53 protein-coding genes and 3 pseudogenes (2 of these 56 only partly in view) are annotated in these 56143 nt (G+C 68.0%); 31 read left to right on the forward strand and 25 right to left on the reverse strand.

Annotation, left to right across the window (positions count from 1 at the left end):
• The 6 genes and pseudogenes from NR810_RS53025 to NR810_RS23860 all read left to right on the forward strand — a co-directional run.
• A pseudogene (locus tag NR810_RS53025) lies at window positions 1-644 on the forward strand (DUF2380 domain-containing protein) (it extends 762 nt beyond the left edge of the window).
• Window positions 644-1114 carry an NUDIX hydrolase gene (locus tag NR810_RS23845; RefSeq protein WP_257455640.1) on the forward strand — a complete coding sequence of 157 codons (471 nt, stop codon included), beginning with the start codon at window positions 644-646 and terminating at the stop codon, window positions 1112-1114. The pseudogene NR810_RS53025 and the gene NR810_RS23845 overlap by 1 nt, the downstream one beginning before the upstream one ends.
• A gap of 11 nt (window positions 1115-1125) precedes the next feature.
• A complete protein-coding gene (locus NR810_RS23850; protein WP_257455641.1) occupies window positions 1126-1608 on the forward strand; it encodes an NUDIX hydrolase in 483 nt (160 codons plus the stop codon).
• 197 nt (window positions 1609-1805) lie between these two features.
• A complete protein-coding gene (locus NR810_RS23855) occupies window positions 1806-2168 on the forward strand; it encodes a protein kinase family protein (protein WP_257455643.1) in 363 nt (120 codons plus the stop codon).
• On the forward strand, window positions 2081-2293 hold the full coding sequence (locus NR810_RS52860) for an HNH endonuclease (RefSeq protein ID WP_407653823.1): 213 nt from the start codon (window positions 2081-2083) through the stop codon (window positions 2291-2293). The genes NR810_RS23855 and NR810_RS52860 overlap by 88 nt, the downstream gene beginning before the upstream one ends.
• A 5-nt stretch (window positions 2294-2298) precedes the next feature.
• A complete protein-coding gene (locus tag NR810_RS23860) occupies window positions 2299-2778 on the forward strand; it encodes a DUF4265 domain-containing protein (RefSeq protein WP_257455644.1) in 480 nt (159 codons plus the stop codon).
• 35 nt (window positions 2779-2813) lie between these two features.
• Here the strand turns inward: NR810_RS23860 and NR810_RS23865 are convergent, their stop codons facing one another.
• Entirely contained in the window at window positions 2814-3443 is a 630-nt protein-coding gene (locus NR810_RS23865; RefSeq protein WP_257455645.1) for a hypothetical protein, read from the reverse strand.
• A gap of 475 nt (window positions 3444-3918) precedes the next feature.
• Here NR810_RS23865 and NR810_RS23870 point away from each other — a divergent pair, with 475 nt between their 5' ends.
• The 3 genes from NR810_RS23870 (at window position 3919) to NR810_RS23880 (ending at window position 6655) form a co-directional block, all read left to right on the forward strand.
• Window positions 3919-5097 (forward strand): LysM peptidoglycan-binding domain-containing protein, encoded by a 1179-nt coding sequence (locus tag NR810_RS23870; RefSeq protein WP_257455646.1) that lies wholly within the window; start codon window positions 3919-3921, stop codon window positions 5095-5097.
• Entirely contained in the window at window positions 5094-5459 is a 366-nt protein-coding gene (locus NR810_RS23875; RefSeq protein ID WP_257455647.1) for a hypothetical protein, read from the forward strand. Before NR810_RS23870 ends, NR810_RS23875 begins: the two co-directional genes overlap by 4 nt.
• A gap of 473 nt (window positions 5460-5932) precedes the next feature.
• The gene (locus NR810_RS23880) at window positions 5933-6655 is read left to right on the forward strand and encodes a hypothetical protein (protein ID WP_257455648.1); all 723 of its coding nucleotides are present in this window, start codon (window positions 5933-5935) and stop codon (window positions 6653-6655) included.
• Window positions 6656-6783: 128 nt separating this feature from the next.
• Here the strand turns inward: NR810_RS23880 and NR810_RS23885 are convergent, their stop codons facing one another.
• From NR810_RS23885 to NR810_RS23960, 16 genes are all read right to left on the reverse strand, one after another.
• Window positions 6784-7593 carry a sigma-70 family RNA polymerase sigma factor gene (locus tag NR810_RS23885; RefSeq protein ID WP_257455650.1) on the reverse strand — a complete coding sequence of 270 codons (810 nt, stop codon included), beginning with the start codon at window positions 7591-7593 and terminating at the stop codon, window positions 6784-6786.
• 324 nt (window positions 7594-7917) lie between these two features.
• Window positions 7918-8388 carry a DsrE family protein gene (locus NR810_RS23890; RefSeq protein WP_257455652.1) on the reverse strand — a complete coding sequence of 157 codons (471 nt, stop codon included), beginning with the start codon at window positions 8386-8388 and terminating at the stop codon, window positions 7918-7920.
• Between the two features lie 55 nt (window positions 8389-8443).
• Window positions 8444-9487, reverse strand: a complete 1044-nt coding sequence (locus tag NR810_RS23895; RefSeq protein WP_257455653.1) for a YeiH family protein — start codon at window positions 9485-9487, stop codon at window positions 8444-8446.
• Window positions 9488-9606: 119 nt separating this feature from the next.
• On the reverse strand, window positions 9607-11223 hold the full coding sequence (locus tag NR810_RS23900; RefSeq protein ID WP_257455654.1) for a bifunctional metallophosphatase/5'-nucleotidase: 1617 nt from the start codon (window positions 11221-11223) through the stop codon (window positions 9607-9609).
• Between the two features lie 84 nt (window positions 11224-11307).
• On the reverse strand, window positions 11308-11649 hold the full coding sequence (locus tag NR810_RS23905) for a rhodanese-like domain-containing protein (protein WP_257455655.1): 342 nt from the start codon (window positions 11647-11649) through the stop codon (window positions 11308-11310).
• An 87-nt stretch (window positions 11650-11736) separates the two neighbouring features.
• Window positions 11737-12204, reverse strand: coding sequence for a cytochrome c biogenesis CcdA family protein (locus NR810_RS23910; protein ID WP_257455656.1), 468 nt, complete (start codon window positions 12202-12204; stop codon window positions 11737-11739).
• Between the two features lie 49 nt (window positions 12205-12253).
• Window positions 12254-13015, reverse strand: a complete 762-nt coding sequence (locus NR810_RS23915) for an anti-sigma factor family protein (RefSeq protein WP_257455658.1) — start codon at window positions 13013-13015, stop codon at window positions 12254-12256.
• Window positions 13002-13523 carry an RNA polymerase sigma factor gene (locus NR810_RS23920; RefSeq protein ID WP_257455660.1) on the reverse strand — a complete coding sequence of 174 codons (522 nt, stop codon included), beginning with the start codon at window positions 13521-13523 and terminating at the stop codon, window positions 13002-13004. Before NR810_RS23920 ends, NR810_RS23915 begins: the two co-directional genes overlap by 14 nt.
• Window positions 13524-13620: 97 nt before the next feature.
• Window positions 13621-14082 carry a DUF6691 family protein gene (locus tag NR810_RS23925; RefSeq protein ID WP_257455661.1) on the reverse strand — a complete coding sequence of 154 codons (462 nt, stop codon included), beginning with the start codon at window positions 14080-14082 and terminating at the stop codon, window positions 13621-13623.
• A gap of 10 nt (window positions 14083-14092) precedes the next feature.
• Window positions 14093-14518 (reverse strand): YeeE/YedE family protein, encoded by a 426-nt coding sequence (locus tag NR810_RS23930; RefSeq protein WP_257455662.1) that lies wholly within the window; start codon window positions 14516-14518, stop codon window positions 14093-14095.
• An 81-nt stretch (window positions 14519-14599) separates the two neighbouring features.
• The gene (locus NR810_RS23935) at window positions 14600-14890 is read right to left on the reverse strand and encodes a TlpA family protein disulfide reductase (protein ID WP_257455665.1); all 291 of its coding nucleotides are present in this window, start codon (window positions 14888-14890) and stop codon (window positions 14600-14602) included.
• Window positions 14891-14908: 18 nt separating this feature from the next.
• Window positions 14909-15100, reverse strand: a complete 192-nt coding sequence (locus NR810_RS23940) for a hypothetical protein (RefSeq protein WP_257455667.1) — start codon at window positions 15098-15100, stop codon at window positions 14909-14911.
• An 83-nt stretch (window positions 15101-15183) separates the two neighbouring features.
• Window positions 15184-16176 carry a homocysteine S-methyltransferase family protein gene (locus NR810_RS23945; protein WP_257455668.1) on the reverse strand — a complete coding sequence of 331 codons (993 nt, stop codon included), beginning with the start codon at window positions 16174-16176 and terminating at the stop codon, window positions 15184-15186.
• Window positions 16176-17234 (reverse strand): alcohol dehydrogenase catalytic domain-containing protein, encoded by a 1059-nt coding sequence (locus NR810_RS23950; protein WP_257455669.1) that lies wholly within the window; start codon window positions 17232-17234, stop codon window positions 16176-16178. The genes NR810_RS23945 and NR810_RS23950 overlap by 1 nt, the downstream gene beginning before the upstream one ends.
• A 202-nt stretch (window positions 17235-17436) precedes the next feature.
• Window positions 17437-17862: an SDR family NAD(P)-dependent oxidoreductase gene (locus NR810_RS23955; RefSeq protein ID WP_257455876.1), complete on the reverse strand. Its 426-nt coding sequence runs from the start codon at window positions 17860-17862 to the stop codon at window positions 17437-17439.
• A gap of 84 nt (window positions 17863-17946) precedes the next feature.
• Window positions 17947-18228, reverse strand: coding sequence for a hypothetical protein (locus NR810_RS23960; RefSeq protein WP_257455670.1), 282 nt, complete (start codon window positions 18226-18228; stop codon window positions 17947-17949).
• A 209-nt stretch (window positions 18229-18437) separates the two neighbouring features.
• Here NR810_RS23960 and gcvA point away from each other — a divergent pair, with 209 nt between their 5' ends.
• From gcvA to NR810_RS24020, 12 genes and pseudogenes are all read left to right on the forward strand, one after another.
• Entirely contained in the window at window positions 18438-19352 is a 915-nt protein-coding gene (gcvA, locus tag NR810_RS23965) for a transcriptional regulator GcvA (RefSeq protein ID WP_257455671.1), read from the forward strand.
• A gap of 96 nt (window positions 19353-19448) precedes the next feature.
• Window positions 19449-19970: pseudogene (locus NR810_RS53030) on the forward strand (AHH domain-containing protein); the annotation flags it as partial.
• 24 nt (window positions 19971-19994) lie between these two features.
• Window positions 19995-20288: a hypothetical protein gene (locus NR810_RS23975; protein ID WP_257455877.1), complete on the forward strand. Its 294-nt coding sequence runs from the start codon at window positions 19995-19997 to the stop codon at window positions 20286-20288.
• Window positions 20289-20406: 118 nt separating this feature from the next.
• The gene (locus NR810_RS23980; RefSeq protein WP_257455673.1) at window positions 20407-21933 is read left to right on the forward strand and encodes a DUF2380 domain-containing protein; all 1527 of its coding nucleotides are present in this window, start codon (window positions 20407-20409) and stop codon (window positions 21931-21933) included.
• The gene (locus tag NR810_RS23985; protein ID WP_257455674.1) at window positions 21930-22400 is read left to right on the forward strand and encodes an NUDIX hydrolase; all 471 of its coding nucleotides are present in this window, start codon (window positions 21930-21932) and stop codon (window positions 22398-22400) included. Before NR810_RS23980 ends, NR810_RS23985 begins: the two co-directional genes overlap by 4 nt.
• 21 nt (window positions 22401-22421) lie before the next feature.
• Window positions 22422-22863, forward strand: a pseudogene (locus NR810_RS23990) (NUDIX hydrolase).
• 560 nt (window positions 22864-23423) lie between these two features.
• Window positions 23424-23552 carry a hypothetical protein gene (locus tag NR810_RS23995; RefSeq protein WP_257455677.1) on the forward strand — a complete coding sequence of 43 codons (129 nt, stop codon included), beginning with the start codon at window positions 23424-23426 and terminating at the stop codon, window positions 23550-23552.
• 413 nt (window positions 23553-23965) lie between these two features.
• Window positions 23966-24436 carry a nucleotide exchange factor GrpE gene (gene grpE / locus NR810_RS24000; RefSeq protein ID WP_257455678.1) on the forward strand — a complete coding sequence of 157 codons (471 nt, stop codon included), beginning with the start codon at window positions 23966-23968 and terminating at the stop codon, window positions 24434-24436.
• Window positions 24433-26112, forward strand: coding sequence for an Hsp70 family protein (locus NR810_RS24005; protein WP_257455680.1), 1680 nt, complete (start codon window positions 24433-24435; stop codon window positions 26110-26112). The genes grpE and NR810_RS24005 overlap by 4 nt, the downstream gene beginning before the upstream one ends.
• 3 nt (window positions 26113-26115) lie before the next feature.
• Window positions 26116-28140, forward strand: coding sequence for a DUF6109 family natural product biosynthesis protein (locus NR810_RS24010; protein ID WP_257455681.1), 2025 nt, complete (start codon window positions 26116-26118; stop codon window positions 28138-28140).
• Window position 28141: 1 nt separating this feature from the next.
• The gene (locus tag NR810_RS24015; protein WP_257455682.1) at window positions 28142-28507 is read left to right on the forward strand and encodes a J domain-containing protein; all 366 of its coding nucleotides are present in this window, start codon (window positions 28142-28144) and stop codon (window positions 28505-28507) included.
• A 107-nt stretch (window positions 28508-28614) separates the two neighbouring features.
• Window positions 28615-30054 (forward strand): hemolysin family protein, encoded by a 1440-nt coding sequence (locus NR810_RS24020; protein ID WP_257455683.1) that lies wholly within the window; start codon window positions 28615-28617, stop codon window positions 30052-30054.
• Here NR810_RS24020 and NR810_RS24025 read toward each other — a convergent pair.
• Window positions 29952-31298 (reverse strand): sigma-54-dependent transcriptional regulator, encoded by a 1347-nt coding sequence (locus NR810_RS24025; protein WP_257455684.1) that lies wholly within the window; start codon window positions 31296-31298, stop codon window positions 29952-29954. The genes NR810_RS24020 and NR810_RS24025 overlap by 103 nt on opposite strands.
• A complete protein-coding gene (locus tag NR810_RS24030) occupies window positions 31295-32794 on the reverse strand; it encodes a sensor histidine kinase (RefSeq protein WP_257455685.1) in 1500 nt (499 codons plus the stop codon). Before NR810_RS24030 ends, NR810_RS24025 begins: the two co-directional genes overlap by 4 nt.
• Window positions 32795-32938: 144 nt before the next feature.
• On the opposite strand from NR810_RS24030, the gene NR810_RS24035 reads away from it, so the two are divergent.
• The 4 genes from NR810_RS24035 to NR810_RS24050 all read left to right on the forward strand — a co-directional run bounded on the left by NR810_RS24035 (window position 32939) and on the right by NR810_RS24050 (window position 41558).
• Window positions 32939-34048, forward strand: a complete 1110-nt coding sequence (locus NR810_RS24035; protein ID WP_257455686.1) for an efflux RND transporter periplasmic adaptor subunit — start codon at window positions 32939-32941, stop codon at window positions 34046-34048.
• A gap of 13 nt (window positions 34049-34061) precedes the next feature.
• On the forward strand, window positions 34062-37274 hold the full coding sequence (locus NR810_RS24040) for an efflux RND transporter permease subunit (RefSeq protein ID WP_257455687.1): 3213 nt from the start codon (window positions 34062-34064) through the stop codon (window positions 37272-37274).
• A complete protein-coding gene (locus NR810_RS24045; protein WP_257455688.1) occupies window positions 37271-38695 on the forward strand; it encodes an efflux transporter outer membrane subunit in 1425 nt (474 codons plus the stop codon). Before NR810_RS24040 ends, NR810_RS24045 begins: the two co-directional genes overlap by 4 nt.
• Window positions 38696-38879: 184 nt before the next feature.
• Window positions 38880-41558 carry a protein kinase domain-containing protein gene (locus NR810_RS24050; RefSeq protein ID WP_257455689.1) on the forward strand — a complete coding sequence of 893 codons (2679 nt, stop codon included), beginning with the start codon at window positions 38880-38882 and terminating at the stop codon, window positions 41556-41558.
• Window positions 41559-41585: 27 nt separating this feature from the next.
• Here the strand turns inward: NR810_RS24050 and NR810_RS24055 are convergent, their stop codons facing one another.
• From NR810_RS24055 to zigA, 3 genes are all read right to left on the reverse strand, one after another.
• Window positions 41586-43889, reverse strand: a complete 2304-nt coding sequence (locus NR810_RS24055) for a heavy metal translocating P-type ATPase (RefSeq protein WP_257455690.1) — start codon at window positions 43887-43889, stop codon at window positions 41586-41588.
• A gap of 1 nt (window position 43890) precedes the next feature.
• The gene (locus NR810_RS24060) at window positions 43891-44319 is read right to left on the reverse strand and encodes a hypothetical protein (RefSeq protein WP_257455692.1); all 429 of its coding nucleotides are present in this window, start codon (window positions 44317-44319) and stop codon (window positions 43891-43893) included.
• Between the two features lie 168 nt (window positions 44320-44487).
• On the reverse strand, window positions 44488-45723 hold the full coding sequence (zigA, locus tag NR810_RS24065; RefSeq protein ID WP_257455693.1) for a zinc metallochaperone GTPase ZigA: 1236 nt from the start codon (window positions 45721-45723) through the stop codon (window positions 44488-44490).
• A gap of 219 nt (window positions 45724-45942) precedes the next feature.
• Here zigA and NR810_RS24070 point away from each other — a divergent pair, with 219 nt between their 5' ends.
• The 3 genes from NR810_RS24070 to NR810_RS24080 all read left to right on the forward strand — a co-directional run bounded on the left by NR810_RS24070 (window position 45943) and on the right by NR810_RS24080 (window position 48953).
• Window positions 45943-47232, forward strand: coding sequence for a GTPase family protein (locus tag NR810_RS24070; RefSeq protein WP_257455695.1), 1290 nt, complete (start codon window positions 45943-45945; stop codon window positions 47230-47232).
• A gap of 156 nt (window positions 47233-47388) precedes the next feature.
• On the forward strand, window positions 47389-48024 hold the full coding sequence (locus NR810_RS24075; RefSeq protein WP_257455697.1) for a TetR/AcrR family transcriptional regulator: 636 nt from the start codon (window positions 47389-47391) through the stop codon (window positions 48022-48024).
• Window positions 48025-48035: 11 nt separating this feature from the next.
• The gene (locus NR810_RS24080) at window positions 48036-48953 is read left to right on the forward strand and encodes a sterol desaturase family protein (protein ID WP_257455699.1); all 918 of its coding nucleotides are present in this window, start codon (window positions 48036-48038) and stop codon (window positions 48951-48953) included.
• Here the strand turns inward: NR810_RS24080 and NR810_RS24085 are convergent.
• On the reverse strand, window positions 48873-49931 hold the full coding sequence (locus NR810_RS24085; protein ID WP_257455701.1) for a hypothetical protein: 1059 nt from the start codon (window positions 49929-49931) through the stop codon (window positions 48873-48875). The genes NR810_RS24080 and NR810_RS24085 overlap by 81 nt on opposite strands.
• A 195-nt stretch (window positions 49932-50126) precedes the next feature.
• Between NR810_RS24085 and NR810_RS24090 the strand changes: the two genes are divergently transcribed.
• The 3 genes from NR810_RS24090 (at window position 50127) to NR810_RS24100 (ending at window position 54307) form a co-directional block, all read left to right on the forward strand.
• A complete protein-coding gene (locus NR810_RS24090; protein WP_257455703.1) occupies window positions 50127-51956 on the forward strand; it encodes a hypothetical protein in 1830 nt (609 codons plus the stop codon).
• A gap of 63 nt (window positions 51957-52019) precedes the next feature.
• Entirely contained in the window at window positions 52020-53114 is a 1095-nt protein-coding gene (locus NR810_RS24095; protein WP_257455705.1) for a Gfo/Idh/MocA family protein, read from the forward strand.
• Between the two features lie 44 nt (window positions 53115-53158).
• Window positions 53159-54307 carry a Gfo/Idh/MocA family protein gene (locus NR810_RS24100; protein WP_257455706.1) on the forward strand — a complete coding sequence of 383 codons (1149 nt, stop codon included), beginning with the start codon at window positions 53159-53161 and terminating at the stop codon, window positions 54305-54307.
• 10 nt (window positions 54308-54317) lie between these two features.
• Here the strand turns inward: NR810_RS24100 and NR810_RS24105 are convergent, their stop codons facing one another.
• On the reverse strand, window positions 54318-54773 hold the full coding sequence (locus NR810_RS24105) for a hypothetical protein (RefSeq protein ID WP_257455708.1): 456 nt from the start codon (window positions 54771-54773) through the stop codon (window positions 54318-54320).
• A gap of 188 nt (window positions 54774-54961) precedes the next feature.
• On the reverse strand, window positions 54962-56143 hold the 3' portion of the coding sequence (locus NR810_RS24110) for an Ig-like domain-containing protein (protein ID WP_257455709.1). 966 nt of this gene lie beyond the right edge of the window; 1182 of the gene's 2148 nt are visible here — the last part of the coding sequence; its start codon lies off the right edge, out of view; it ends in the stop codon at window positions 54962-54964.

Genomic DNA, 56143 nt, shown 5'->3' on the forward strand with positions numbered 1-56143 from the left:
CCATGCTCTCGACCATGAGGTTTTCGCTGCCCTCGGTGCCTCCGTCCGCTCCCGCCCTGGTCGGCATCGGCCTGGCGGTTGGCGGCGACGGCGTGATGATGGGCACGCGGATTGTCGCGTCCGCCGAGTGGGTGGAACTGGTGCACCAGTTGGTGCGCGCGGGCGTGCTCTCCCTGCCCGTCGTCAGCGCCGCCGTGCGGGTTCAGGCGGGCCAGGTGATGCTGGCGCAGGCGCACAACGAGCTACCCAAGGGCGTGCGCGAGGCGCTGGGCGATGGACCCGAGGTGAGGGCCATGCACGAGACGGGCAAAACCGGGGCAGGCATGGCCGAGCCGCCACAGCACCACGTCATGCCGAAGGAGTTCCGCGAGTGGTTCGAGAGGCGCGGCTTCACCGGCGAGATGGATATCGACGAGTTCTGCGTCAAGCTGGAGCAGGCGAAACACGAGGCCATTCACGGTGGCGGCAACTGGAAGCTGGGGCGCACATGGCCGGGTGAATGGAACCGGATGCTCATGAAGACGCTGCGCGACGCCGAGGTTGAAGCTGGCCGGATGTTGACGCGGAACGAGGTCATGGACATCGTCGCGGATCGTATGAAGTTCTACGACATCCCGATGAATTTCACTCCTTGGAGAAGGTGATGACCGACGGACGTTCCTGGGAGGGCAACTGGACGGTGCGCCTGTACGAACGGGTCCGCGAGCGGGGCTACGACTCGCTCACCGCCTTCGCAGATGCGCGCCCGACCGCTTCGCTGGTGGCGCTGGCAGAGGAGCTTGGCAAGGACGACGTCGCCGGGGTGCAGGTGTTCAGAGGGTTGCTTGCCGAGGCGGAGCGAAGCCATCGGGTCACACGCCTTGTCCGCGGACAACTCGTGCGTGAACTGTGGGCATGTCTCCCAAACGGCTGGCCGACCGTTATGGATGACGCCAACCGTTTCAAGGTTGCCAAGGCAATCGGATTGTGGAGTTCCCTTACCCCAACAACCCATGAGAAGCGCGTCGAGCAAGCTCGGGCAGCGCTTCGTGCCACGCCACCACCGCCCGGTTGGCTCCCGCGCGGGCCCGACGACGAGTTGCTGCTGACGCTCCTGCCCGACGACGAAGCCTGAGCCTCACCTCCTTGGAGAGGAAGACGAGTGAGGACCGTTCCTGGGAGGGCAACATAAAGGCACGCCTGTATGAGAGGGTGCGCGAGCGCGGTTACGATTCGCTCACCGCCTTCGCCGAGGCGCGCCCCACCGCCTCGCTAGTGGAACTGGCGGATGAGCTTGGTCCCGATGACATCGCGGCAGTGCAGGTATTCAGCGGGTTGGTTGCCGAGGCGGAGCGGAGTCGTCGCGTCACACGGTTGGTGCGCGGCCAGCTCGTGCGTGAACTGGCCGAAGCACTCCCAAACGGCTGGCCGGCAGTGATGGACGATGCCACCCACTTCAAGGTTGCCGTGGCACTCGCCCGTTGGGGTACCTACACACCGGAAACTCATGAGCAGCGCGTCGAGCAAGCCAAGGCAGCGCTTCGCGATTCTCCGCCACCACCCGGCTGGCATCCCCTCGGGCCCGACGACGAGTTGCTGCTAACGCTCCTTCCAGACGAGGAAGCCTGAGTTTCACCAATAAGTACGGCGCCCACAGCCCACCCGATGCCTGGGCTCGGTAGAGCGGAGAGCCAGCTCTTGGTTCTGTTATCCTGCCTGATTCCGGAGGTTGTGCACATATCCGCGAACAACGCCCTTCCTTCCGGTGGTACGAGGACCCACGTGGACAATGATCCGAGGGGCGCCACGCCATGAACGAGAGGGACATGCCCGACCTTCCACCCGGTACGAGCATCAACGGCGCGGTGGTGGAGGAGCTGGTCAAGGCGGGAGGCTACGGCACCGTCTACAGAGCGAGAGACCTGGTCTCCGGCACGCTCCTCGCCATCAAGTTCATCCCGCTCTACCGGGCCAAGGAGTGGGCCATGCGCGAGTCCATCATCGCCAGGCACTTCCGCCACGAGAACCTCGTGCAGCAGGTGGGCTTCGGCTACTGGCCTCACGTTGCGTATTCCGGCGAAGTGGAACACCCGTTCCGGCCATGTGGAACAGTCGGAGCGTCAGCGACGCTGGCCGGGGTTCACTTCGCCCCCTTCTTGGCCCGGGTCAAATTGTCACTCCTCCACTGAACGAGACCCATGTGGACCACAGAATCCCCAGTGCGAAGGGGGGTCCCAGCGAGGTCGACAACGGCCAGGTACTCTGTCGGGATTGCAATCTCAAGAAGGGCGACAAGGTCCCACCAGGGAAATGAGCATCATGGGCCCGATGAACACGGATGACATGGTGAAGATTGTCTTCAAGCTGGAGAAGGACGAGGACGACTACCCTCCCGCGGACTACGAAAGCGTCTGGGCCTTCCCCGTTGGAGAAGGGCTGTTCCGGATCGACAACATCCCCTTCTTCGTCACGGGAATTGCCCTCGGAGATGTCGTCTCGGCCATCTCCGATGGAGGCGAGCTCCGTTTCCAGAAGGTCGTACGTCCCTCTGGACACAGCACGCTGAGGCTCATCATCTACGACAAGAACGAGGTGCCCACTGTCCGTAAGCTCCTCGAGGAACGAGGGTGTACGAGCGAGGGCAGTCACATCCCAGGCCTGATTTCCGTGGATGTTCCCCCCTCCGTATCCCTGGCTGAGCTGAGAGCGATGCTGGATGAAGGAGAGGCTCAGGAGCGGTGGGGGTATGAGGAGGCGTGCCTCGCCTCGCCCGGGGAAGGTGACAAAGGACTCCGCTGAACGGGTGTGAGGGGGTTACGCCCTGAACCATCCCCTCATATAGCGTACGGCCCGGCTCTGGCACCCACTCGCCCGCGCTCTTCTTCTCTCCTGTCTGCGTCGTGACTTGAATGCACTGGCGGAAGCGCACCACATAGTCGAACTTCAGCTGCTCGAGCAGGGCGTAGAATTTCTGGTCCCAAACCCCCGGTCGGCCAGCACCGTGAGTCGCACCCCTCGGGCACCACTTCCCTCAAACGGTTGAGCACGAAGTCTTCCGTGTCGTTGCGCATCCCCTCCAGGGCGCTCTTCTCCACCGTGAGCCACACCAGCGGCGTGGTGCGTCCATGGCTCGCCACCTCGGCGTCGAAGTCCGTCCAATCCAAGGCGACGAGCGCTTCACTTCTCTGCCCCAGCACATACGGTACCCACAGAGCGAAGAGCGCCCAGACGTCGATGCCCTGATTGGACAAGAGACGATCCACCTGTTTCACGCCATGCTTGCTGCGTGTGCCCCGGGCCCAGGTCAGGGCTTTTCCAATGGTGTGCACCCCCAGGCTGGCCGCGTGGATGACGCCCAGGACGGCATGGGACAAGGAGAGAATGCGTTTGGCGTGCAGGTCCTCCGCGAAGAGCGACTCCAGGAACGTGTGGAGTTGCTGGTCATTGAGGCGTGGCTTGCGCATGACCGCGGAAGTAATAGCGCCCGTCCTACTTTTCGCACCACTCAGCCTACACACCGCTCCCTTGCTCCCCTGCTAAAATGAGGGGATGGCTCAGGGTCACCCCCCTTCACCGCCCGATGGCTTCCGAGGTGCATCGACAGTTCCTCGGGTGGGACTTCCACCCACTGGTGACGTGCACCTTTCACGGCGCACCCAAATTTGGACCAAATCCGGAGGCGTAGGCGTGTGCCCCAAGAGGGCTGCACCGCCTCTCCACCGGCCCGGCGCACAGTCCTGGCGGCACCCGTCAGCGGCCCTCCTCCGCCCCTCTGCACCAGCACATTCCCTCCACAGGCCTTCCATCCTTCTTATACGCCCGGAAGCGGGACGAGGTGAGAGGGCCGGAAGGACGCCCGCTGCTCACGTCGGAGGCTTGGTTCCCCAGCGAAACCATTCTAGGCTTGGTACCAAGTTGTGCCGCTCCTGGAGTCAACATATGGGGATTCCATCCACTCCATCAACCCATCGCGTTTCGGCGGGCGAGACTTTGTCGAAGATCGCGCAACGGTACAAGACCACGGTCGACGCATTCGTAAAAGCCAATCAAATCCCGAATCCCGATCTCATCCAGGTCGGCCAGATATTGAAGATTCCGGTATCCGGCACGTCCCAGAAAGCAAAGCCATCGGGAACTCCTCCCACCGCCGTTCAGACGGTCCCTTTCAAATTCCAGACGCTGCCCTTCCTCCAGCAGACGAGCACCGTCACCGAGGAGGTCTTCAAGATCGAGGGCCAGGACTATGTCTTCACGACCTCGAACAACCAGACCTCGATCGCCCTGCGTCCTGACTCTTCGGCCTTCCGTTTTGGCCAGCAGCCCAAGCAGGTCTGGTTCGTCACCAGGGACAATGGTTTCCCTTTGTTCGCGCTACGTCCCAACAAGCTGGATAGCATGTTGCTCGACCCAGCGGCGATAGGCAACCCGTTCAGCCCGGTGAAGGAGGGCGCTCCCTTTCGGGTCTTCACAGCCAAGCAGATGTACTCCTACGAAAAGGGCTTCCAGTGGTTCGAGCCGCTCGCGGATCACTATAGAGAGCTCATCTGGGTCCATCCCGGAACCGAAACAAAAAGTTCGCCGGCCTACCAAGCGTACAAACACTTCACCTGGAAGAACATCGTCGACTTCTCCAACGTCGACAGATGGTCCATCAGTTACGGCAGGAAGAACGAGGGAGACTGGAAGCACAACAAGAAGGACGGGGCAGATGGTTTTCTGCTCGTCAGTATCGAAGGATATCCCTACTGGGCAGATGCCATTGGCCAGATTCCCTTCGCGGTGGATACATACAAGTCCAAGCTTGAAGACACGGGGGATAAAGACAAGGCCATCATTCAAACAGTCAAAACGGGCATCAAGCACGGCGACGGCTCGATCTTCTTCACCAATAAGGACAGCTCAAACAACTACGACAACTTCATGGTGCTGAGAGGAGCGCTCTGGGCCGCCAATAATCACACCTTCACCAAAACGCAAACAGAGATCTCCGCCGGATACGGAGAGAGCGTCACGCTCACGAAAATCAATGTCCACTACAAGCTCCGGGACATGAATGATTTGAAGAACCCCATCACCAACCTCCCACTGAGCAAGTATGGCGTGTGGAGAAAGAAATGAAGAGAAGGCTTCTGCATCTCTTCATCCATGCGAGTGCCACGGCGGTATTCCTCGTGCTCGGATTCATCGCCTTCTCCTTCCATGAAGAAGTCCGTGGACGCCCCCCCGCTAGCGGGGTCTCCCTTGGGCTCACCATGGAACTGATCGTGATGGTTCACCTGGTACTCAATCTCATGATGGCACTCGTGCCTCGGATTTCGCTCAAGCTGGCGGGAGTCGTCATGTTCGTCGCCACGACGGTCTACTATCTGCTTCCCGAGCATCCAGTCAGGGCCCTTTTCCTGGCAGTGGCTGGCGCGAGCTGCTGCCTCCTGGCCATTTTGCTCTGTAGCCGTGTCCCCCCTCGAGCCCAGGTTGGGTGAACGAAGTGGCTCCTGGGACGGTGTCCGGGGAAGGTGTCGGAGGATTCGCGCCGGTGATGGGCAACCGCGTGCGCCCGAATAGGCTCGCTCTTGCCGGAGGCTCAGAGCGGCAGGTTCGATTCCCGCCGCCTCCACCAGAGGTTGCCCGCTGGTCCAATCGTGGTGTGCGCTCCTTCTTGGGCTCCTCCACCGTCGCGGCAAAGGACGGGCTCTCCTCCAGCTCCGGTCTCGCCCCTGCTTGGGGGAACCCGGCCATCGCTCGCGCGGGTTCAGAGGAGCACCTGGCCCGACACCAGGGTAGACGTCCAGTCGCGGTAGCACGTACTGGCCCAGGCCGTTGGCGTAGCGCGCCCAGAACGTGGGTTGAAGAAGAGGTGCGTGGTGCCGTCCGGCAGCGGGCGCTTCACTCTCACTCTCAGTTGTGGTGGCATCCCAGCATGCAAAATACTCGAGACGGAGTTCCCCTTCGGCAAGTGGCGATCGCGATGACGGCGCTCGTCCTCCTGCTGGTTTCTGGAACTGATGCTGCTGCGGCAGAGCCTCCACTGACCTATCTGTCCGCTGCAGAAACGGGCAAAACGATCCGCCGGTGGGATTGTTGCAAGCCAAGCGGCTCATGGCCTGGGAAGGCCGATGTCAAGACCTCTCCGGTCAATGCTTGCGCGAAAGATGGCAAAACAGTGTTGTCCGACCGAAACGCCCTGAACGCCTGCCAAGGCGGCTCTAGCTACATATGTAGTAACAATCAGCCATGGGCCGTGGACGCAAACATGTCGTATGGATTCGCTGCGGCGGCCTTGATGGGCAAAAAAGAGAGCGACTGGCTCTGTGGCTGTTATGCCCTGCAATTTACCAGTGGATTTGTGAAGGGTAAGACGCACGTGGTTCAGGTGATCGACACCGCGGTCTCTGATGGGAAGTCAAACGTTTTCGATCTACTAATCCCCGGCGGTGGTGTCGGTCTATTCAATGGCTGCACCAGTCAGTTTAATGCGCCAGGCGATGGTTGGGGCGCCCGATACGGCGGTGTCAGCAGTAAGGCCGAATGCGCCAGGCTTCCGGCAGATCTGCGGGCGGGTTGTAACTGGCGGTTCGATTGGTTTTCGAACGCGGACAACCCCACGGTCTCTTTCCGGCGCGTCAAGTGTCCAACGGCAATCACTGCAAGGACTGGTTGCATTCGCAAGGTCGAATAGGGAACTGGGACGACCGAGCTACGTGCTCGCCCACGGAGTGAAGGTGGGACTGGTGGAGAGGAGCGCCGACTCCCGGCCGGGTGCTGGTTGGAGTCATGGGGGACGGAGAAGGATTCGAGCTGGCGGGCTCAGGCGGGCAGCGCGCGTGACAGCGCATGGCGCACCGCCGCGCGCACCGGCTCGGGCACCTCATCGCCTGGAATGCGCCGACACAGGGACACCGTGCGCTTGAGCGAGTCGCACGCCTCGGTGCAGCGCGGGCAGCGCGACAGGTGGTCCTCGAGGCGCACACAGGTGGCCTGGTCCACCTCCTGCGCGGCAAACGCCGAGAGTTCCTGCGCCAGTTCCGGACACCCCGGAGCCTCGCCCTGGGCGCCCTCCCCCATCAGGGTAGAGAGGTGCTCGCGCAACTGGAGTCGCGCGCGGTGCAGCCGGCTCTTGAGCGCCCGCACCTCGATGCCCACCACCTTCGCCGCCTCCTCGGCCGTGAGCCCCTCCACGTCCCGGAGGATGAGCACCTCGCGCCAGGCCTCCGGCAGCGCGAGGATGGCCACCTGCAACATCTCCCCCATCTGCCGCGCATGGGAGGCCATGTCCGGCGTCGCCTCCGCCGCGGCGAGGTGGGTGGCCGCGGGAGAGTCGAGGGGTTGGAGCTCCTCGGGCGCACCGACGCGCTTGCGGCGCAGGCGGAAGCAGTGGGTGCGGGCCACCTGGTACAGCCACGTGGACAGCTCCGCGTCACCCCGGAACGCGTGGATGCCGCGGAAGGCCGCCAGCAGCGTCTCCTGGAGCACCTCCTTGGCGTCCTCCTCGGAGCCGCACATGCGCAGGCCGAAGCGGTACACCTGCTCCTCATGGCGGGCGAGAACCTCATCCAACGCCTTGCCGTCGCCAGCGCGCGCGGCCTCTATCAACTGCTCATCGGTTCGCGTCGACATCACCCGCTCGCCTCCTCTTCGAGCACCCGTCACTTCCGTGGCGGAGCATGCTCGGTCGCCAGGATGTCTTCCTGGCCGTCCTCATGGGGATACATAGCGGGAACCTGGCGCCGGTGTTGAAGGGACAGGCCCAGCTGCCTCATGGGGGCGAGGGATTCAGCTCCGCGAGTCCACCACGAAGCCACTGGTGAGGCTCTCGCGGCCCAGTTGGGGACGGAACAGGCCCACGCTCAACCAGACCTGGCGGGGCAGCACGATGAAGGTAACGCTGGCCCAGGGTCCGATTTCTCCGAATCACGCTCGCCATGGGACGGCCGCGGCTCTCTAGTAACGGATGACCTGATAGCCCTCGGCCACCAGGCGCGAGAGCTCCGCCACTCCGTTGTCCGCCACCTCCGCCTGGGGCTGGAGCTTCTTCGGGTCGATGTCGAACTTCTCGAGCGCGTGGCCACAGGCCACCAGCCGCACGCCAGCGGCCTTCGCGACCTGGGCCTCCTTGCGGACCGACTCCGGCACGGCCTTCACGGTCGGGTCCAACACCACCACCGCGCGGCCGTAGCTCAGCCACACCACGTCCGAGAGGTAACCGGACTCCTTGGCCGCCTTCGCGTGCCGGAAGGAGCTGGAGAGCGTGCCGATGTCCTCCAGGCCCGTGGTGGACACGAAGACGAGCTTGCCCTGGCGCGCGGGGACCTTCTTCTCGGGGGCCTGGGGCGCCTGTGACGGCGCCGCGGCGATGGCGGCGAGAGGGGCGGTGACGAGCGCGGCGAGGACGAGCAGCAGGAAGCGATTCATTCGAGGAACTCCACTGCGAGGTTGAGGGGTACTTCGAGAAAGGCGATGTGAGTCGTTACTGGATGGAGAGCAGCTGGATGAGGGCCCAGGCGGACAGCGCCAGGCCCGCGAAGCCGGCGAGGCCCGCGTAGACGACGCGCATGCCCGCGCGGCGAACCATGCTCAGGTGGGTGCCCAACCCCATGGCCGCCATGGCCATCACCATGAGGAAGACGCTGGCGGTGGAGAGCCCAGCCTTGGCGGCGGCGGGCAGCACGCCCACCGAGCCCAGGACGCCCACCGCGAGGAAGCCCAGCACGAACCAGGGGATGGGCGGTTCCTTCCACGAGTAGCGCACCCTGCCGCCCGCGCCGGAGGCGAGCCCCAGCACGACGAGCGCGGGAGCCAGCAGCACCACGCGGGTGAGCTTCACCAGCGTGCCCAGGTCCCCCGCCGAGGTGCCCCAGGTGAAGGCCGCGGCCATCACCTGCGCCACCTCGTGCAGCGTGGCGCCCGAGAGGATGGCGAGCTGCGCCGTGCTCAGCCCCAGCAGCGGCCCCACGAAGACGTAGAAGAGGACGCCCACCGTGCCGAGAATGCCGCACAGGCCCACCGCCAGCGTGGTGTCCTCCTCCTCGGCTCGGGTGACGGAGCTGGCGGCCACCACCGCGCTGGCGCCGCAGATGGAGGTGCCCACGGCCAGCAGCGTGCCCAGCTTCTCCGGAACGCCGAAGCGCTGCGTCACCCAGCGGATGCCCAGAATGCCGCCGACGATGACGGCCAGGGCGAGCAGCAGCACGCGCGGGCCCACCTTCGCCACCAGGCCGAAGTCCAGCCGGGCCCCCATCAGCACGATGCCCAGCCGCAGCACCGTGCGTGCCGAGTAGCGCGTGCCCTCCGTCAGTAGGGCTGGCAGCCCCATCGCGGAGCGGAGCGCGATGCCGATGAACAGGGCCACCGTGAGCGGCCCCACCACCTTCAGCCCCGGGAGCATGGCGAGCCAGTAGCTGGCCACCGCCAGCCCGGCGGCGAGCCCCAGGCCCGGCAGGCGTCGGCGCCAGACTCCCCCCGGAGGAGATGCGGCGGTGGTGGCGGCAGGAGTAGCGAGAGGAGCAGTCATTTCGTGTTCTCGTTCCATCCGGGAGGGCTCGGGTGACGCGCACACCGGCCCGGTGCTCCTCCCAGTTCGGTTTCGTGTCAGGCCGCGGCGGAAGGCGTCCGCGCCATCTCGGCCAAGGCTCACTGCACCTGCTGGGTGCGCAGCACGGGCGGGAGGTCCTCGCCCACGGCGCGCCCTTGCAACGCGTCGTTCAGACGCGGCTTGCCGGCGAGGAAGCGGCGCACCGCCTCGTGCGCGTCAACGTCCAGGACGCGCGGCTCCTGGACGCCGGGAATCCGGCACACCATGTCGGGGGCATCGCCCTCACGCTCGCAGGCCGTCACGGTGTAGAGGCGGTCGTCCTCCACCGGCTTGCCACCGACTTCCAGGGCGAGGAGGCGCTTGCCCTTGGGCGCGTCGGCCCGGAAGCGCAGCGTCATCCCCGAGGGGCGCGGCAGCCACCCGCCAAAGCGCTTCTCCGGCTCCCTGGCGAAGACGTTCTCCAGCTCCTGCTCCCAGAAGGCGCGCAGCTGGCGGCCACTCACCTTGCCCGTCTTCAGCTTGTTGACGATGGGGAAGAAGTTCCACAGGTCCGCCTCACGCACCGGCCCGGGCAGCAGCGGCGTGCCGAAGCGGAAGCCGTTGGAAAGGCCAATCTCCGTCCCTCCGGCGACGCGGATGGCGTCGGCCAGCACGTTGTCGAGCGGGTTCTCCACCACCGCGTAGCGCGCGAGCGTCACATCGGTGCGGCCCACCGGGGAGGACAGCTTCGCCTCGTGCGGAGCGAGTGCGGCGTCCACCAGCCGTGCCACCCGCGGGTCCTCGGGGAAGCGCGAGGCGGTCAGCTCGATGAGCTCCCAGCGGCGGTCCACCACCCTGCCCTCCTCCACCCACAAGTCCAGCCGCCCGAGGAAGGAGCCGAAAGCGCCGGGCTCCACCACCCAGCTCCCGGCCTGCTCAATCGGCGCATAGGTGCGCTCGTGCGTGTCGCTGGACAGGTGGACGTCCACCCCGGGCACCTTGGCGGCGAGGCCCACCGCCTTGGCGAGCCCCACATGCGTCATCAACAGCACCACCTGGGCCCCCTCGCGCTCGCGCACCTCCCGCACGAGCGCCGGCAACTCCTCCGGGCCGTCGTAGCGCAGGCCCTGGCTGTAGCCCGGGGGTTGGCGGCGCGGGACGTCCGGGTCCGTGAAGCCGACGACGGCCACCTTCACCCCACCCACCTCCTTCATGAAGTACGGCGGGAAGAGGCGCTCTCCGCTCGCCGCATCGCGCAGGTTGGCGGCGAAGAGCGGATGCTTCAGCTCGCGAGCCCGCTGCTTGAGCACCTCGGGGCCGTACACCACCTCCCAGTTGCCGGGCACCGCGGCGTCCAGCCCGAGCGCGTTGAGGGGCTCGACGAGGACGCCGCCCTCGGTGAGCGCCGCCGCGCCCGAGCCCTGAATCGTGTCTCCGGCGTCGAGCACCAACACCTCACCGCCGCGCTCGGCGCGAATCCGCTGGATGGCGGCGGCCACACGGGCAAAGCCGCCGGCCTCTTCAATCCGCTCCTTGCCGCCGTGCCAGAAGAGCTCGGGGTGGGCGCGCAACTGCGCGTGCAGGTCCGCCACATAGAGGACGGTGAGCTGCTTGCGCTCGGGCTCGGGGGCGCTGACGGCCAGCGAGGAGATGGAACCCGGCCGCGGCAAGGTACAGCCGGAGCCCAGGCCGCCCAGCGCGAACAGCGCGCCGAGCAGCGAGAAGAGACGCATCATCGTGGAGCACCTTGAGTGAGAGGGACAGCGGAGAGGACACGAGGCGTGCCACGCGAAGTTCCCGAATCGCAGTCAAGGCAGGCATCACTCCCAGGCCGACATGGGGCCGAGGTTGAAGACGTCCTGGAAGCCACGATCCTTCAGGAGGCGCTCGGCGCGGCTGCTGCGCGCGCCACTGCGGCAGTAGATGACGAGGGGCTTCTCCGGCGACCCGAGCTCGGGGAGCCGCCGGAGCAATTCCTCCACGGGGATGTTCACCGCACCTGGCAGGTGCCCGGCGGCGAACTCTTCCGGAGTACGGACATCCACCAGCGTGGCGCCGGCCTCGACCCGTCGATGGGCCTCGGCCCCAGCGGAGCGGTTGTGCGCACAGGAGACGAGGAACAGACCGAGGAACAAGGCTGAGACGACGAGAACGGCCTTCATGGAGCGGCTCCATCGGATTCCGGAGGCCCACGGGCCTCCGAGGGAAGAGGTACGGCCAGGTGAGAGCCTCAAGGGAGGACAAAGGATTCAGCGGCCTCGGTGCATGGCCGCCCTGTCGGACAGCCCCGCGGCATAGGTGCCGAGGTAGAGCGCTCCCATGGCGGGCTCCGACGTGGAGGAGGCGGTATAGGTCACCCGCCCGAGCAGGGGCCGCGCCTCACCCTCCAACCAGGGAATGCGGATGAGCCCGAGCTGCTTGAGTCCCAGCAGGAAGAGCGCGAGCCCGCCGAACTGGAGGAGCCCGCTCCGGTGCTCCGCGAGCGCCCCACCCACGGCGGTGGCCGCCATCCCGAGCGCGACGAACACGGAGCCGAGCCCCAGCGAGAACGCGAGCGCCACACCCCACGGCCGCCGCACGCCACTCCCCGCCTCCCGCAACTGGGACAGGGACACGCCCGCGAGGAAGGACAGGTAGAGCGGGACGAGTGGAAGGACGCAGGGTGACAGGAACGTCAGCAGGCCCGCGAGGAAGATGCCGGGAAGACCGAGACTCATGCCCGCGAGGACACGAGCGGAGCCCTCGGAAGTTCCCGGCCGCGCGCCCTCAAGGAGCCAGGCGGGCCAGGGCGTCGACGAGCACCGGCGTCTCCAGCTCGGAGACGGCCAACGCGGCCTGACCGCCCCCGCGCGACGCCACGCAGATGCGCTCACCGAGGGGGCCCTGCGTGCAGCGCGTCTCCTCTCCGGCGAAGCTCGCCGCCTCCCGCGCCGCGGTAGAGCCCGGCGGCGGCAGGAAGAGTGTCATCGCCTTGCCCTCCTCGTGCCGGTACAGCAGCGAGGCGGAGAGCTGTCCATGCAACCGGCAGCGGCGGGCGCCTAGCAGCGTCGCGCCGGGCACCACCGGCACCTCCACCGCATAGCCCACCTCCTGCTCTACCCACGCCTTCACCGCGGCCGGGTCCGGGGATTCGAACTCGCAGGGGGTGGCACGCGAGAAAGCCTTGAGGTGGTGCCGCTCGAGATCCATCGCCAGCGCGTCATTCATGGCGCCAGGCCACGACGACCAGAGGACGCCCACGGACGCGAGCGCCGCCGCCAGGCCCACCGTCCATCGCCGCCGCCGGGAGGCGGGGCGGGCGCGCGGAGCCAGCCGGGAGACACGCTCCGTCAGCTCGGGCGGCACGTGCGTCTCCGTGGCGGCCTGGGCCTTCAGCGACTCGCTCAGCGAGACATAGCGGGCCGCCTCCCGGGCACAGCCCACGCATCGCGACAGGTGCTGCTCCACGGCCTGCCCCTCGTGTGCCTGGACCTCTCCGTCGAACCACGCGGAGAGACGCTCCTGCCACTCCGGGCTACAGGCTTCCATGTGCCTTCTCCTTCTCGAGGAAGTCGAGCATCGCCACCCGGGCCCGCGCAAGGCGCGAGCGCACGGTGCCCACCGGGCAGCCCTGCACCTGGGCGATCTCCTCGTAACTCAGCTCTTCGACTTCGCGCAGCCACAGCGCGTCACGCCACTCCGGGGCCAGCGACTCCAACGCCGCCTTCATGCCCGAGCTGAGCGTCTGGGCGTGCAGCTCCGCCTCCAGGTCCGCGGAAGGCTCGGAAGGGGCATCCTTGCCCAGCCCACCCTCCAGCACTTCCAACCGGGGACGCAGGCCCCGGCGGGAGTTGAGGAAGGTGGTGCGCTGCACGGCGAGCAACCACCCCTTGAGCCGCTCCGGGTCGCGCAACTCGCCACGCCGCTCCAGAGCGCGCGCCACCGTCTCCTGCACGAGGTCATCCGCCTCCGCCGGGCTGCCCGTCAGGCGGCGGCCTACCCGTCGTAGGGCTGGCAGGTGCTCCAGGGCACGTTCGATGAAGGACCGGCTGCTCACGTTTCTCCAGGACACGGCGGCGGTCGAGAAAAGTTCCCGAGGGATGATGCCACCGCAGTGGAGGAGCCCTCCTCCCGCGGCGGCAGACGCACCGGGGCTACGGAGCGGACGTCGCGCCCAGGCTCGGAGTCCCCGCGCTCGCGTTCGGTCGCGCTTGCAGCACCTGGGCGAGGTACATGCCGGCGAACATGGTGGGCACGAAGACGAGCAACTGCGTCGCGCCGGTGGCGAGCGAGGTGAGCGCGGGTCCTGGGCAGTAGCCGCCAAGCCCCCAGCCCACGCCGAAGAGGCCCGCGCCCACGAGGAGCTTGCGGTCCACCCCGCTGGCGGAGAAGGCGGGGAACTTCGCGGCGAAGAGGGGCCGCTCCCGCTTGTGGATGAGGGGCCGCAGCGCCGCGTGCACGGCGATGGCGCCGCCCATGACGAAGGCGAGCCGGAAGTCCCAGTCGCCGACGATGTCGAGGAAGCCCAGGACGTTGGCCGGGTCCGTCATGCCGCTGAGGCCCAGGCCGAGGGCGAAGAGGAGGCCGCTGAGGAACGCACTGATGTTGGGACGCATGGGGAGCTCTCTAGAAGACGTGGCGGGCCAGGAAGACGGTGAGGATGCCCGTGGCCATGAAGGTGAGCGTGGCCGCGATGGAACGGGCCGAGCCCCGGCTGATGCCGCAGACGCCATGTCCACTGGTGCAGCCGTTGCCCAGCCGCGAACCGAAGCCGACCAGCAGGCCGGCCGCCACCAGCAGGGCCACTCCGCCCGCGCTCAGGGACACCGGAGCCGCGAAGGACGCGGGGCGCAGCCACGCCAGCAGCAGGCCGCCGGTAACCAGCCCGCCGAAGAAGAGCACGCGCCAGGCGATGTCGCCACGAACGGGCGCCAGCAGCGAGCCCACCACACCGCTGATGCCGGCCACCCGGCCATTGGCCAGGAGGAGAAGGGAGGCACTCAGCCCGATGAGTGCTCCGCCCAGGAGAGGAAGGAGGAGGGAAGAAGTCATGTCCTTTTAGAGCCAGGCTCCTGGAAGAGGATTCACCCGTTCAGCAACCGCGCCGCTTCGGGGCCGGTTGGAGGGGTGAAGCTAGCGCGCGTGCGCCTCGAGCAGCTCGCGCACCCTCCGCTCGAAGAAATCCTGGTCCCGCTCCCCGCTGACCGACGCCACGATGAGGCCCCGCGCATCGATGAAAACGGTGGAGGGCACCTGGTTCACCCCCAAGGGCCCGAGCACCTCCCCTTCCGCATAGGCCAGGCGCATCTGCACCCCAAGCTGCTGCGCCACCGTGCGCACACGCTCCACCTCGAGCAGGGAGAGGGCCACGAAGCCCACGCCCTTCCCCTCGTACTCGCGGCGGACCTTCTCGAGTTCGGGCAACTCCCGAACGCAGGAGAGTCAACCAGGCACCCAGAGGTTGATGACCCAGGGGCGGCCCAGCAGCGCCTGGCGATCCAGCGGGGTGCCATCCGCGAAGTGCGCCTTGAACGTGTCCGGCACCGGGCGGTGGGGTTTATCGTAGACGTCGCAGCCGGAGGCCAGCACCCACAGCCCCAGCAGCAGCCTCCCGAGAGTGTCCCTGCGGCTCATCGACATCGCGACGTCTCCTTCAACATCGGTGATGGTAGACTTTTGGGGGCCTGGACGTCTGGGTCTACGTGCTTGCTATAGACTCACCGCCGCCCCGAAGCAGTTGACGGCCCTGGCGTCAGCCCCGTCAGGACGCCGGCGAGCGTGGCGATATGCCGCTCGTCGGTGCCACAGCATCCGCCGAGCAGGCGCGTGCCGAGTTCCGCGTGCACGCGGGCCATCTCCCGCGCGAAGGCGTCCGGGGGCTCGCTGTCGAGCTCCGCCCGCCCGTCGAGCTCCTCGGGTGAGAGGCGGGAGGTGTTGGCCTGCAAGCCCACCACGCGCTCGCCGAGTGAGGGCCAGGCCGCCAGCTGGCGCGCCATCCCCTCGCGAAAGACGTAGGGATGGACGCAGTTCACCATGTACGCCGTCGGGCGCGCGCCGGGCAGGGCGTCGATCCGCGCCACGGCCTCACCCAGCGGGGTGCCGTCGAGCAGCGTCCCGGTGGGACGCAAAACGAAGCTCAAGAGGAACGGCGCCCCCGTGCGCGCCATCGCGAGCGCCAGACCCTCGGCCTCCGAGAGGGCCGGCAGCGCCTGGGCCACGAGGAAGTCCACCTCCGCACGCGCGAGCGCCTCCACGTGCGGCGCGTGGAACGCCGCCGCCTCCCCGCGCGGCAGGGCCTCCGCGGGCTGGTAGGCGTCCCCGCGACACCCGACGAGCCCGCCGATGAAGACGTCTGCGCCCCGGTCGCCGACCTCGTCGCGCAGTCCCGCCAGCAGCCCCACCGCCTTGCCGAAGACGTCCCGGCCGGAGAGGCCCGCACGCGCGAGCCGCTCCGCGTTCGCGCGCCAGGTGGGCGTGAGGAGGAGGGTGGGCAGGCCGTGGCGCAGGCCGATATCGCGGTAGTCGCGGTAGATGCCGGCGAGCGCCTCGCGCCCCTCCGGCCTGAAGAGGAGGCCCGCGTTGGCCACGTGCGGGTCCAGCAGTCCCGCGGGGTGGCGGCGCAGGCGCTCGACCACGGAGCCTTCGGCGAGCAGCAGCGGCGCCTCGTGCAGGGCGCGGAGGAACGGTGCGTGTCTCGCCAGGAGTCCCATCAGCGCCCCTCCGTCATCGTCAGCACCATCCGGAACTTCGCCTCGCCGGACTTCATTCGCGCGAAGGCCTCGCCCGCCCTCTCGAGCGGCAGAGTCTCGATGCGCGGCAGGACGTTGGCAAGGACGCTGAAGTCCAGCGTCTTCTCGGCCTCGAACGGCGTGCCGGTGATGGTCCCTTGCACCAGCCGCTCGCCCACCACCAGTGGGCCGGGTGAGACGGTCAGCGGGGCCTTCCCGACCCCTACGACGAGGAGGGTTCCCTGCGGCGCCAGGGCCGGCAGGAGCGCCGACGCCGCGGCGCTGTCCGAGATGGTCGTCATGACGACCTGGGCGCCGCCCATCTCGTGGAGGCGGGCGACAGCATCCTCCTGCGCGCTGTCGACATAGGTGTGCGCCCCCAGGCCGAGAACGTCATTCGCGATGTCTGCGCCGCGCCCGATGGCCACGACCTTGAAGCCCATCTTGCGCGCATACTGGACTGCGAGGTGGCCCAGGCCGCCGATGCCCTGGATGGCGACGAGGTCTCCTGCCTGCGCGCCCGACTTCTTGAGGGCGTTGAAGGTCGCAATCCCCGCGCACAGCAGGGGCGCAGCTTCCTCGGAGCCGAGCGCGTCCGGGATTGCCACCAGGCCTGTGCTTCGCGCGACCATCATCTCGGCATAGCCGCCGTCCTGCGAGGTGCCGACGAAGGGCTGGTTCCCGCAGAGCTGGAACTGCCCGCGGCGGCACTGGTCGCATGCATTGCAGTGCCCCCCGAGCCGGCCCACGCCGACGCGCTGGCCCACCCTCCAGAGTGCGGGCGTGCCGGCACCCACCGCGGCGATCCGGCCGACGACCTCGTGTCCGGGGACACGCAGGAACTGCTGCCCGTCGATGGTGCTGGCATCCGCGCCGCAGATGCCACACGCCTCGACCCGGAGCAGCACTTCTCCCGCCCCAGGCTCCGGCGTCTGCCGCTCGACCAACTCCAGCACTCCCGGCCGGGTCGCCTGCATGGCGCGGTACGTCTTTGCCAAGGCCATCTCCTGCACGCCGTCCTTCGAACGACTCCTGGTCATGGTTGCTCCTTTCATGGGTTCGGCGCCGCCAGCGCGGCCGCCACGCCGCGGGTCGCGGCATCCAGGGCGCCGGCGACATAGCCGGGGCGGGCCTCTCCTGAGAGTCCGAGCGAGCATGAGTCATGAGCGCGAGAGCGCGGGGACGACGGGTGGCCAAATCCGGGGACGTATCACCGCGATGCCTGGGGAATCCTTCCAAGGGTCAGCTGTACTTGTTGCGTCCTGCCATGACGCCGCCGTCGACATCCCAGATTGCGCCGGTGACCCAAGAGGTCTCGTTCGACAACAGATGGGCGATGGTCCGCGCAACATCCTCTACGCGGCCCACACGGCCGATCGGATGGAATCCGTTGAACCCCTGAAGCGCACTGTGAACCTGCTCCTTCGGGATGAACCCCTCGTAGATGGGGGTCTCGACGACTGCCGGCGAAACCGCGTTGACGCGGATGCCATGGCCGGCCAACTCCATCGCCAGGTGCTGCGTCAGCGAGTGAAGTCCTGCCTTGGCCATCGAATAGGCCGAGGAGGGAGTGGCCTGGATGGCCTGCCTGGCCCACATCGAGCCGATGTTGACAATCGCGCCCCCCTTGCGCAGCGCGACCATGGACCTGGCGACGGCCTGCGTGATGAAGAAGGTGGCCTAGTTGCTCCCTTGCGGGTACCTGGTGAACGTCGGGACGCAGCGGTCGGCGACGGCCCGACACGGAAAGCCTCAGGTGGCCTGGTAGATGCGGACGTCCGGGGCGGCGTCGAGGAGCGGCTTCAGCGCGGTCACGACGTCGGCGGTGAACAGGTCGGTCTTGAGGTAGGCGCTGGCCTGCTGCGCCGTGTCGAACCCGTGCAGCACCTGCACGTCCTCGTCACGGACGAGGAGCTCCTTCGACTTCGAGCCGGCGATCGTCTCGAGGAAGGGCGCCTTGTAGCGTTGGTAGACGCCAGCGGCTGCAGGGCGGTTGGCGGGAGAAATCTTCAGGGTGATTTGCAGGTAGACCATGGGTGTCCTCCGTCTTGGCTTCTGTGCTCCGTGAAAGGTAGGCTATCCCGTCGGAGCAGCTTCGACGGGCAGCCTTCGGCTCTGGTACGAGCCTGAGAGGGGAGGTCGGCCCCGGCGCACCGTGGTCCGACGCAGGATTCATCGTCCAGAGCACCCGCCGCCGCAATCGAGAGTTTCTTGGCATGCGGCAAAGGAAATCTTGACCGGCTATGAGCGCACCTGAATACCTCAACGCCCTGCGTGCCTTCGAGGCGGCGGCCAGGCACGAGAGCTTCTCCGCCGCGGCCGCCGAGCTCCACGTGACCCCGGCGGCGGTCGGACAGCTCGTGCGAAGCCTCGAGGACGTGCTCGGCACACCGCTGTTCCACCGGGGCACGAGCGGACGCAAACGGCTCGTCCTCACCGAGGCGGCCCAGCGGGCCCTGCCGGATATCCGTGCGGGGTTCGAGCGGCTGAGCGCCGGCGTCGCGCGGCTGAAGGAGGGCTCGTCGACCGGCGTGCTGACCGTGACGGTCAGCCCCGCCTTCGCGGCCAAGTGGCTCCTGCCGCGCCTCGAGCGATTCCAGGCCGCATGGCCGGAGCTGGACGTGCGGCTCGACGCGTCCACCGAGTTGCTCGACTTCGCCGCGCGCGGCGTCGATATCGGCGTGCGCTACGGCGCTGGGGTCTGGCCCGGGCTGACCGCCGAGAAGCTCTTGGACGAGGAGGTCTATCCCGTTTGCTCGCCTGCCCTCCTGCGGCAGAGCCGCCGTCTGCGCCGGCCGTCGGATCTGGTCGGCCTACGGCTCATCCACGACCGGTCCGTGGATGCCCGCTCGGGATTCGCCACGTGGGATGCCTGGCTCGAGAAGGCGGGCGCAAGGGACGTCGGCACGAAGCGAGGCCTGCGTATCAACAACTCCGCTGCCGTGCTGCAGGCGGCAATCGACGGACAGGGCGTGGCGCTGGCCCGCAGCATCATGGCGCATGACGACCTCGCGGCCGGACGGCTGGTGCGCCTGTTCCCGGAGGTGGAGTTCTCCTCGGTGCTCTCCTACTACGTGGTCTACCGGCCCGATTGCGCCACGCTCCCCAAGCTCGTTGCGTTTCGTGACTGGCTCGTCCGCGAAGCGTCCACGGGGTAATCGTCGGGGCTAGGTGCCCATTCGATCCAGTGTAGCTGGTGGCCCGTGCCAGGCGCGCGAGAACGGGCCTGGTACTACGAGGTAACTTCGGAAGTGACTGCAACGGCCGAGGTGGAGTTGACGCGCGACTACCTGCTCTGGTGCGAGCGCACCGGCAGGCCCGTGGACTGTCTGCGCCTGCTGACGGAGAGCCCCACCATCAACGGGGATGGTCGTTTCGCGCTCGCCATGGCCCTGGCCAAGGGCGCCGTGCTGGACACGAGATGCTGGAGGCGTTCAAGGACATGGCCGACCCTCACGCCATGGTGGTGGCGGTTCTCTGGACCTGGACGACGTACATGGTCCTCGTCTCCATTCCCGACGTGACGATCTCGAAGGGCCTCGCAGCCGTGATGACCGCCACGAAACGAGCTGCGCGCAGCGGGCGAGCGGTATGGCAAGCTCATGGGCCGGAACGCGGCGCGAGCGTTCGCCATGCGGGCCATGGCAGCCATCGGCAACACGGCGCCGGGGCTGGCTGCGAAGGTGCCGACGCTGCCCGGCTCGATGCAAGCGGCTGTACAAGCCGAGACGCAGGTGGGCATCCGGCTTGCGGCGGTGGGAGAAGTGGAGACGGTCGATCAGAGACTTGGGAGGAGAACCGTGAAGATTCAGCTTTCCGACCTGCGACGGGCAGCAAATGCCCTGTTCGACCATCTGGAGCGAACTGGCCGTACGGAGATCGAAGTCACCGAGGACTTCTACTGGAGCATCCCGGAGAAGCACCTGTACTCGGTGTACACTCCCCCACCCGAGTCCGAGCTGACGATGGGGCAGTTGTCCGATGACTGGAACGAGGTGGCGAAGATTGCGTCCGGCCAACGTCCCCCGACCGCCTATGCCCTGGTCTGGCTCTCGTCACTCCTGCGCATCATCGGCTCGAAGCTCATCTCCTGAAGAACACGCCGGGCAGGCATGGCCCCACTCCATTACCCGGCGGGCGCCTTTCTTACCGGCACGCTGGGGCATTTCCACACGGAAGCCTTCGCCTTGACCGTGGTCATGGGGGTGGACAATGCGTGCTGACTCGCTCCGGACCCTATGGGCGGGCCTGCTGCTTACCCCTGCCCTGCTGTCCACTGGCTGCCTGTCTCTGATACCTCCGCCCGGCCGGGGGATGAACCTGCACTACACGCCGCACGAGGCCTCGGCGCCTGCATCGGCCGACGGGCCCGGTCTCGAAGCTCCGCGCGCCCTCCCCTCCCCGCCTGAGCCCAAGGCACCAGAGAGGCTGCTCCGGCGCCGGGCCTCCCGGGAGGAGCTGACGGCGGTGGGCCCGGACAGCGCCGAGAAAGCCTCGCGGCGGAGCGCCCTCGCGGCCCAGCTGGCATTTCGCAGTGCCGTTCTCGACGTGTCTGGCTCCACCCGTCGCATCTCCGCAGAACTCTCCAAGCTCAAGGCCAGTGAGCGTGGCCTCGCCAGCGGAAACGACGTTTTCCTCCGCTACGTCGATTACGGCGCCCAGCAACTGCGGTGGATGGAGGCCCAGCTCGCCGCCGCCACCCGGCTCGCCAACACCGCTTCAGAAGTGGACGACCCCGACATGCAACTCGCCGTGCTGCGCATGGCCGGCCCACGGTTGGAGGCCGCCATGCTCGGCTCACTCGTGCTCGCCGTCTGGGTGGACTTCCTCACCCTCGCCGACGTCGCGCTCAGACAGCACCTCTACCCCGTGGAGACGCTCTTCGCTGACATGTGGCGCAGGCAGGAGATGCTCCAGCCCGCCATGACGGCGCTCTCCTCCCGGGAGCACGAGGATGTGGAGGCCGCGGCGCAAGACGTGCCCCCGCTGGTGGGCCACCTCACGGACGAATTCGCGCGAGCCCAGCAGCGCATGCGCGTGGCAGCGGAGAACCTCCAGAAGGTGCTGTTGCTCAAGGAAGCCATCGAGACGGTCACCCTGCTTTCGACGTTGAGGTTTTCGCTACCCTCGGCGCCCCCGTCCGCGCCCGTCCTCGTCGGCATCGGCCTCTCGGTGGGAGGCGACGGGGTGATGGTGGGCACGCGCCTTGTCGTCTCCGCCGAGTGGGTGGAGATGGTGCGCCACCTGGTGCGCGCGGGCGTCCTCTCCCTGCCCGTCGTCAGCGCCGCCGTACGGATTCACGCGGGCGGGGTGATGATGGCGCAGTACGGCGAGCTGCCCAGGGGCGTGCGTGAGGCGCTCGGAGACGGGCCAGAAGTGGGGGCGATGCATGAGGCAGGCAAGGCGGGGGCTGGCATGGCCGAGCCGCCGCGGCACCACGTCATGCCGAAGGAGTTCCGCGAGTGGTTCGAGCGGCGCGGCTTCACGGGCGAGATGGACATCGACGAGTTCTGCGTCAAGCTGGAGCAGGCGCACCACGAGGCCATTCACGGCGGCGGCGACTGGCGCCTCGGTCGCACATGGGCCGGCGAATGGAACCGGATGCTCATGGAAGCGCTGTACGAAGCCGAGACAACGGCCGGCCGGATGTTGACGCGAAACGAAGTCCTGGAAACAGTCTCAAAGCGTATGAAGGACTACTACATTCCGATGAACTTCGTCCCGTGGAGAGGACCATGAGTGGCGGACGTGCCTGGCAGGGCAACGTGAAGGCGCGCCTGTATGAGCGGGTCCGCGAGCGCGGCTACGATTCGCTCACCGCCTTCGCTGGGGCGCGCCCTGCCGTCCCGCTGCACTTGCTGGCAGAGGAACTGGGCAAGGACGACATCGCCGGGGTACAGGTACTGAGTGGGCTGCTCGCCGAGGCGGAACGGAGCAAGCAGGTCACGCGGTTTGTACGCGATGTTTTCGCGCGCCTGTGGTCCCAGAGCGTGCCCGACGGCTGGCCACCTGTTCTGGACGATGCCAACCGCTTCAAGGTTGCCGAGGCAATTGGCTCGTGGATTGCCTACACCCCCGAAACTCATAAGGAGCGTGCCAGGAGAGTCAGGACAGCTCTCCTGGCCACGCCTCCTCCCCCAGGGTGGCGGCCTCTTGGCCCCGACGACGAGCTGCTTCTCTCACTTCTACCCGACACGGAAGTCTGAACCTCCCCCACGTAGAGGACCATGAGTGACGGACGTTCCTGGGAGGGCAACTGGACGGTGCGCCGACTCGCTCACCGCCTTCGCAGATGCGCGCCCGACGGCTTCGCTGGAGGCGCTGGCCAAGGAACTTGGCAAGGACGACGTCGCAGGGGTGCAGGTGTTCAGAGGGTTGCTTGCCGAGGCGGAGCGAAGCCATCGGGTCACACGCCTTGTCTGCGGACAACTCGTGCGCGAACTGTGGGCATGTCTCCCAAACGGCTGGCCGACCGTTATGGATGACACCAACCGTTTCAAGGTTGCCAAGGCAATCGGATTGTGGAGTTCCCTTACCCCAACAACCCACGAGAAGCGCGTCGATCAGGCTCGGGCAGCGCTTCGTGCCACGCCACCACCGCCCGGTTGGCTCCCGCGCGGGCCCGACGACGAGTTGCCGCTCACGCTCCTTCCTGACAAGGAAGTCTGAGTTTCACCTCTGGGTCGAGCCATACCGCTGCGGTGGCGGCACCTGCCGGCGCTGGTATCAGCCGGGCACACCAGGCAGGAACGGCGACATGAGCGCTACTCTCCCTGCCGCTCCTGAGCATCTTCTCCGAGATCTGGCCGCAGCCCATCCGGCGAGACTTCTTGGAGTCGGTGATGAGCAGCAAGCACGCCCTCCAGGCCAGCCTGTAACTTTCACCTGCGTAGGCAACTGAACGCAGAGGCCCGCCCGTCCTGCTCAAGCCCTTGGGGGGAGGTCAGAGGCGGCGGCTCGTCCAGCACCGTCAACGCTCCACTGGGTTTCTCATCCCGCCACCTACTTCCAGGGTGCGTTCCACTTGCCCGGAATCGGTGTTCCACATGGTCCGGTGCACACACTTGGGGACCGAGCGAGTTGTGGCGGTAGCCCGCAAGGAGGCTGCCGTGTGAGGTGCCCGTGGCACGCGAGGACTGACGGAGCACCCCACCGTATAGGGTGGACCAGCGGGGAGACGCCCCAGGTGGTCCTTCAAAGGGGAGGCGAGCTCTGGTTGAAGGTCGAGCGTGAGCACCACCTCAAGGAAGAAGCCGGAGCAGGCCGCCCTGTCGGAAGTAGCCGCCAGCGAGAGGCCGGAGATGGAGGGGACGAAGAGCAGTGCCCGCTACGCCTCGCCGAGACCGTTCCGGGAGTAGCAGCCGGCGGAGCAGGGGCGGTTGCTGCCGCGGTATACGGCTTCGCTCCGTCTCACTCTCAACAACAGACATCCTTTACCTGTACCCGCTCATGGGAGAGGGCTTTCCCAAGGGGGATGGAAGCGAGGAGGAATTACTGGACATGACGGGCGAGGTCATGCCATGGAGCCCCATGGGAGAAGTAAGCCCAGGAAGGTCCGTATCGAGAGAAGAATAGGAGACGCATCCGCGCGAGCGTTGGTGCGTGAGCTGAAGCTGCGGCTCCGATTCTGTTTTGTATGGAGCGCCGGTCGGAAACGATCGGTGTTGATTTGATGTTCACCTGGCTGAGACGCCTGTTCATTGGACGTTCAGGAGTGCCCGGGCTCCCCGGGGCCACGCTCCCTGCCGAGTCGCCTCCCACCTGGAGCACCATGCTTCTGGATGCCGTCCAGAAGTCCTCCCGGGCCCAGGCCCGTCTGGCCCTCCATGTCGAGGATCTGGAGCGCAAGCTGGAGGGGGGTCTCGCGGAACTGAGGGGCTCGCTCTCTTCTCTCCGCGACGCTACGTCGAGCAACTCTTCGGGGCGCGAGCCCCCCTGGGACGAGCTCCTGGATGCCCTGGATCTGCTCGAAGAGGCCTCCCGCGTCGCGGCGGATGCGGCGCTCGCATCGGGACTCATGGGAGTGGCGGCCCGGATCGAGCGCTTTCTGACCTCCTCCGGGGTCACGCGACTGACGTCCATCGGCCACATTCCTGACGGACGCCTGTTCCGGATTGTAGGCACTCAGCCCCACCCCAGCTTCGCCGAGGGCGCCATTGCCCGCGTGGTTCGCGCCGCCGCCCTGCGGGGCGAGCGCCTCATTCGCGAGGGCGAAGCCATCATCGTGAGGAATGCCCCTTGAGCCATGTCTTTGGAATCGATCTGGGTACGACCAACTCTGTCATCGCCCACCTGGTGGAGGGCCGCCCGGTGGCCGTGCCAGTGGAAGGCAGTCGCATCGTCCCCTCGGTGGTCCTCTACGAGGACAATCGTGTCGTCGTGGGGCGCGAGGCGCGCAACCTCGAGATGCTGAGGCCCGAGCGGTGCATCCGCTCGGCCAAGCGCAAGATGGGGACACTCCACCGCTACTCCATCGCCGGGCGCGAGGTGTCTCCCGAGGAGGTCTCCGCCGAAATCCTGTCCGCGCTCAAGCAGGGAGCCGAGAAGGCCACCGGCGTCCCCGTGCGTGACGTGGTTATTACCGTGCCTGCCTACTTCGATGACGCCCAGCGCCGCGCAACCCTCGAGGCCGGCCAGCGCGCGGGGCTGCACGTGTTGCGGCTGCTCAATGAGCCCACCAGCGCCTCGCTCCTGTATGAGCGCGTGCTGCATCCCGAGGCCCTCCGTGTAGCCGAGCCCGAGATCCTTCTCGTCTACGACCTGGGGGGCGGCACGTTCGACGTGTCGGTGCTCGAGGTGTTCCAGGGGGTGCGTGAGGTGCGCTCCACCGCGGGCAACACCCACCTGGGCGGAGACGACTTCGACGACAAGCTCGTTCAGCTCTTCCTCGAGGAGCTCAAGAAGCAGGGCGTGGAGCCTCGCGAGGACGTGCGGGCCATGGCGCGCCTGCGCCAGCTGGCCGAGGAGACGAAGATCCGTCTGTCCGCGGACATCTCCGTGCACGTGAAGGAGGAGTTCCTCACCCAGGCGCAAGGCAGGCCCATCCACCTCGAGTTGGAGGTGCGGCGGCGCGACTTCGAGGTGCTCATCGAGCCGCTGCTCGAGTCCACCGTGGCCCTGACCCGCCAGGCCCTGGCGGAGGCCCGGCTCGAGGGGCAGTCCCTGTCCAAGATATGCCTGGTGGGAGGCTCGACACGGATCCCCCGGGTCCGCCAGATGCTCGAGGAGGCATTCGGAGTAGACATCCATGAGGAAGTGGATCCGGACCTGGCCGTGGGGCTGGGCGCGGCCATCCAGGCCGGCATGTTGTCCGGCGAGCCGGTGGGGCGCATCCTCGTGGATGTGGCGTCGCACAGCCTGGGCATGCGCGTCATCGGAGAGGACGACATCGGGAGCGCCACGCCGGATACCTTTGCCCCGGTCCTCCGCCGCAACACGGTATTGCCGACAACGAAGGTGGAGGAGTTCTACACCCTGGTGCCCGGGCAGGAGCTCGTCAAGGTGGAGGTGTTTCAGGGCGAGTCGCGCCGGGCCTCGGAGAACACGCGGGTGGGGGCCTTCGAGTTCCCGCTCGAGCCCCGGCCCGCGAACTCACCGGTGCGGGTGGAGTTCGCCTACGATCTCAACGGAGTGGTGAAGGTATCCGTCAGCCAGCCCGGCACGACGAACACCAAGACGGTGGCCCTCTCGGTGGCGGACGTGGGCAAGGCCGTCCCGGCCCTGGCGCCGGAGCAGAGCGCGGTGGAGCGCAAGGGGCACGCCCTGCTCGAGCGGCTCCCTCCCGAGCTCCGCGCCGGGTTGAAGCGGCTTCTTGACCAGTACGCGCAGGCCCAGGGTGTGACGCGCGAGCGCGCGGAGGAGGCGCTCCTGGATTTCTTCCTCGAGCTCGAACACGGGTCGGGACGCCCGGAGCCCTGAGCCATGGTGAAGCACGACCGCACCGGGCGCCAGCACCGCCAGTGGCTGGAGGAGGCCCGAAAGTACCAGAAACGGGGGGACCTGGAGGGGATGCTGTCCGCGCTACTGCGGCTGCCGCCGCCGCTGAGGGAGGAACTGCTCCCCAGCGCCGCCGCCCTCTTCCGGCAGACCGTCCGGGAGCAGCACCGCCGCGGCTCCTGGGGGATGCTCGGCATCTTGGCCATGCGCGTGGACACCGAGCCCGGCCTGGTGGAGCGAGGCGCGGCTCCAGAGGAGGCCTGGGCCACGTACTGGCCACTGGTATGGGCGGCGGGCCGCGCCCGCGATTGGGAGCGCGCGCGGCGGCTGTGGCAACCCCTCACCGGCCCGGCGCGAGCGCATGCGCCCCTTCTGGCCGGGGCGATGGATGACTGGCTCTCCGCCCAGGGGAGCCCCGCTCCCGAGCTCATCACGCCGGCGCTCGAACGCCTGCCCCCAGTGGAGTCGCTCCTGGGAATCGAGCCGCCGAGCCAGCGCGTCTCCCTGCCGCCGCCCCGCTCACTGGAGGAGGTGGAAGGGGCGCTCCTCTCCCTGTGCGCGCTCGAGCCCTTCCCCGTCTTCGCCAGCCGCGCCGAGGCGTGGGCACGAGCGGCACCCGCCGAGGTAGCTCGGGCGATATGGGAGCTGGCGGGACAGCTGGCGGCGCGAGAGCTCTGGCTCCGGGCGGCGGAGGGCAAGGAGCGTGCTGCTTTCTCGGAGCCAGCCTCGTTGTTGGCTCGGGCGGTGCGTGAGGGAGGAGCCCCCCAGGCGCTGTCCGCTTCCACGTTGCAGGCGCTGCGGGTGGTAGCCGCGGGGCTTGCCCAGACGGTCGTCTCGCGCATCGAGGACGCCGAGCCCCTGTGCACCCTGGCTCAGGCCGCGGCGCTCCAACCGTCGGCCCAGCCCTGGGTGGTGCTGGCGGTGTCCGGGCTCCGCTTCGAGGGGGCGGCCCTGTCGCGAGCGCTGGGCCTCTATCAGGAATTGCTGGCTCGGAGCACGAACGCGCCCCTCTGGGCGCGGGCCTTCCTGGCCTGGTGCGAGCAGAACCCCGAGGCGCCAAACGCACCCGGGTGGCTCCAGGATGGCTTGGGCCGGCTGGTCGCCACGGAGGCCTCTTCCCTGCTGTCCTGGCTGGGCGGGGCCACCCCCTCTGAGCGTATGAAGTTGGTCGAGTGCGTGGCCTCTACCGGCGCGCCGGCCCTGGTGGAGTCATGGGTGGATGTCTGCTGGGAGGGCGCGAACGAGGAGCTCCGGAGGGAGCTCAGCGAAGCCGTTCGTATCCTGCTGGACCGCAGCCGGATGAAGCAGGGAGGACGGCAGTTGGAGCGGCTGCTGCGTGGCGTGCGGAACATGGAGGATGCGGAGCGGATGCTGATGGGGGTGGAGGAGGCGATGGAGCAGGTCTACTCCTCGATGAAGCTGACCGGGGACGGCCTGCGCATCTGGCGCCGGTTCGCTCCCAGGGTGCTGACCTACCAGGTGGAGTTCCTCGAGGAGGCGGTGCGCCATGCTTCCTCGGACGACGAGGCGTGGGATGCCGCCGTGCGGTACCTGGAGGCCCATCCTGGGGACGCGGGGCATATCGAGGCGCTCCGGACGATGGAGATATTCGGACGGGAGGCGCTCGCCAGGCGCATTCTGGATCGCTGGCTGGAGCGCCGCGCCGCCAATGTGCTGGCGCTCGCCGAGGCGGTGGTGGCCGCCGGGAGGATGAGCACCCCTTGCGAGTACCTCCACCCGGTGCTGGAGGCGTTCATGCGGGCCCTGTCGGAGCAGTTACCCGCTCTCCATGCCCCGGTGGTGGAGCAGGCGCAGGCGTTGGCGCACAAACATGGGTACCGGCTGCGCAAGCGCGGGGCTTCGCGGAAGAAGAAGGCCGCGAGCACCACGGCGCGCCGTGCGTCACGCTCGAAGAAGAAGCCCGCCGCGGAGGGCGCGGCGCCACCGAAGGAGCCCGGGAGAAGCCCGCCGAAGGCTGTCTCTCCGGAGGAAGGGGAGGAGAGCAGCTGACATGACGCCCGAAGAGCCGTTCGCCGTATTGGGGTTGGCGCCTACGATGGACCCGGTCGCCGTCAAGAGCGCCTATTTCGCCGCGCTGGCGCGGCACCCACCTCACCAGGATCTGGAGGGGTTCCAGCGGTTGCGCCGTGCCTACGAGGCGCTCACCCGACCGGGAGGCCTGGAGGTGGCATACCTGACCAGCCCCGTGGACGTGCGGAAGCTGGCCAGGGACGCGCGCGAGCGTTTCGATGCACCACTCGAGAAGGCCGCCGTGGTGGCGTCGGCCGCGCGAACGGGAGCGGAGACCGTGGCGCGGTGGGTGGAGCGGTGCTCCCGGATGAGCTGGGATGAGGCACTCCGGGCTTTTGCCGGGTGATACGGCCTGCATTCAGCCCCCTCCAACCCGCTATGTTGTGCGCGAGGCAGGGTTCAGTGGGCCCTGTTTCACCATCACCGCCGGTACACTATCGGGCCCACACAAGGATGGAAGCCATCGTCACCGAACTCGCCATCATCTTCCTGCTCGTCCTCGCCAACGGCATCTTCGCTGGGGCGGAGCTCGCGCTCCTCTCGATTCGCAAGACGCGGTTGCAAGAGCTCCTCGAACAAGGAAGCGGTGCCGCACGCGCGGTCCAGGCCCTGCGGGACAACCCCGAGCGGTTCCTCGCAACCGTACAGATCGGCATCACCGTCGTGGGCTCCACGGCGGCGGCCTTCGGCGGCGCGTCCATCGCCCAGCGCCTCGCTGGCCCGCTCGCGCAGCTCGGGCTCTCACTGGAGCGAGCCGAGGAGGTCGCCTTCGCCCTGGTGGTGGGCATGGTGTCGTACCTCTCCCTGGTCCTGGGCGAGCTGGTGCCCAAGTCGCTCGCCCTGCGCTACGCCGAGAGCTACGCGCTCCTCATCGGCCGGCCGCTGCGCGGGTTGTCGCGGCTGGTGAAGCCCGTGGTGTGGCTCCTCACCTTCAGCTCCAACCTGGTGCTGCGCTTCTTCGGTGACAGGACCTCCTTCACGGAGTCCCGCCTCTCCTCGGATGAGCTCCAGCAGCTCGTCGAGGAAGCCGCCCGCAGTGGGAGCGTCCACCCGCGCACCGGAGAGATTGCCTCCCGAGCCTTCGACATGGCGGCGCTCACCGTGGCAGACATCATGGTGCCCAGGAGGAACGTGGTCGCCATCCGCCGGCATGCCTCCCCCGAGGAAGTCAAACGGGTACTCCTGGAGGAGGGGCACAGCCGGATGCCCGTCTACGAGGGCGACCTGGACCATGTCGTCGGGTACGTGGTGGCCAAGGACCTGCTGGCCTTCGCCCTGGAGCAGCAGCTCATTCTCTTGGAGGACGTGCTGCGCCCCGCCTACTTCGTCCCCGAGACGATGCGGGCCATGGATGCTCTCCAACAGATGCAGGCGCGGCGGATACAGATGGCACTCGTCGTGGACGAGCAGGGAGGGCTTTCCGGGCTCATCACCATGGAGGACGTGGTGGAGGAGTTGGTGGGAGACATCGTGAGCGAGCACGAGACACCGCACGAGACCATCCGCAGAGAGCCAGATGGCAGCGTGCTCGTCGATGCGGCCCTCCCCATCCGGGAGGTGAACCGGGCGCTGGACCCGCTGGAACTTTCGGAGGGCGAGACCTGGAGCACCGTTGGTGGGCTGTGCATTTCCCTGGCAGGTTGCATTCCCACCGCCGGTGCGCGCTTCTCCCTGCCCGATGGCACCGCGCTCGAAGTCGTGGATGCCTCGCCCAGGCGGGTGAAGCAGGTCCGCATCCACCCACCCCCCCCCCTCTTCAGGCGAAGAGCAGCCGAAAGAGCAGTGAGCGATCACTCTTCCACTTTTCGGTGCAGCGTTCGCCGGTCAATGCCGAGGACACGTGCCGCGGCTGCCTTGTTTCCTCCGTGTGCCTCCACCACCCTTCGGATGTAGGCCCGCTCTACCTCCTCGAGTGGGACGCCCTTCTCCGCCCCAGTCATCAAGAGCGCCGTCACCTCGTCCTCCTTCCGAGGAAAGTCCAGATCCTCGGGAAGGAGGGTGTCGTGCTCGCTCAGTGCGACAGCCCGCTCGATGAGGTTGGCGAGCTCACGAACGTTCCCAGGCCACGAGTAGCTCGTCAGCCGCTTCATGGCGGCGGCTGAAAGTCCGAGAACCTCTCGGGAGTGACGGTCGTTTGCCCGGCTGAGGAACAGGTCCGAGAGGGGCACGACATCCTCGCGCCTCTCGCGAAGCGGCGGCACCTCGAGCCGAATGACATTCAATCGGTAGTAGAGATCGGGCCGGAACTGCCCCGCCCTCAAGAGGGCTTCCAGCGGCTGGTTGGTCGCGGCAATGACGCGGGCGCGCACCGCGACCTCGGCTGTGGCCCCCACGGGCCGAACCCTCCCTGTTTCGAGGGCGTGGAGCAACTTCGCCTGAGTCGCCAGCGGGAGCTCACCGACCTCATCCAGAAACAGTGTCCCATTCCCCGCCGAGACGAAGAGCCCCACCCGGTCTTCTTTTGCGTCCGTGAAGGCCCCACGCTTCACGCCGAAGAGCTCACTCTCGATGAGGCTGGTGGGCAGCGCCGCGCAGTTGAGCTGGGTGAAGGGCGAGTCGCGCCTGGAACTGGTGTCGTGAATGAACCGCGCAAGGCAGCTCTTTCCCGTCCCCGTCTCGCCTGTCAGGAGTACCGTCGCATCGGACCTCGCCGCCCGGCGTGCGACATCCAGCACCTTCCGCATCGCTGGGCTCCTCGCGACGAGCTCTCCTGGAGCCTCGGTGGGCAGGGCCGTGCGCAGGCGGACAATCTCCCGACGCATCTGGCGCTCACGAAGGGCTCTCTCGATGGCCAGCAACAACACTTCGATTTTGAACGGCTTCGTCACGAAGTCGCAGGCCCCCGCCTTCACGGCGGCGACGGCGGACTCGATGCTGCCGAACGCGGTGATGAAAAGGACGAGCTGGCTCGGTCTTTCCTCCTGGATGGCCGTCAGCAACTCCGTCCCGCGCATCTCCGGCATTTCCATGTCGGTGATGACCAGGTCGAACTCCTCGTTCCGGACCCGGGCAAGCGCCTCATGGGGCGAGGTGAGCCCCACGGTCTGGTAGCCCTTCTCCCCCAGGCTCTCACAGAGGAAGTCGACCACACCCGGGTCGTCATCAAGGACGAGCAACTTCCTGGCGGACGAACTCATGCGGCAATCTCCCTCGTCTCCTGGTTGTTTCTCACCGGCAGGTGCACGGTGAACCGCGTTCCCTCGTCCTTGCGCGAGTCCACCACCAGGGTGCCCCCGTGCTCGGCGACAATGGACTTGACGACGGCAAGGCCGAGGCCCGTTCCACTGGAATCCCCCCATGCGGTGAAGAAAGGCTCGAACACCTTGGCGAGCACCTCCTGCGTCATGCCAACTCCCGTATCCTCGACCACGAGGGCAACGGAGGCACGCTCCGTGCCGCTCCCGGGCAGCCGATAGAGGGAGGGCGCGAGAGACAGCCTCACGCGCCCTCCTCGCGGAGTAGCCCGGAGCGCATTTCCAAGGAGATTGAGGAGGACCTGCTGCAGCTGATCTCCATCCGCGAGCACCCGGGGCAGCGCCTCGGGAGCCTCGAATTCGAGCCGCACACCCCTGCGGCGCGCATCCAGCTCGACCAGCTCGAAGATGGCACGCCCCGCGGTGCGGACATCCACCTCCTCGAAGCGGGGTGGCTTGCGCCGCGCGAGGTTGAGGAGTTGCTGGATGATGCGGGCGATCCGGTCCGACTGCTCGACGAGAATGTCCGCGTTGCGCCGCACTTCAGGAGAGATGTCCGGGCGCCCTGCCAGCGCACGGGCCCTCCCGTTCAAGACCTGAAGGGGTGAGCCAATCTCATGCGCCACCCCGGCGGCGAGCTGGCCGATGGTGACGAGTTTGTCGGCTCGCTGGAGCTCCGCGTTGAGTGCACGCCGTGAGTCCTCCTCCTGGGCGAGCCGTCGCCGTACTTCAGCAAGCTCGCCGAGCATCCCGTTGAACTCGGCGGCGACCTCCCCCACCTCATCCCTCCTGTCCACGCTGGCACTCGCCTGCAGGTCGCCCGCGCGCACGGAGCGCATCGCCTCGAGAAGGCTCGCGAGGGGCTGGTGGACGTAAAGACGGAAGAGCAGCCAGCCGACCGCCGCGATGCCCACGACCAGCGTCAAAATGGACAGGAAGATGGAGAACGCGGTCGCCGCCAGGTCGCGCCGTACATCATCGAGTGGCCGCACGAGCGCTAGCGCGCCCGCCAGCGCGTCGTTGTCATTTCGCAGAGGCAGCACCGCGACCAGATGCGAGAGGCCACCAGGTCCCTCGAAGCGAACGACCGGCTCGCGTGACGCGAGAACCTCGGCGACTGCCCCGGGAAGCGCGGGGAGGCTCTGGCTTCCCCCCCAGGAGCTGGCGCTCAACCGCGCCTTCGCATCGAACACGAAGACGTCGGTTGCGGGGTCCTTGAACTCGAGGGACTCGAGGATTTCATGGACATCCGCCGTCTGCCCATCGCGGAGCGCGTTCTCGACGGCGACCTGAATGGCCGTGCCCAGCAGCCGGAACTCCTGATCGACCGCGTGGCGAAGGTCCTCCTGCTCCTGCCGCACCTGGCGGTAGCCATACGAGCCGAGGATGAGCGCCGTCGTCAGTGTCAGCCCCAGCCAGAGCTTGGTGGAGACCCGCATGGCGGCGGACTGTGACAAAAATGTACACGTGGGTCAAAGATGCTCAGCGGGCCGAGCGTCCTCCAGTCCCTCGAAACGACTGGGACAGAGCCTGGCATAGGCAGTGCAAGGGGGGCGGCATCCTCTTTCCCCCTGCGTCCGTACATGCACCTTCGCCGCCTGGCCCACCTTCTCTTCGCAGCAGCGCTCCTGCTCTCCGCGTGCACGCCCCCGCCCGCCGTCGAGCCACCCGATGAGTTTCCCGTCACCACCCCCATGCAGACCGCGGTGGAGCACGACCGCGAGTACGTCGGCGAGGTCCAGGCCATCCAACGCGCGGAGATCCTGGCGCGCTCGAACGGCCACATCGAAGCGGTAGCGGTCGACGAGGGAGCGTCCGTCAAGGAGGGGCAGCTGCTCTTCAGGCTCAGCGCCAAGGATCTTCAGCAGGAGGCGCGAAAGGCGCGGGCGGCGGTGGCCAGCGTGGAAGCGGAGTTGAAGGCGGCGCAGCTCGAGCGCGAGAGCACGAAGCTCCTGCTCGACACAAAGGTGGTCTCGCCCGCCGAGTTCGCGCTGGTCGATTCGAAGGCGCAGTTGCTGACCGCGAAGTTGGAGGAAGCGCGGGCACAACTGGCGCAGGCGGAGCTCCACCTCGCCCGAAGTGAGATCCGCGCCCCCTTCGACGGCGTGGTCGGCCGGCTCACGAAGAAGGTCGGGAGCATGGTTCACGCGGGTGACGCGCTCACGACGCTGACCAACACGGACGAAGTGTTCGTCTACTTCCGGGTCTCGGAGAGCGAGTACCTCGCGCACACGAAGGACACCGGGTCAGCGCTCGGCACCACCGTCGGTTTCCTCCTCGCCAATGGTGAGAAGTATGGCGCCCCCGGAGCGATCGACGCGGTGGCCAGCGAGTTCGACCGCGCCACCGGCACCCTCGCCTTCCGCGCGCGGTTCCCGAACGAGCAGCGGCTCTTGAAGCACGGCGGCAGCGGCCGGGTCGTGCTCCGGACGTCGCTCGAGAACGCCATCACGGTGCCGCAGGCGGCGACCTTCGAGGTTCAGGACCAGCTGTACCTGTACGTGGTCGACTCCGATGGCACCGCGCGGGCCAGGAAGCTCGTGCCCGGCCTCCGGTTGAGGGATGCATTCGTCGTCCGCTCGGGCATCGAGCCCGGCGAGCGCTTCATCGCCTCTGGAATCCAGAAGGTGAAGGACGGCGACAAGATCGCGGTGCGGGTGAGCTCACCGCCAAACTCCACCTCTCAGCTCTAGAGGCACTCCGCCCATGCCATTTGATTTCACGCGGCGTCCCGTGCTGGCCGCCGTCGTCTCGCTGATCATCATCCTCCTCGGCCTCATCTCGCTCGAGCAGCTGCCGGTCTCGCTGTTCCCGAGCGTCGCGCCTCCCGAGGTCAACGTCACCGTCGAGTACACGGGCGCCAATGCCGAAACGGTCGCCAAGGCGGCGATCGTTCCACTCGAGCGGGCGATCAACGGCGTCCCCGGCATGAAGTACATGAGCAGCGACACCGGGAACGACGGTGTCGGCGTCGTGCAGATCCTGTTCGAGACGGGCACGGACCCCGACGTCGCCGCGATCAACGTTCAGAACCGCGTCAACGCCGTGATGGGCGAGCTGCCGGAGGAGGTCATCAAGAACGGGGTGAAGATCGCGAAGGAGGAGAACTCGATGCTCATGTACCTGAGCATCAACAGCGCCAACCCCGACCACGACGAGAAGTTCCTCTACAACTTCGCCGACATCAACGTGCTGGCGGAGCTCAAACGCATCCCCGGGGTCGGCTTCGCCGACATCCTCGGCGCCAAGGAGTACGCCGTCCGCGTGTGGCTCAAGCCCGCGAGCATGGCGGCGTATCAGGTCTCCGCCGACGAGGTCCTCGAGGCGCTGGACGCGTACAACCTCGAAGCGGCGCCTGGAAGGATCGGCGAGAACAGCGACAAGGGCCGTTCCCCCCTGCAGTACACGGTCAAGTACACCGGGAAGTTCAGCACGCCCGAGGAGTACGGCAACATCCCCATCCGCTCCACGCCCGGAGGCGAGATCCTCAAGATCAAGGATGTTGCCGACGTGGAGTTCGGCACGACCTACTTCGACGTCGAAGCGAAGTTCAACGGACGTCCCGCCGCGGCGATCATGCTCAAGCAGCTGCCGGGCTCGAACGCCAACGAGGTCATCGCGGCGGTGAAGGAGCGGATGGCCGCCTTGAAGGAGGAGGTCTTCCTCCCCGGCATGGACTACCACTACAGCTTCGACGTGAGCCGCTTCCTCGAGGCGTCGATGAAGAGCGTCGCGCAGACGTTCGTCGAGGCCTTCCTCCTCGTCGTCCTGGTGGTCTTCCTCTTCCTCCAGGACTGGAGGACGACCGTCATCCCCCTGTTCGCGGTGCCCGTCGCGCTGGTGGGCACGTTCTTCTTCATCCAGTTCCTGGGATTCTCCCTCAACCTCATCACGCTCTTCGCCCTGGTGCTCGCCATCGGCATCGTCGTGGACGACGCGATCGTCGTCGTGGAGGCGGTGCACGCGAAGATGGCCAGGTCCGGGCTGGGGCCGAAGGAGGCCACCCGGGAGGTGATGCGGGAGCTGACCCCCGCGCTGGTCGCCATCACGCTGGTGATGTCATCGGTGTTCGTGCCGGTGGCGCTCATCGGCGGTCCATCGGGGATGTTCTACCGGCAGTTCTCCCTCACCATGGCGATCGCCATCGTGCTCTCGGGGCTCGTGGCACTGACGCTGAGCCCGGCGCTGTGTGCCACGCTGCTGCGACGACACGCTTCGGGTTCCCACTCCGAAAGGCCGGGGTGGCTGGCCCGCCTCTTCGCACGGTTCAACGCGCGCTATGAGCGCCTGGAAGAGAGCTACGCGGGGCTCACCGCGCGGACGGCGGGTCACCGCATCTTCACCGTCCTTCTGCTCGGCGCCTTCCTCGCCGGCGGCGCCGTTCTCGTGCGCTTCGTCCCGGCGGGGTTCATCCCCAACGAGGACCAGGGCTTCTTCTATGTGAGCGTGACGACCCCGCCGGGCGCGACGCTGGAGCGGACCCAGGAGATTGTTGACGGCATCGTGCAGGCCGGAGGGGACCTGCCTGAGGTGGAGAGCATCGCCTCACTCGCCGGGACCAACATCCTCTCCGATGGAACGGGCGCCACGTACGGCACCTGCCTCGTGAACCTCAAGCCGTGGGGCGAGCGCCAGCGGCCGGTGGAGGAGGTCATCACCGCGTTCAAAGCCAGGACGAGGCACCTCCAGGGAGCGGAGCTCGAGTTCTTCCCGCCCCCGCCGGTGCCGGGCTACGGCAACGCGAGTGGGTTCGAGCTGCGGCTCCTCGACAAGACGGGGAGCGGCGATGTGGCGAAGATGGAGCAGGTGCTCGAGACGTTCCTGAGCGACCTCAGGGCGCGGCCGGAGATCGCCTCCGCCTTCACCATCTTCAACGCGCGCTTCCCGCAGTACCTGGTGTCAGTGGACATGGACAAGGCGGCGCAGAAGGGCGTCACGGCGAGGACCGCTCTGGACTCGCTCCAGACGATGCTCGGGAGCGAGTACGCGACCAACTTCATCCGCTTCGGGCAGATGTACAAGGTGATGGTCCAGGCAGCCCCCGAGGATCGCGCCGTCCCGGAGGACCTGCTTCGGCTGCAGGTCCGGAGCGAGCACGGGGAGATGGTGCCGCTCTCCGCATTCGTCACGCTGAGCAAGACCTACGGCCCGGATCAGATCACCCGCTACAACATGTATCCCTCGGCGGAGATCAACGGCGACGGAACGCCCGGGACGAGCAGCGGAACGGTGCTCGCGGCCGTTCAGGAGACCGCACGCGAGAGCCTCCCCCGCGGGTTCGCCATCGACTGGGCAGGCATCTCCCGGGATGCGGTCAACGCAGGCAACGAGGGCGCCTACGTGTTCCTGCTCTGCCTGGTGTTCGTCTACCTGGTGCTGGCCGCGCAGTACGAGAGCTTCGCGCTGCCGCTCCCGGTCATTCTGTCACTCCCGCCCGGCGTCTTCGGCGCCTTCCTGGGGCTCAAGCTGGCGGGCCTCGACAACAACATCAACGCCCACCTGGCGCTCATCCTCCTCATCGGTTTGCTGGGCAAGAACGCGATCCTCATCGTCGAGTTCGCCGAGCAGCGCCGGCGGGAGGGGGCGAGCATCTTCGAGGCCGCGGTGGAGGCGGCGAGGCTGCGGCTCCGGCCGATCTTGATGACGTCCCTGGCCTTCTTCGTGGGGCTGCTGCCGCTGGCGCTTGCCTCGGGCGCGGGCGCGGTGGGCAACCGGACCGTGGGCACCGCGGCCGCGTCGGGAATGCTGTTCGGCACGGTGTTCGGACTCCTTCTGGTCCCGGGCCTCTACTGCTCGGTCGCCACGCTCGCCGCCGGCCGGAAGAGCTCGGCGGGAGGGTCCACTCCGCACGCGCTGGAAAGCGCGGGTCTGACGAACGAGGAGCAGGCAGCGGCAGTAGCGAAGCAGGTGAGCGCATGAAGACACTCCCCCTCATTACTTTGTTCGGCGTCCTGGCTCTTGGCTGCGCTGCGCATGTGGACGCGGTGGTGAAGGAGCGCCCCCTGCCACAGGCGTTTCCCTCCGCGGACGCGGTGAGCGAAGGCCCAAGCAGCGCTGCGTTGAGCTGGCGCGAGTGGTTCGCCAATGAGCGGCTCAACGGGCTGATTGAGGAGGCGCTGCAAGGCAACCAGGACCTGCTCATCGCCGTGCAGCGGATCGAGATGGCGCGCGCCAGCGTCACCTCGACCACCGGAGCGCTGTTGCCTACGGTGGACGTGACCGCCGGAGTCGGCCTGCGCAGGTTCGGCCTCTACACCATGGACGGTGCCGGAAACGCGACGACGGACATCGCGCCGGGACAGCCTGTGCCGCTGCATCTGCCCGACTTCGGGGTGGGTCTGCAGTCCGTCTGGGAGGTGGACCTCTGGGGACGGCTTCGGAGTCAGCGCCAGTCCGCGATCGCGCAGTACCTTGCCACGGTCGAGGCGAGGACGCTGGTGCGGACGTCACTCGTCGCCGAGGTTGCGTCGGGCTACTACGACCTCGTGATGTCGGACCACACCCTCGAGGTGCTTCGACGGGCGGTGGAAAGACAGGAGCAGGCGCTGGCGATCGTGAAGCTGCAGAAGGAGGCGGGACGCTCGACCGAGCTCGCCGTCCAGCAGTTCGAAGCCCAGCTCGCCGAGACGAAGGCACTGGCGCGAGCGGCGAGGCAGAAGGTTCTCGAGTCCGAGAACCGGCTCAACCTGCTGCTCGGTCGTTACCCCACGCAGCTCGAGCGCGACCGGGACGTGCTCTTCGCGGAGCCGCCTCGAACGCTCTCCGCCGGAGTGCCTTCGGAGTTGCTCAGGAACAGGCCCGACGTCCGACAGGCGGAGCTGCTGGTCGAAGCGTCGAAGTTCGACCTGAAGGCCGCTCGCGCCGCCTTCTTCCCGAGTCTCAATCTCAGCGCGACCGTCGGCCTCCAGGCCTTCAACCCCGCCTATCTGGTGAGCATACCGGAGTCGGTGGCCTACTCCGTCCTGGGGGGGCTGATTGCGCCACTGGTGAACCGCGCCGCGATCGAGGCGCAGTTCGAAGGCGCGAAGGCGAATCAGCTCCAGGCCATGTACGAGTACCAACGCACCGTGCTCTCGGCCTACGTCGAGGTGGTCAACGCGCTTGCCGATGTCCAGAACACGGAGGAGATCCTCTCGCACAGAAGGAGCCAGAAGGCCGCCGTCGAAGGGGCGATCGCATCGGCGGACATCCTCTATCGCGCTGGAAAGGCGAGCTACCTGGAGGTCCTGCTCGCGCAGCAGAGCGCACTTCAAGCGGAGCTCGACCTCCTCGAAGCGGCCAGGCAGCGGCGGACCGCGCTGGTATCCGTCTACCGGGCACTCGGAGGCGGGGTGCAGTGAGTTGCGTATTCCGGCGAGGTGGAACACCCGTTCTGGCCATGTGGGTTGGTTGAGCTAGCGCCACGCGAATAGGCTCCAGCACGGGCCGAAGCGCTCCCGGGAGGCGGGCCGCGCCACGGGTTGTTGCAGAGCCGACACCCGGTCTCCACGTCAACGCAATGTGACGAGTCTACGAACCCGATGCATGGCTCCTGGAAACTCCGCTCCCGCAGTCCCTCACGCGGAGCTCGGCAAGTATCTGCTGCTCGCCACGTTGGGACGTGGCGGCATGGCCGAGGTGTACCTCGCCCTCGCTCGGGGTCCGGTCGGCTTCAAGAAGCTCGTCGTCATCAAGAAGTTGCGCCCGGACATGACCGACCAGGCCCCCATGGTCACCATGTTGCTGGACGAGGCGCGCCTGGCCGCCCGGCTCCACCACCCCAATGTCGTGCAGACCCTCGAGGTGGGCGAGAACGCCGCGGGCCCCTTCATCGCCATGGAGTACCTGGACGGCCAGCCACTCGACAAGCTCATCCGCGCCACCCTGCGCAGACCCGACCGGCCCGGCCCCTCCTTCTGGGGCCGCCTCGTCGCCGACGCCCTCGCCGGACTCCATTACGCCCACGAGCTGCGCGACTTCGACGGCTCGCCGCTCCACATCATCCACCGCGACGTCAGCCCTCATAACCTCTTCGTCACCTACGAGGGCGAGGTGAAGCTCGTCGACTTCGGCATCGCCAAGGCCGCGCTCTCCTCCGGCGAGGTGACGGAGGCCGGCCTCGTCAAGGGCAAGCTGGCCTACATGGCTCCGGAACAGGCCCTGGGGCAGCCCATGGACCGGCGCGCCGACGTCTTCGCCATGGGCGTGGTGCTCTGGGAGCTGCTCGTCGGCCAGCGGCTGTGGCACGCAGACACCCCCGCGGCCACGCTTCAGAAGCTGATGCAGGAGCCCATTCCCCCGCTCTCGGTGCTCGTGCCGGGCCTGGACGCGCGACTGGAAGCCGTCTGCATGCGCGCGCTGGAAAAGGACCCGGCCCGGCGCTACCCCACCGCGGGGCAGTTCCGCGAGGAGCTGGAGGCCGCGCTCGAGGGCCTCAGCCCCCGCGCGCCGCGCCGCGACGAGGTCGCCCGCACCCTCCAGGCCCTCTTCGCCGAGGAGCGCGCCAAGGTCGAGGAGCGCATCCAACAGATGATGCGCTCGGCCCAGGACGAGGATCTGGACCTGGACGTGACGGTCGAGGGCGAGCCCCTCGCCCCCGCCCTGCCCAGCCTCGTCACCCCGGCCAGCCGCAAGCAGCACACCAATCCCTTCTCGCGCTCTGGGCCCTCGGGTGGCGGTACGCAGGTCTCCGGTGCGAGCCCGCGAGCCATCCCGGACACCGCGGCGCCCGCTCAGGCCCCTACCGGCCCGTCCACCCCGGAGCCCGGTTCGCTCCCCGGGGCTCGGGCACCTGGGGCCGCGAATTCGCGGGGAGTCGTCCTGGCCGGGGTCGCCGTCGCGCTGGTGCTGCTGGCCGGCGGCGCCGCGCTGGTGGGGCGGCGTGACCCCGGGCCCCGTCCTTCGGCGGCGGTGGCCGTGGCGGAGCCCCCTGCCCCACCCGCCGCGCCGCTGGACCCTGAGGCCACGGGCGAGCTGGTGCTCCGCATCTGCGGCTCCAACACCGTCGGCGCGGAGCTGATGCCAACGCTGGTGGAAGCATTCCTCAAGCAGAAGGGGGCCAGCGAGATATCGCGCGTGGCGGGCCCCCAGGCCGATCAGCTCTACATCTCGGCCCAGGTGGCCGGCCAGCCCCGGCCGCAGCTCATCCGTATCGACGCACAGGGCAGCGCCACCGCCTTCACGGGCCTGGCGGCGCGCACGTGCGATCTGGGCATGGCCTCGCGCCCGGTGAAGGACGACGAGGCCGAGAAGCTGAAGGCCGCGGGCCTCGGGGATGTGCGGCTGCCCGGCGGCGAGCACGTGCTGGCGCTCGACGGCATCGCCGTCATCGTCCACCCGTCCAACCCGGTGCGCGAGCTGACGGTGGAGCAGCTCCAGGGCATCTTCTCCGGCCGGCTCGAGGACTGGTCCCAGGTGGGCGGCGTGACGGGTCCCATCCGCCTCTACGCGCGCGACGACCGATCGGGCACCTTCGACACCTTCCAGAACCTGGTGCTTCACAAGGACAAGCTGGCCGGCGGCGCGAAGCGGTACGAGGACAGCAACAAGCTGTCGGATGACGTGGCGGGCGATCCCTCGGGCATTGGCTTCATCGGCGTGGCCTACGTGCGCAACGCGAAGGCGCTGGCGGTGACTCGCGGGGAAGCCCTCCCGACGTTCCCCTCGGCCTTCACCGTCAACACCGAGAGCTACGCCCTGGCGCGCCGCCTGTACCTGTACACACCAGTGGGCACCCGGGTGCCCATGATGTCCAACCTGGTGGGCTTCGCGCTGTCCCCGGCCGGCCAGGAGGTGGTGCGTGCGCAGGGCTTCGTGGACCTTTCCGTCGAGGCCCAGGTGGTGGAGGCCTGCACCCGGTGCTCACCGAAGTACCGGCAGTTCGTGAAGGGCGCCCGGCGGCTCAGCCTGGACTTCCGGTTCCGCGCCGACGGCGACACCCTGGACTCGCGAGGCCAGCGTGACCTGGAGAGGCTGGTGCTCTTCCTGCGGGGCCACACTGGCAAACGGCTGCTGCTGCTGGGCTTCTCCGACGCGAGGGAGAACCCGGCCGCCAGCCACAAGCTCTCCCTGGAGTGGGCGAAGCGGGTGGGCTCGGAGCTGTCGGCGCGCGGCGTCCACGCCGTGGAGGTGAGGGGCTTCGGCGCGGAGATGCCGGTGGCGCCCAACACGGACCCGGCTGGCCGCGAGCGCAACCGGCGCGTCGAGGTGTGGCTCGAGGGCTGAGGCTCGCGTCGAGCCCACCTGACCGGTTCACTGCTGCTCGCCGGCCTCGTCCGTGGACCGCTGTGCTTCCGGCAGTGCTGGCTGGTAGCGCAGCAGGCGCAGTGAGTTGAGCACCACGATCTGCGTGCTCAGGTTGTGCATGATGGCGGCCATCACCGGGTTGAGCAGGCCCAGCGCGCCAATGGCCACGCCTCCCGAGTTGACCACCACCGACACGGCATAGTTCTGCTGGATGACGCTCAACGTGCGGCGCCCGAGCGTCAGCACGTCCACCACGCCGCGCAAGTCATTGGAGGCCAGGGCGATGTCCGCGGCCTCCACGGCCACGTCACTGCCCGCGGTATCCAGCGCGATGCCCACGTTGGCCAGCGCGAGCGCGGGAGCATCGTTGATGCCGTCGCCCACCATCGCCACCCGGGCCCCCTCGTCGCGCAGCTGGCGGATGAGGGCGTACTTGTCGTCCGGCAGCAGGTTGGCCTTCACCTCGTCGATGCCCAGGTGCCGGGCCACCACGGCGGCGCTCGTGGCGGCGTCGCCCGTCAGCATCAGGATGCGGCGGATGCCCGAGGCGCGCAGGGCCTCGATGGCCTCGGCCGCCTCGGGCCGCACCGTGTCGGCCACTCCCACCACGCCGACCGCCTTGTCGTTCACCGCGACGCAGATGGCCGTGTCGCCGCTGCGCTGGAATTCCTCCACCTCGCGATCCAATGCCTCCGTCACGGGCACGTCGTGCTCGCGCAACAGCCGGCGGCTTCCCACCAGGATCCGGTTGCCCGCCAGGTCCGCCCTCATGCCCCGGCCCACCACCACCTCGCAGCGGGTGTGCTCCGGCACCTTCATCTCCCGCTCACTCGTGTACTGGAGCACCGCCAGCGCCAGCGGGTGCTGGCTGTGCAGCTCGCCACTGGCCGCCACCGTGACCACGTCCAGCGGCGGGTACTCCGCGTCCAGCGAGACGACGCGCGTCACCCGCGGCGTGCCGACCGTGAGCGTTCCCGTCTTGTCGAAGACGATGGTGTCCAGCGAGCCCGCCTCCTCGAGGTAGGCACCGCCCTTGATGAGGATGCCGCGCCGGGCCGCGTTGCCGATGGTGGCGGTGACGGCCGTGGGCGTGGCGAGGCCGGCCGCGCACGGGCAGGCCACCACCAGCATGGTGAGCGCCCGGCGGTAGTCCCCGGTGAGCAGCAGCACCAGTCCCGACATGGCGAAGGACCACGGCACGAAACGGCTGCTGAAGCGCTCTCCCACCAGCTCGATGGGAGCCTGGTGCTCGCGCGCCTCCTCCACCCGCTGGATGAGCCTCCCCATCGCCGTCTGGTTCCCCAGGCGCGTCGCCCTCACCTGGAGATGGCCCGCCACCAGCAACGTGCCGGCGTACACCTCGTCTCCCGAGGCCTTCATCACCGGGAGGCTCTCGCCAGTGATGGGCGCCTGGTTGACGGTGCCGTTGCCGCTCACCACGGTGCCATCCACGGCCACCTTCTGGCCCTCGTAGAAGGCCACCGTCTGCCCCACCTGCACCTCGCTCAGCGGACGCTTCACCTCCGTGCCGTCCACCACCACGAAGACCTCGTCCTCGCCCAGCGACAGCAGCTCCTCGATGGCCTGGCGCGAACGCCGCAGCGTGAGGAAGCGGAGGTACTCGCCCAGGTTGAGCAGCCAGATGACCACCAGCGCCGGCACGTTCTCGCGCAGCACGAGGCTGGCGATGGTGGCCACCGTCACCAGCGTGTCCGTGTCGATGTGGCTCGGCTGCCCCAGGCTGCGCACACCTCCCTTGAAGAACGGGTAGCCGGTGATGAGCGTCACCAGGCCCGCCACCGTCTTCAGGGGCCCCGAGATGGGCGCGCTCCGCCGGCCCACCAGCAGCTTCTTGACCAGCACCAGCGTCAGCACCGCTCCGCCGATCATCAAACGGAGGACGTGCCCCCGCTCCACCGCGTCACTCTCCTCCTTGGTGAGCTCGTAGGGGTTGTCATGGTGGTGGTGGTGGCCCGGTACGCCTTCGGTGTCGGTGTGCTTGCCCGACAATTCCTGCACGTGGGGCGTGCCCCTCGGCCGCGGCTCTTCCGGAGATGGCTCCGGGCGAGACAGGAGCTCCTCCACCGCCCGGGCCAGCGCCTCGGTGGGTGGAGTCCCGCCCCGCCAGAGCAACAGGACACCGCCGGTGAGCGGGTTGACCTGCGCCTGCTCCACCCCGGGCAGGCGCGCCGCGTCCTGCTCGAGCGCCCGCGCGAGCCGGCTCCGCCCCTTCACCCGCGCCACCCGGTAGCGCGTGCGTCCCGGAATGTCGGACAGCACCTCCACGCGTCGCGCTCCGGCCACCGCCATCTCAGCTCTCCGTCTTGGAAGGAGGGGGGGTGGAATGGGCGTGACCGTGGTCATGCCCGTGGTGGTGGTGGTGATGGCCGTGCGGCTCTTCCTCCTCGCCCATCTCGTGGCGCGCCTCCGCCACCACGTCCTCGAAGTGCTCGCGCGTCTGCTCGGCCACCTGGGACAGCCAACGGCCCGTCCGGATGCCTCCCTTCACGGCCGTCCGCAACACGGGCCGCAACGCCCTCGCCATCGGCCCTCCCGCCGCCCCCATCACCGCCGCCAGCGCGAAGCCCAGGCCAAAGCCCGTCAGCCCGCTCACGCCCCGGCGGGGAACGGTCTCCAGCACGCCCTCCTCCACCTCAGTGCCCTCGTTCCCCTTCACCCGAGTCCTGACCACCTGAGCCCTGCTGACCACGCGTGCCTTGGCCCGCGACCCTCCGGCCATGTCCCCACTCCTTTCAGCCCACCCTGGTCGAGATAGGTCGGTGTTCTTCACCCGACAACCTGACGCCTGACAGCCAGGTCAGTGACCGCCCCGGGAACCTCGGGGATTCGAGGGCATGGAGTGTCACCAGGGCCCAACCGGGCCGCAGGGCAAAGCATGGTGCACGGCTCAGGCCGTCTCCCCGGCAGACGGTTCATCCTCTCCCTCGCGCACCATCACCCAGGGCGGGAAGGGATCCTCGAGCTGGCTCCAGCCCTCCGGGCCCTGGGTGAGCTCCTCATCGGTGAGCAGACACTCCTCGAGCGCCTCGCGCAGCAGCGTCTGGTCCACCTGCCGGGTGATGAAGACGATCTCCTGGCGCCTGTCACCCCAGGGCGCTTGCATCTCCTGCTCGAGCTCGGCCCGGACCTCGGGCTCCTCGGGCCACTCCTCCCGGGGCACGGCGTCCCACCACAACCCCGCCGGCTCGAAGGAGCAGGCCCCTCCCGCCTGGGCCCACACGCCCGTCACCTCCATGCGCGTGGCCAACCAGAAGAACCCCTTGGAGCGCAGCACGCCCTTCCAGCTTCCATGGATGAACTCCCAGAGACGCCCCGGGTGGAAGGGTCGACGGGCACGAAAGACGAAGCTCTCGATTCCATACTCCTCGGTCTCGGGAACGGTCTCGCCGCGCAATGTCCGCAGCCAGCCGGGGGCGCGCTGGGCCTTCTCCAGGTCGAAGAGTCCCGTCTCCAGCACCTCGGACAGCGGAACCCGGCCGTGCTGGACGCGCACGAGCCTCGCGCCCGGATTGAGTTGCCGGAGGATGGACTCCAGCTCCCCCAACTGCTCGGGCAACACCAGGTCCGTCTTGTTCAGCACCAGCACGTCCGCGAACTCCACCTGCTCCACCAGCAGGTCCACCACCGTGCGCTCATCCTCCTCGCCCGCGGCGATTCCCCGCTCCCGCAGCTCCTCGGTGTCCTCCCAGTCCTTCAAGAAGTTGAAGGCGTCCACCACCGTCACCAGGGTGTCCAGCCGGGCCACCTCCGCCAGGCTCCGGCCCTGTTCGTCCGTGAAGGTGAACGTCTCCGCCACCGGCATGGGCTCGGCGATGCCGGTGGACTCGATGAGCAGGTGATCGAAGCGGCCCTCGCGCGCCAGCCGGCCCACCTCCACCAGCAGATCCTCGCGCAGCGTGCAACAGATGCAGCCGTTGCTCATCTCCACCAGCTTCTCGTCCACGCGCGACAGCGAGGCCCCGCCCTTCACCAGCCGGGCGTCGATGTTCACCTCGCTCATGTCATTGACGATGACGGCCACCCGGCGGCCCTCCCGGTTGTTGAGCACGTGGTTGAGAAGCGTCGTCTTCCCCGCGCCCAGGAAGCCCGAGAGCACGGTGACTGGCAGGCGTCCATCGCTCATGGCGTGCCCTCCCCCCGCGCGGAGCGCTCGTTCTTCGTCGTCGTGTCGGAGTGTCCGGTCTCCGCGGTGGACACCGAGTGGATGATGGTCCGGTCAACCTTGGGCATGGTGGCGCTCCTTGTAGCGCCGCGCCCCTGTTGATGCAACTCTGTTGCATCTGAATGACGGAAAGGACGGCCGGCTGCTGATCGTGAGCGCCAGAGTCCCTATCATCCCCTCATGGCCCCAACGAACGAACCGACGTTCCAGGAAATCGCCGAGACGATCCGCCGGCTGGAGGAGCTGCTGGACCGCGTCCCGGATCCGCTCGCCCGGGACATCCGCCAGAAGATCTCCCACCTGCGTGCCCTGCTCCTCGAACAGCGCTCGCCCAACCTCGTCCTCGTGGGCCGCCGCGGCGCCGGCAAATCCTCCCTCATCAACGCCCTCTTCGGCGCCCGCGTCGCCGAGGTCGGTCACGTCAAGGCCCAGACGGGCCGCGGCCGCTGGTTCGACGTCCAGGGCGAGCTCGGCACCCTCTCCATCCTCGACACCCGCGGCATCCAGGAGGGCTCCCGCCCCGAGGAGGCCGATGAGGCCGATACCCCCATCGACTCCATCCTCGACGAGGTCCGCCGCAAGGCCCCCGACGCCCTCCTCTTCCTCATCAAGGCCACCGAGGTCGATGCCGCCATCGACGCCGACCTGGACGTCCTCGCCCAGATCGTCTCCGCCGTCGAGCAGGCCCACGGCATTCGCCCTCCCCTCCTCGCCGTCGCCACCCACTGCGACCTGCTCGAGCCCAAGCGCACCGACCTCCACCACCCCGACGCCCAGGACCCCTCCGACCTCCAGGAGAAGCTCCGTCACGTCGAGGCCGTCGAGCGTCAACTGCGCGAGAAGCTCCGCTCCCGCGATGAGCTGCGCGGCGAGCTCGTCACCGTCATGGGCATCTCCTCCTATCTGTCCTGGCGCCCCGATGGCACCATCCGCTCCGACGAGCGATGGAGGCTGGGCGAGCTCGCCCAGGTCCTCTTTCGCGAGCTTCCTGAACAGGGCCGCCTCGTCCTCGCCCGCGTGACTCGCGTCCGCGCCCTCCAGGAGGAGCTCGCCAACGCCCTCACCCGCGCCATGGCCTCCCTCTGCATGGGCCTCGCCGTCGTCCCCATCCCCATCGCCGACATCATCCCCATCACCTCCGCCCAGGTCAGTCTCATCGTCGGCATCGCCTGGATCTCCGGCCGCCAGTTGGACCTCAAGGCCTCCGCCGAGTTCCTCGCCGCCCTCGGCGTCAACGTCGGCGCCGCCTTCGCTCTCCGTGAGACCGCCCGCGCCCTCGTCAAGTTCGTCTTCCCTGGGGCGGGCAGTGTCGTCTCCGGGGCTGTTGCCTTCGCTGGGACGCTCGCCATCGGGGCTGCTGCTCGCGCCTTCTTTCTCCGCGGGGTCTCCGCCGAGGAGGCCCGGAACCTGTTTCAGTCCACTCGCGCTTCCGCCGAGGTGAACCCGGACCGCGCACTGACCAGCGGGTGAGGCACAGAGGGGAGGACGGGGGCTTTTACCCTCACCCCGTCCCTCTCCCAGGGGGAGAGGGGTTGGTTGCTCGTTTTCTCCTCGGGGGACGGAGGCTTTTATTTAGCGAGTGACCAGTCACTTTCTTTTTATCGAGGCCGCCGGTACACTCCTCGTATGTCTGAGTCTTCCCCGGTGGCCGCTCCTCGCGCCCGACGCACCCAGCAGGAACGGCGGGATTCCACCCGCCTCAAACTGCTCGAGGCCACCGTCGAGTGTCTCGTCGAGCTCGGCTACGCCCAGGCCACCACCATCGCGATCGCCCAGCGCGCCGGCATCTCCCAGGGCGCCCTGTTCAAGCACTTCCCCACCAAGGCCGAGCTGCTCGCCGCCTCCGTCGCCCACCTCTTCCCCAGGCTCATCGCCGAGTACCGCGACGGTCTCGACGCCGTCCCCCACCCGGACCGCGTCTCCCTGGCCATCGAGCGCCTGTGGTCCATCTACCAGCGCCCCGAGCTGATCGCCGCCCTCGAGCTGTACGTCGCCGCGCGCACCGACACCGAGCTCGCCTCCGCCCTCGGCTCCGTCGACCCGCCCCACCGCCGCCACCTCCACCAGGTCGCTCGCGAGCTCTTCCCCTCCGCCGCCTCCTCCCACCCCGACTTCGACGCCACCATCGAGCTCATCCTCAACGCCGTCCAGGGCGCCGCCGTCGGTGGGGTCGCCCTCCCCGCCAATCCCGCTCACCGCCAGATGCTCGCCCTCCTCACCCAGCTCGCACTCCGCGCCCTCTCCCCTCCACCCCAGCCCTAGCGAGTCCCTCCATGGCTGACCTTCCTTCCTTCGATCCCACCCAGCTCGCCACTCCGGCGTTCATCCTCTTGATGGTCATCGAGAGCGTCTGGCTCGCACGCCACCGCGAGGAAGGTCTCGTGGGCTACGCCGTCAAGGACACCGCGGCCAGCCTCACCATGGGCACCGTCTACTCGCTCATCTACATGCTCTGGAAGGGCGTCGAGTACGCCTTCTACCTCGCCCTCTACGAGCTCACGCCCCTCAAGCTCGGCACCGGCGTGCTCACCTGGGTCGCGCTCTTCTTCGCCGAGGACCTCTGCTATTACTGGTTCCACCGCGTCCATCACGAGTCCCGCTTCTTCTGGGCCTCGCACGTGGTGCACCACTCCAGTCAGCACTACAACCTCTCCACCGCCCTGCGGCAGACGTGGACGCCCATGACGGGTCTGCTCTTCTGGGCGCCGCTCGCGCTGCTCGGCTTCCACCCCGCCCTCATCCTCACCCAGCACGCCATCAGCCTGCTCTACCAGTTCTGGATCCACACCGAGTCCATCGGCCGCATGGGTCCGCTCGAGTGGGTGCTCAACACGCCCTCGCACCACCGCGTCCACCACGGCGCCAACCCGCGCTACCTGGATCGCAACTACGCCGGCATCCTCATCATCTGGGACCGGCTCTTCGGCACCTTCCAGCCCGAGGACGAGCGCCCCGTCTACGGCCTCACCAAGAACATCCAGACGTACAACCCCGTGCGCATCGCCTTCCACGAGTACGCCGCCATCGTCCGTGACGTGCTCCGCCCCAACCCGCTCCGCGTCCGGCTCGGCCTCGTCTTCCGCAACCCCGCCTGGAAGCCGCCGGAGCCCTCAGTCGCGGCAGCAGGCGATGGCGCCGTCCTGCGAACGGAAGAAGGCGGTCGTCAGCTCCCGTCCCACCCAGGCGCATAGCACCTCGTACGTCCGCCGCCGCGCGCCTCCCACGCGCGCGGGCTCGCGGATCAGCGTCTCCGGGTGCCGGATGAAGACGTTGTAGCCCAGGATGCACCCGTCCGAGCGCAGCACCGTGATGCCATCCGTGGCCATCATCCCGCGCAGCAGCTGCGCCGCCGAGCTCACCGCCGACGCCGCCTCCACGTCCGGGCTCTCGTGGTAGCGCATCACCCGCGCCACCATGTCGATGGGCTCCTCCAGCAGCACCCCGTCCACGAACAGCGGCGAGCCCGAGCTCCCCTTGGGCAGCACCGCCACCAGCGTGCCGTGCGCGGCCTGCATCGCCTCGAAGAGCACCCGCCGGTAGAAGTCCCGCGTCAGGCTCCTCGCCGGATCCTTCAGGTCCGACGTCAGCCCCAGCGCCAGCTCGTCCATGGCCACCGTGGGCAGCGTCACCTCCGCCCTCGCGCCCGACAGGAAGACGTGCCGGTACAGGCCCCCCATTCCCCTCAGCTCGATGATGTTCTCCGCCAGTTGCAGCACGCCCACCAGGCGTTGTGAGCGATCTCCCGCCCGCCGCATCCGCTCCAGCGGCGTCTCCACCAGCGGGAAGGGATCCGTCTGGAAGATGCCGTAGGCGAACCCCTCCGGCACCAGCAGCACGTACAGCGACCACCACCGTCCCTGGCCCAACGGCGCGCACTGCTTGAGCGCCCGCTGGATCGTCTCCCGCGTCCGAGGGCCCTTTCCGATCGCGACCGGATCCCTCCCGCCGAGCACCCGCAGCATCCCCTCCAGGTCGTCTCCCAGGAACGCCACTGGGAAGAGCGGCTCGCCCTCCTCGCGGTAGCGCGACAGCGTCACCATGAGCTCGCTGAGTGGATCCCCCACCTTCTCGGGACCCAACCCGGCCTCATTGAGGAAGGAACAGACCGCGTCCGACAGCAGGTGCCGGAAGGAAAGGACCGGGGACTCTCCCGGAGCCAGATTGCTCATGGATGTCCTCAGTCTCCCCCAGATCCAGCCGCTCGTGCAGCCCTCATGACTCGGCCTGGCTGGTCGCCCTTCGCCGGATTAGCACGTCTGATATCTCTCCCGTTTGACTGATTGCTGGAATCCAAGAAAAATGAGAGTAACAGGTGTGCACAGGGCCGAGCCTCCTGCACGAACCTCTCCCCCCCGGAGGTACAGGTGAGCAATCGGAGCGCGATCGCGGTGTTGGTGGAAGGTGGCTCCCCGAGCATGCTTCCAGCCAGGGCCATCGAGGTGGACGCGGGCGTGGCGCTGCCCGTGGCCTTCGGTGGCCTGCGGAAGATCCTCCAGGCCTGCGAGGACGCGGCGCCGGAGGCCGTGCGCCCCCTGGCGCGACAGCGGCCCTCCGAGTGGAACCGCCTCTTCCCCGGCGCCATCCAGGGGGTCCCGGATCTCACCGATCTGGCCCTCACCCCGTCCGAGCGCCGGCTCCACCGCGAGTCGGAGGAGATCTTCTGGATCCTCAACCTCGCGGCGCGCGCCATCGTGGAGACGCTGCGGGTGAGCGGGAGGCCGCTCGTCATCCACGGGGCCGGAGAGTGCGATCTGGTCAGCCTGCGCGCGGTGATGCGGGCGGCCGAGTGGGGCCGGCTGGAGCAGCTCGAGGGCCGCATCCTGCTCACCGGCTGGAACGTGCGCCGGCCGCACTACGCCGCCTTCTTCGAGGAGCGGCGCCGGGCCTTCCTCGACTCGCTCTGCGATCGGATGCACACCGCGCGCCCCGGCGGGGGCGTGGGCCCCGTGTCCGGCCGGGCGCTGGAGCCGGCCGTGGACCTCGAGGGCCGCTACCTGCGCCACGTGGTGGATGACGAGGCGCCACTGGAGCACCGCATCGCCGCGGCCGTGCTCGCCATCCGCGGCTGCTTCTTCACCACCAACTACGAGGGCGCCCTGCTCGCCGCCGAGCGGGGACTGGCGCTGCTCGATGCCGCGGGAGACGCGCTCTCCCCCGCGCGGGTGCTCGAGGGCTGGGACGCGCTCGACACGGGCTTCACCACGCCGGCCATCGAGATCGACCGGACGAGCCTGGGAGACGCGGAGGAGCTGCGCGTGCTCTTCGAGCGCGGCATCGGCGTGGTGCACGTCTTCACCGGCCAGCACGACGAGGCGCTGGAGGCCTTCGGCCGGGGCCTGGAGCGCCGGGTACCACCGGAGCGGCTCGCGCACCTGCACATGTTCCGCGCCCTCACCCGCACCAAGCGTCTGGCGCAGATGCCCGACGCCCGCGCCGAGGTGGAGGCGGGGTTGAAGCTGCTGGAGGGCACCCGGGAGACCGGGCTGCGCCTGCTGCACGAGGCCTGGCTGCGCAACGTCTACGCGCTCACGTACTTCCTGGAGAAGAAGCTCGAGCTGGCGCAGGAGCAGGAGAAGCTGGCCATGCGCTGCGTGGGAGACCTGCACGACGCGAGCGCCACGCACTTGAAGATCAACCTCATCTCCAACGCGAGCTACCTGCAGGAGACGGCGCGCAACTACCCGGTCTCCATCGCCATCTGGCGGCGCTTCGAGAAGATCAGCGAGAACTGGGGCGCGAACTTCGCCAAGCACCACCGCTACCGGCTGGCCGCGCTGCAGATGGCCAACGGCGAGCGCGAGGCCGCCGTGAGCAGCTACACCGAGGCCTATGAGTGCGCCGGGAAGCTGGGAGATCCCCTGCACCAGCAGGTGATCGCCGCCGACCTGGGGCTGCACCTGCTGGACGCACAACCGGCCACCGCGGCGCAGTGGTTCTCGCGGGCAGCGGAGCACGGACGGGTCACCGGAGAGCCCCTCCGGGTGGCGCAGAGCCTCGCCGGCCAGGTGCTGGCCGAGGGCAGCCGGGACTGGGCGGAGGCCCTGCGCTGCGCCAACGCGAGCACCACCACCCCGGCCGAGACGGAGCCGCTGAAGCAGGCGCTCTCTCACGGTGACGCCGAGGCCGTGCGCAAGGCCCTGCCCCGCCCGCGCAGCAAGCTCAACCGCCCCTTCGACGCGGTGAATCTGTACTGAGCGTGTAGACCCGAAGTTCTTTGATGTCTCAACGGGTTCCCCTGGCATAGCGTTCCCGGAAGCATGCGGAACACCATTCGCTGGGGCATCCTCGGAACGGGCAGGATCGCGGGACTCTTCGCGCAGGGGCTGCGGGAGATTCCCGACGCCCGGCTGGTCGCGGTGGGCTCGCGCTCGCGTCAGAGCGCCGATGCGTTCGCCCGCGAGCACGGGGCCGCGCGTGCCCATGGCTCCTACGAGGAGCTGGTACGTGACGCCGAGGTGGACGTCGTCTACGTGGCCACGACCAACAACGCGCACCGGGACAACTGCCTGCTGGCGCTCGAGCACGGCAAGGCGGTGCTGTGCGAGAAGCCCTTCACCCTGGACGCCGCCGAGGCCACCGCCGTCGTCGAGGCGGCCCGGGCGCGCGGGCTGTTCTGCATGGAGGGCATGTGGATGCACTGCGTGCCCGTGATGCGCGAGCTGGAGTCGCTGGTTCGTCAGGGGGCCATCGGCGACGTGCGCATGCTCACCGCGCAGCTCGGCTTCCCCGTGGAGTTCGACGCGCGGCACCGCCTCTTCGATCCGGCGCTCGGCGGCGGCGCGCTGCTGGACCTGGGCGTCTACCCGCTGGCCCTCGCGCTGCGGTTGATGGGCAAGCCCACGCGCATCACCAGCCAGGCGGTGCTCGGGAAGACGGGGGTGGACGAACAGTGCACCGTGCTCCTCGAGTTCCCCGAGGGCCGGCAGGCGGCGATCACCACCAGCATCCGCAACCGCACGACCAACGACGCGGCCCTCATGGGCACGGAGGGGATGATCCACCTCCACGAGCCCATCTACCGCCCGGAGACGCTGTCGCTGGTGCGCGCGCCCCGGCAGGGCGGTGCTCGCACGGCTTCACGGGTGCGAGGATACGCGGAGCGGCTCGGGCTGGATCGGATCGCTCGGCACCCGCGGGTGCGCGACGTGCGCGAGCTCCTCCAGCTCGTGAGGGCGGAGCGGGTGACAAGCCGGGTGCTCGGCAACGGCTACGCGCACGAGGCCCTCGAGGTCATGCGCTGCCTGCGAGAGGGGCTGAAGGAGAGCCCGCTGATGCCGCTCGACGAGTCCGTGGAACTGATGAGGACGGTGGATGCCATCCGCCGTGAATGGACGCGCCAGGGCCGGGAGTAGAGGCGCACCGAAGTGGGGGGGATGCCCCAGAGGACGAAGGAGACATGCGTATCGCCATCGTCGGCACGGGCTACGTCGCCGACTACTACCTGAAGACGCTGCCCAACCACCCCCGCCTGCAGTTGGTGGGCGTCATGGACCGGGACGGGCCCCGTGCCGAACGCTTCGCGCGTTTCCACCACGTGCCCCGGGTGTACCGCACCTACGAGGAGCTCCTCGCGGATGAGCGCGTGGAGTGCGTGGTGAACCTGACCAACCCGGGCAGCCACTACGCGTTGACGAAGGCGGCCCTGGAGGCGGGCAAGCACGTCTACTCGGAGAAGCCGCTGGCCATGGAGATGCCCCTGGCCGAGGAGCTGGTGGCGCTCGCCGAGTCGCGGAGGCTCCAGCTCGCGAGCGCGCCGTGCAATCTGCTCAGCGAGACGGCGCAGACGCTGTGGAAGGCGCTGCGCGAGGAGCGCATTGGCAAGGTGCGCCTGGTGTACGCGGAGCTGGACGACGGGCCCATCCACCTGATGAAGCCCGAGCGGTGGCGCAGCGACTCGGGCAACCCGTGGCCGCTGAAGGACGAGTACGAGGTCGGCTGCACGCTGGCCCACGCGGGCTACTACATCACCTGGATGGTGGCCTTCTTCGGCCCGGCCGTGCGCGTCACGTCCTTCTCCACGGTGCTCACGCCGGACAAGGGCCAGGAAGTGGAGCGGCAGACGCCGGACTTCAGCGTGGCCTGCATCGAGTTCGCGTCGGGCACGGTGGCGCGGCTCACGCACAGCATCTACGCGCCGTATGACCACGGGCTGCGGATCATCGGAGACCGGGGCATCCTGAGCACGCAGGAGTGCTGGACCTACGGCTCGCCGGTGTACCTGCGGCGGAGAGACGCGCTCGGGTTGAAGGCGGAGAAGAATCCGCTGAAGGCGAAGCTGCTGGGGCTGGGCCCCGAGAAGCTGCCGCTGGTGCCCGGTCCCGGCCAGCCCCGCGCGGCGAGGAAGGCCAACGTCATGGATGTCTCGCGAGGCATCGCCGAGATGGCCGAGGCGGTGGACCAGCGGCGTCCGTGCAGGCTGTCCCCACGGTTCGCCCTGCACGTGAACGAGGTCACCCTCGCCATCCAGCACCCGGTGGAGCCCGGCACCCCGAGGAAGATGACGACGACGTGCGGCCCCATCGCGCCGATGCCGTGGGCGCTGTAGCCCGTGCCGGCTACCTGGGGCGCCGCATGGGCTGTGCGCTGAAGTCGCGGCGGATGCGTTCGGCCGCCTCCTCGAATCCGGCCTCCGCGAGCCTCGCCGTGGTCCATTTCACTCCCTCGGCCATGTCGCGGATGACGATGTAGGACGTGGGCATGGGAATCACGTGGAAGATGGCGCTCTGCACCAACCGGATGAACGGAGAGGTGACGATGAGCGCGCAGCCGATCAGGCGCTCACGAATGAGTTCCTGATGCGCCTTCAGCCACTCGGCCTGTTGCTGCCGCTGCGCGGCCGTGAGCAGGGCGAGCTCACCCATGTCGACGATGCTGACGTACCGCTCCCCCCGCAGGAGATAGGCCTCCCCCCTGGCCAGATACTCTGTGTGGTCCGCGTCCGTCGGAACCCCATGGAACCGGGAGATGAGCAGTGGCCAGTGTGAGTCGTCGACCGTGATGGAAGCACCCATGCCTCCTCCTGGGTGCCAGCATGCCCGATTCCACACCGACGAATTCAACCCACCCTGGCCAGGAGTGGCTCGAAGTGGATCCGCCTTCACGCCAGGTGCCAGCGAGGCGGAAAGGCCAGCAACGGGCCATGCTGCTTCTTGGTGGAGGACGGTGGGCCCGTCCTCCACCGGAGTGTCCGACCGCGCCGCTAGTAGTTGTAGCGGTAGACGTAGATGTTCGACGCCGTGCCGTCGGACTCGTGCCAGGCGACAAGCGGCTGACCGTTGTTGTCGAGGGTCAGCACCGGCTTGAAGGCCGCCGTGCTGATCCCCGAGGCCGCGCTGAGCGGGGCCCCCAGGAGCTGCCACTCGCTGCCCGTCCAGCGGCTCACCCTGATGGAACGCTCGGGTGAGGAGAAACCACTCCAGGCGATGAGGGGATGCCCGTCATTGCCCATGATGAGAGAGGGCGCTGTATTGTCCGTCGAGATGCCGTTGATGGGGGAGGTACCGAGCATCTTCCATGCGCTCCCATCCCAGCGAGCGGCGTAGATGACACAACCCGACTGCTCGGAGCCATCCGGGCACTCCTGCCAGGCGATGTACGGGTTGTCGGCCCCGTCCAGCGTCAGTGAAGGATAGGTCGCCTTGCGCTTCAGCGGGCTGGTGACCACCTCTCCGCCCAGGAGGCCAGCGCCATTGCTCTTCTGCACGGCGATTCCTCGGACGGATAGGGAGTCTGAATACGCGTCATAGGCAACGACCTCCGCGTTCTTCGCGGCCACCGTCGCGACCTGGACCCACCCGACGTTGTGGATGCGATTGGTGGGCTGCTCGATGGAGAACTGAGCCGACCAGAAATTGTGGGTCGGATTCAACCAGAAGAGGGGCTCCAGGTAGGTCAACGTACCATTGTAACGACTCGTGACGACAACCGGGGTGTTGGAGCTGGCGAGCGTCATGGCCGGGGCCCCGCGAGTCTCGGAGTCGGGCAGAGGGCCGAACTCAGGGAGAGCCTCCCAGGCACCACTCCACTTCTTCCCGTGGAGATTGATGCTGGTTCCGTTGGACTGGTACTCCCGCCACACGAGGTAGATCTGATTGTCGGAAGTGATGCTCATGGCGGGCATGTCCGCGCTGGTGGCGTTTCCATCGACCGCGCTCAGTGCGCCCCCCAGGGCTTCCCACTTCGTCCCGTTCCAACGATGGGCGTGGATGTTCTTCGCGGTACCGCCGAGCTCGGCCCAGGCCACCACGGGATTGCCGTCCGTCCCGACCTTCATGGCCACGTTCTCGGCGGGAGTGTTCCCCGTCACCGCACTGAGAGCTCCGCCGACGGGCAGCCAGACCGGAAGCGAGAAGAGCCAGGCGGTCGACCCGGAGAGCGTGTT

The sequence above is a fragment of the Archangium lipolyticum genome (assembly GCF_024623785.1).
Lineage (GTDB): Bacteria > Myxococcota > Myxococcia > Myxococcales > Myxococcaceae > Archangium > Archangium lipolyticum.

Coding starts and splice junctions, on each gene's coding strand:
- NR810_RS24010 (WP_257455681.1), top strand. CDS start 26,116: ATGGTGAAGCACGACCGCACCGGGCGCCAGCACCGCCAGTGGCTGGAG.
- zigA (WP_257455693.1), bottom strand. CDS start 45,723: ATGAGCGATGGACGCCTGCCAGTCACCGTGCTCTCGGGCTTCCTGGGC.
- NR810_RS24055 (WP_257455690.1), bottom strand. CDS start 43,889: ATGGCGGTGGCCGGAGCGCGACGCGTGGAGGTGCTGTCCGACATTCCG.
- NR810_RS24015 (WP_257455682.1), top strand. CDS start 28,142: ATGACGCCCGAAGAGCCGTTCGCCGTATTGGGGTTGGCGCCTACGATG.
- NR810_RS23930 (WP_257455662.1), bottom strand. CDS start 14,518: ATGACTTCTTCCCTCCTCCTTCCTCTCCTGGGCGGAGCACTCATCGGG.
- NR810_RS24045 (WP_257455688.1), top strand. CDS start 37,271: ATGAAGACACTCCCCCTCATTACTTTGTTCGGCGTCCTGGCTCTTGGC.
- NR810_RS24070 (WP_257455695.1), top strand. CDS start 45,943: ATGGCCCCAACGAACGAACCGACGTTCCAGGAAATCGCCGAGACGATC.
- NR810_RS23985 (WP_257455674.1), top strand. CDS start 21,930: ATGAGTGGCGGACGTGCCTGGCAGGGCAACGTGAAGGCGCGCCTGTAT.
- NR810_RS24075 (WP_257455697.1), top strand. CDS start 47,389: ATGTCTGAGTCTTCCCCGGTGGCCGCTCCTCGCGCCCGACGCACCCAG.
- NR810_RS24105 (WP_257455708.1), bottom strand. CDS start 54,773: ATGGGTGCTTCCATCACGGTCGACGACTCACACTGGCCACTGCTCATC.
- NR810_RS23885 (WP_257455650.1), bottom strand. CDS start 7,593: ATGTCGACGCGAACCGATGAGCAGTTGATAGAGGCCGCGCGCGCTGGC.
- NR810_RS23940 (WP_257455667.1), bottom strand. CDS start 15,100: ATGAGCCGCAGGGACACTCTCGGGAGGCTGCTGCTGGGGCTGTGGGTG.
- NR810_RS52860 (WP_407653823.1), top strand. CDS start 2,081: ATGTGGAACAGTCGGAGCGTCAGCGACGCTGGCCGGGGTTCACTTCGC.
- NR810_RS24025 (WP_257455684.1), bottom strand. CDS start 31,298: ATGAGTTCGTCCGCCAGGAAGTTGCTCGTCCTTGATGACGACCCGGGT.
- NR810_RS23910 (WP_257455656.1), bottom strand. CDS start 12,204: ATGAGTCTCGGTCTTCCCGGCATCTTCCTCGCGGGCCTGCTGACGTTC.
- NR810_RS23855 (WP_257455643.1), top strand. CDS start 1,806: ATGCCCGACCTTCCACCCGGTACGAGCATCAACGGCGCGGTGGTGGAG.
- NR810_RS24080 (WP_257455699.1), top strand. CDS start 48,036: ATGGCTGACCTTCCTTCCTTCGATCCCACCCAGCTCGCCACTCCGGCG.
- NR810_RS24030 (WP_257455685.1), bottom strand. CDS start 32,794: ATGCGGGTCTCCACCAAGCTCTGGCTGGGGCTGACACTGACGACGGCG.
- NR810_RS23865 (WP_257455645.1), bottom strand. CDS start 3,443: ATGCGCAAGCCACGCCTCAATGACCAGCAACTCCACACGTTCCTGGAG.
- gcvA (WP_257455671.1), top strand. CDS start 18,438: ATGAGCGCACCTGAATACCTCAACGCCCTGCGTGCCTTCGAGGCGGCG.
- NR810_RS24095 (WP_257455705.1), top strand. CDS start 52,020: ATGCGGAACACCATTCGCTGGGGCATCCTCGGAACGGGCAGGATCGCG.
- NR810_RS23905 (WP_257455655.1), bottom strand. CDS start 11,649: ATGAAGGCCGTTCTCGTCGTCTCAGCCTTGTTCCTCGGTCTGTTCCTC.
- NR810_RS23950 (WP_257455669.1), bottom strand. CDS start 17,234: ATGACCAGGAGTCGTTCGAAGGACGGCGTGCAGGAGATGGCCTTGGCA.
- NR810_RS23860 (WP_257455644.1), top strand. CDS start 2,299: ATGGGCCCGATGAACACGGATGACATGGTGAAGATTGTCTTCAAGCTG.
- NR810_RS24100 (WP_257455706.1), top strand. CDS start 53,159: ATGCGTATCGCCATCGTCGGCACGGGCTACGTCGCCGACTACTACCTG.
- NR810_RS23875 (WP_257455647.1), top strand. CDS start 5,094: ATGAAGAGAAGGCTTCTGCATCTCTTCATCCATGCGAGTGCCACGGCG.
- NR810_RS23870 (WP_257455646.1), top strand. CDS start 3,919: ATGGGGATTCCATCCACTCCATCAACCCATCGCGTTTCGGCGGGCGAG.
- NR810_RS23890 (WP_257455652.1), bottom strand. CDS start 8,388: ATGAATCGCTTCCTGCTGCTCGTCCTCGCCGCGCTCGTCACCGCCCCT.
- NR810_RS24040 (WP_257455687.1), top strand. CDS start 34,062: ATGCCATTTGATTTCACGCGGCGTCCCGTGCTGGCCGCCGTCGTCTCG.
- NR810_RS23945 (WP_257455668.1), bottom strand. CDS start 16,176: ATGGGACTCCTGGCGAGACACGCACCGTTCCTCCGCGCCCTGCACGAG.
- NR810_RS23980 (WP_257455673.1), top strand. CDS start 20,407: ATGCGTGCTGACTCGCTCCGGACCCTATGGGCGGGCCTGCTGCTTACC.
- NR810_RS23895 (WP_257455653.1), bottom strand. CDS start 9,487: ATGACTGCTCCTCTCGCTACTCCTGCCGCCACCACCGCCGCATCTCCT.
- NR810_RS23900 (WP_257455654.1), bottom strand. CDS start 11,223: ATGATGCGTCTCTTCTCGCTGCTCGGCGCGCTGTTCGCGCTGGGCGGC.
- NR810_RS23925 (WP_257455661.1), bottom strand. CDS start 14,082: ATGCGTCCCAACATCAGTGCGTTCCTCAGCGGCCTCCTCTTCGCCCTC.
- NR810_RS23960 (WP_257455670.1), bottom strand. CDS start 18,228: ATGGTCTACCTGCAAATCACCCTGAAGATTTCTCCCGCCAACCGCCCT.
- NR810_RS24050 (WP_257455689.1), top strand. CDS start 38,880: ATGGCTCCTGGAAACTCCGCTCCCGCAGTCCCTCACGCGGAGCTCGGC.
- NR810_RS24035 (WP_257455686.1), top strand. CDS start 32,939: ATGCACCTTCGCCGCCTGGCCCACCTTCTCTTCGCAGCAGCGCTCCTG.
- NR810_RS23915 (WP_257455658.1), bottom strand. CDS start 13,015: ATGGAAGCCTGTAGCCCGGAGTGGCAGGAGCGTCTCTCCGCGTGGTTC.
- grpE (WP_257455678.1), top strand. CDS start 23,966: ATGCTTCTGGATGCCGTCCAGAAGTCCTCCCGGGCCCAGGCCCGTCTG.
- NR810_RS24085 (WP_257455701.1), bottom strand. CDS start 49,931: ATGAGCAATCTGGCTCCGGGAGAGTCCCCGGTCCTTTCCTTCCGGCAC.
- NR810_RS24020 (WP_257455683.1), top strand. CDS start 28,615: ATGGAAGCCATCGTCACCGAACTCGCCATCATCTTCCTGCTCGTCCTC.
- NR810_RS23845 (WP_257455640.1), top strand. CDS start 644: ATGACCGACGGACGTTCCTGGGAGGGCAACTGGACGGTGCGCCTGTAC.
- NR810_RS24060 (WP_257455692.1), bottom strand. CDS start 44,319: ATGGCCGGAGGGTCGCGGGCCAAGGCACGCGTGGTCAGCAGGGCTCAG.